The following is a 55,885-nucleotide window of genomic DNA, read 5'->3' on the forward strand; positions in this document are numbered from 1 at the left end:
CGGCGGTCGGTGGCCGTCAAGGCCTGGCCCGACATGTAGTACCTTTTTACTTCGTCGGGTGTCCTCACGCGCTCTTCGAGCGCGCTGCGGGCACCACCTCCTCGCAAAAATCTACCGCTAAAAACCGATCGTCTCGCTCCCGCTGGTCGCGAGACGTGAAACCGCGCGCCGATAGCGCGCGGTATGCTGTTTTGCCCGTCTCCGAGCAAGGCACTACCAGGCCGACTCTAACACGCTGACGATGTCTTTTCGTGTGGGTTCCAGTTCTGACGGGACGTTCGCCATGAAGGCGTCTTCGAGGACGGCGTCAGCAACTTCGGGGAACGCCTCGCGGTCGGGGCCGTCAACATCCCGGAGTCGTGTCGGCAGTCCCAGCGTCGTCACCACGTCATTGACCCGGTCGACGACCGCAGCAGCGGGGTCAGAGGCCTCACCGACACCGAGAGCATCGGCGAGTAGTGACCGCCGGCCGTCGACCTGCTCGAACAGGTACGAGAGGGCGTGTGGAGCGATAACCGCGTGGGCCGCGCCCTGCTGGACCTCGTAGGTCCGGGTTAGTCCGTGGCCGAAGGCGTGGATCAGCGAGAGCGTCGTCCCATCGGCCCGCGAGATGCCGTACTGGACGAGCATGATGCCCCGGGTGAGCGACTGATACACCCACGGGTCGTCGTCACCGTTACCGAGTGCGAGCAGTCCGTCTGTGAGAAGACCGAGACCGCGCGACGCTGTGGCGTCAGTTATCGGGGTTGAATTAGCCGCGTACAGCGTCTCGATACCTTTGTCGAAGCCGTTCATCGCCGACGCCGCGAGGACCGACCGGGGCGTCGTCGCGATCAGTTCGGGGTCGTAACAGACGGCTGCGGGCATCAGTTTCGGATCGCCGACACCGCCGCTGGTCGGTTCGTCCACAGGGCAAGTATCGGGCACGGCTGTGACTCCCGCCACGATAGAGAGGTCAGCGCCGGCCAGTGTCGTCGGGACAGCCACAATCGGCGGCAGCTCCGTTTCGGGGACGGCTATCGTTCCGGAATCGACGAACGCCTGACCGACAGCGGCCGGATCACGGTCGGTTGCCGCGAGGATACTGATGATTTTCGCCACGTCGAGGCTGCTCCCGCCGCCGACGGCCACGAGACAGTCGGCATCGACCTCGCGGAAGCGTTCGAGCCCGTCGTAAGCGGTACCGAGCCGCTTGGCTGGCGTCGTTTTCGCGAAGACGCCAGCCAGCTGGTCACCGAGCCCCTCTCGAACGGGGTCCATCACAGCCGGCGTCTCACCGACGGTAGCGCCACAGACGACCAGCGCGCGGTCGTCGCCCTGTGCGTCTAGCTCCGTGTCAAGCGACCGAACGGCATCGGGGCCGTACCGCAGCGTCGCAGGGTCGTACTCGAACCGGAACGGGGCGTTGAGGTCGGCGGCAAGCGGTGTGTCGGGCATTGCTGTGACTCACTCGGCCCCGCTCGTCTTTAGCCCTTCAGGTCGTCAGCGCCGTCGGTCGCCACAGGTCGAGCGTTCGGGTCGTCTGCAAGCGTGGTCACGTCGTCTGTCCGTGGTAAAACCGTAGCGTATTCTCGGCAGGATTCCCGTGCTCAGACCGGCTCCGCCTACTGTGGCTCCATGCCGGCCATCCCGTCAGTCAGTGCGCCGAGGTCGGAAAGCACCTCGGCGAGCGAACCGAGACTGTCTTTCTCCCGTCGGTCCGGGTTCACGAGCACCCGAACCGATTCCGTTCCCAGCGAGACGAATCCGAGGTCGAGTTTCGCCGCCGTAGCACGGAGGCCGAGGCCCGCGTCCGCGTCGCTTGCAAGCACCTTCCGAGCGGGGCTTTCGTGTGCCTTCGTCGTGAGTTCGTAGCCGTCGATAGCATCGATGAGTTCGGCGCGGCCGACACCCCGTTCCTCGCCAAGTGCGTCGACCGCGTCGTCGAAGCTCCGCCGCAGTCCAGAAGCGCTGTCGCGGTTGACGAAGCGGTAGTCGCCGTCGACGAGGTCGCCCAGGTCGGACACATCGGTATCAGGACTGACGACCAGTCCCCACTCACGCTGCCATCCCCCGATGTCGGTCGCTTCGTGGTCGCTGCTGGTCGGACCCGCGACGACGGCAATATCGGGCACGCCGTTGTCGAGGCGGCGGAGCCCCTCGGTGGAGCCGAGCGGGAGATACCGCGGGCGGGAAACGGTGTCAAGCAAGCGCGAGAGGAGGGGGTCGTCCTCGCCCATGCCGAGAAGCGTCGGCGGTCTGACCGCCGGGGAGAACAGCGTCACGTCGACTGCCTCCCCCTCAGCAAGGTAGTCTGTCCCCGGCGGCACGTCCACGAAGCCGTCGGCGTCGACGAGGCTCGTCGTCGCACCGCTGCCCTTGTCGACGGGATAGACCAGCATGGACCCTGTCTCGTCCTCGACCAGCCCGGCCGGCATGAGGCGTCTGCGTCCCTCGCCGTAGCGTTCCTGGACCGCCATCGTGCCCGAGACTGTCGCCGTCTGTGGCGGGTCCCGCCCGGCAGCGTCCCGGACCGCCGGCGCGACGAACGTCTGGAAGATGGTCAGCGCCGACACCGGGTACCCGGGCAAGCCGACGTACGCCGAGTCGCCGATAGTGCCGACGAGCATCGGCTTGCCGGGCTTGACGGCGACGCCGTGGAGCCTGAGTTCGCCGCGTTCCTCGATCACGCGGTAGATGACGTCCACGGCACTCGCGCTGGTCGACCCCGACGAGAGAACGAGGTCGCACTCGTCGGCCGCCTCGTGGAGCAACCGCTCCATCTCCGCGTAGTCGTCGCCGGCGTGGGGGTACATCACCGGATCGCCGCCGGCCTCCGAGACAGCGCCGGCGAGCGTGTAGCTGTTCACGTCGTATATCTGGCCGGCGGCGCTGTCGAGGGGATCCCCGGGCCGGACGAGCTCGTCACCGGTCGAGAGGATGCCGACCTTGGGACGACCACGCACCGGGACCTCGTCGAGGCCTAGCGCCGACAGGAGTCCGATTTCCCGCGGCGTGATGCGCGTTCCAGGTCCGAGGGCGCGTGCCCCGGCCGCGATGTCCGCGCCGGCAAGCATCACGTTGTCACCGGGCGCGACGGATGTGCGTATCTCGACGCCGTCGGCTGTCTCGGTCGTTCGCTCGACCATCACGACGGCATCCGCGCCGGGCGGCATCACCGCGCCAGTGGAGATCTCGGCGACCGACCCCGACTCGACCGTCACGTCGGGCTCCTCGCCCGCGTGAACTTCGCCGGCGACTGAAAGCGTCACCGGGTCGGCCTCGTCAGCGCCGAAGGTGTCCCTGGCGTGTACGGCGTAGCGTCCATGCTCGCGCGGTCGAACCCCGGCACGTCGATGTCGGCGTCGACCCGCTCGGCGAGGACGCGGTCGCGAGCGTCAGCGAGCGGGACCGTCTCCGGGGCAGGGTCGATGTCGAGGCCCGCGACGACCTCGTGAGCCTCCTCGGGCGACGCCAGGTCGCGGAACTCTCGGCGGTCGCTCATTGGGACCACTCCCAGTCTTCGACAGTCACGGTGTCGCCGGCGTCGTACCCCTCGACGGACTCCGGCACGACGACCCAGCCGTCGGCGAGCGCAACGCTTGAGAGGACGCCCGAGCCGCTGGCCCGCGTCGGCGTCGCGGTCGTTTGCTCGTCCACGCCCTCGTCGTGCAGTTCCACCCGGGCGTAGGTTCGGGTCCCCGGTTCACTGGCTATCTTTCGTGTCAGCTCGGCCTCGGTGGTCGGCGGCGCTGTCGACGGGAGGTGGCCGGCCTGTCGGAGCGCCGGCCGGAGGAACTGGACGGCGTTGACGATACAGGCGACCGGATAGCCCGGGAGCATCAGAATCGGCGTCTCCTCGACCACGCCCAGCGCGACTGGATGGCCCGGCTTCAGCGCGACGCCGTGGACCAGCACCTCGCCGATTCCATCGACGACCTCCGGGAGCAGGTCCCGCTCGCCGACGGAGGACCCGCCGGTCGTCACCACGATGTCGTGGTCGAGGTCGTCGCTGATGGCCGCCCGGAGCGCGTCCACGTCGTCGGTGACGATATCGCGGTAAGTCGCTGTGCCGCCCCAGCGTTCGACGTACTGGGTGACGGTCTGGCCGTTCGTCTCGATGACCTCGCCCGGCGCGGGGTCGTCCTGCACCAGTTCCTCCCCGGTCGGAATCACGCTGACGGTTGGCTGCTCGTACACCTCGATGGTGTCGGTACCGACGGATTTCAGCAGGCCGAGGTCCGACGGACGGAGCCTGTGGCCTGCCTCGTAGAGGGTCTGCCCTTCCGCCACGTCCTCGCCGACCGGCGCGACGTTCTCGCCGCCCGCGACCGCATCGAACACCGTGACGCTGTCGCCGGTCACCTCGGTCTCCTCGACCATCACGACGGCGTCGGCACCCTCGGGGAGTTCGCTCCCCGTGTGGACGCGAGCCGCTGTTCCCGTTGTCACCGCCTCATCGACCCGGAGCGATGCGGGCGACCGCTGGCTCGCGCCGAACGTGTCCTCGGCCCTGACGGCGAAGCCGTCCATCGCCGCGCGGCGGTAGTGTGGCACCGCGCGCTCGGCAGTGATTTCCCTCGCGACGACGCGCTCGTCGGCGTCGCGCAGCGGGACGCGCTCCGTCCGCTCGTGTGGGGACACTGCGTCAAGCAGCGTCTCCCTGGCCGCCGTCACCGGCGTTCGGTCCTTGAACCCGGCCGACTTTCGGGACTCGTTGCTCATGTGGGTACGAATGGCCGGCACACCAAAAAGCTCGCCAGGTTCAGGAGGGTAGTGACAGTAGCGTAGGTGTGAGTGAGTCGACCCTCCGCTGTCGTCTCTGCGGGAGCGAACTCTCGACGGGGCTAGTCGCGACCGACAGCCGGCACTGCTGTCTCAACGCCACACCTATCGCCGGGACCTGCCCCGAACACGGGCCGGTCGGGCCGCACCACGCCGTGGAGAGGTGAGTATCACCGTCCCCAGCTCGGTCAGTCGAGGCGGTTGAGGTCACCCCGACGCTCCCGATGCATGACACCACCGGCGAACCGACGCAACGTGTCGACGAGTTCTGATTCGGTTTCGTACGTTTCGATTCGCAAGTCCCAGCGCACCGACGCCGACCGAATCATCGCACTCGTCACGTCGTCCTCATGGATGAACACCATCCGATCACCGTGCGTGTCCGCGAGCCGTTCGAGGATACTGCCGGCCTCCTCACCAACGCCGAAGTTGTGTCCGAGAAACGGCAACACGAACGCGGTGGCATTGCTGCATCGCGCAAACTCGATACTCTGTGTCGCCGCGTCCACGTCGTCAGTGTCAATGTCGACATCAAGCGCCAGAAAAGCGTTGAAGCCCGGGTCGGCCCGGAGCGCCCCCTGTACCCGCCGCAACAGTGCTTTCGCCTCATCGATTTCAGCTTTGTTCTGAAACAGTCGCCGGAGTGGGCCAGGCAGGTCGCCGATATCGATATCGGCTCGCTCGGACTCGCTAAGAACGTAGTGAGATTGAACGACTTGTAGGGCCCCATCAGATAGAACAGGAACCGGTCGTACCGAACATCCCCGACCTGGTCCATAATCCGCTCCCGTGTTATTTCCGTCGCCATAGTGACACCAATCTGCCACTATATTATAAAAGTAGGTATTTTCAGTATTCATTGGCTTGAGAACAGCTAAATATGAGCCGTCCGTACACACAATTGAGATGTCGACGGACCATTCGCGAGCGGTGGACGGGGAGCCGCCGGAGGACCCGGCCGACCTGCTGCCCGACGACAGCGTTCTCAGTCTTGAGGAGTACCTTGATATGCACGCTGCGGTCGGCAACCGGATTCGGTACGAAATCCTCTACCGCCTCGTCCACGGTGGGGAGATGAGTCCGACGGAACTGGATGACATGTTAACTGTCGATGACAGTACGCTCCACTATCACCTCAACACGCTCGTCGACGCCGGCCTCGTCGAGAAGCGCCAGCGGACGGACCGCGGCCAAGATGGACTCTACACATACTACAGTGCGACTGTCTTCGGCGAGGTGACGCTCACCGACGGCGTCGACGAGCTCATCCGTGGCGAACAGGCCTTCGACGACATGTACGACAGTTCGGCGGAGTGAGTGGGCACGCGGCCGGCACGGAGGTTCAAGTACGGGAACGGGGCCACGCCCCGGTATGCAGTCCATGGCTCCCGCCGCCGACCCGGCAGCGACGCTCGCATTACTCGCTGCGGTCGGAACGGGAGTCGGGCTGGGAACGCTCAGCGGCCTCATCCCGGGGCTGCACGCCAACACGTTCGCGCTCTTGCTCGCCGCCGCGGCGAGCAGCCTGCCCGGCCCGCGGCTGTACGTCGGCGTCGCGATGCTTTCGGCCGGCGTGACACACACCTTCCTCGACGTAATTCCGGCGCTGGCGCTTGGCGTGCCGGACCCGGCGATGGCAGCCAGCGCACTGCCGAGCCACCAGTTGGTCATCGAGGGCCGCGGCCGGGAGGCGCTTCGCCTGTCAGCGCTGGGGAGTGGACTAGCTGTGGTGTTTGCTGTCCCGCTGGCGGTTCCGCTAACGCTGCTGATGGAGCGCGTGTATCCGCTGCTCCGGCCGTGGTTGTCGGTGCTTCTCGCGGGGGTCGCCGTCCTGCTCGTGGTCACGGAGCACGGCCGCCACCAGCAGGTCGGCGCGGCGTGTTCCCTGGCCGCCAGCGGTCTGCTCGGAATCGGCCTGCTCGATGCGCCGGTAACCGGAGCGTTGCCTGTGTCGGACGTGCTGGTCCCGCTGTTTTCGGGACTGTTCGGCGCGCCGGTGCTCCTGGCCGCTATCGAGGGGGACGGCGTCCCGCCACAGGCCGACGCGACGGTGACGACGCCGCGACGAACGGTCGGCGTTCTCGCCGGTATCGGGACGCTCTGTGGTGGCGCTGTCGGCTACATTCCGGGCGTCTCCAGCGCTATCGCAGCGACGCTGGCGCTGGGCCTGGTCTCCGACCAGGGGCCGCGAGCGTTCATCGTCACGACGAGCGGCGTCAACACGGCGACGGCTGTCTTTGCGCTGTTCGCGCTCATCTCGTTGGGAACGCCCCGAACCGGCGTTCTCGTCGCGCTCGATCGGGCCGAAGTCCCGTTGGTGCTCCCGGCACTGCTCGCCGCGGTCGCCATCGCTGCCGTCGCCGGCGCGATACTCGTCCCGACGCTGGGCGACCGCTACCTCCGGATTGTCGGTCGACTGGACCCGACATACCTCTCGCTGTCCGTGATTGCGGTCCTGATCTGTCTCTCCGCGCTCTTCGCGGGGCTGGTCGGCGTGGGTGCGTTCGGGGCCGCGACCGCAGTCGGCCACTTGCCCCCGAAGTTCGGGGCTCGGCGGGCGACCCTGATGGGGGTGTTGCTCGTCCCGCTGGCGTTATAGGTAGCCCCGCTGGCGGAAATGGGCGAGCAAGACGGCGACGACGATCACCATCCCGATCATCACCGCGGGGTAGCCGAACGCCCAGCCCAGTTCCGGCATGTTGTACGGGCTATCGGCGAAGTTCATCCCGTAGATGCCGACCACGAAGGTCAGCGGAATGAAGATGGTCGCGACGACGGTGAGCATCTTCATTACCTCGTTGGTCGACTGGGACACCGTGTTCAGGTAGATATCCCGCGCCCCCGCCACCAAGTCGCGGTACGTCTCGGTCAGGTCCACTATCTGGACCAGGTGGTCGTACACGTCCCGGAAATACTTCTCCGTCTGTGGCTGGATTTGTTTGGGGTCGCCGCGGGCGAGCACGCCGATCGCCTCCCGCGCCGGCCAGACCTGTTTGCGGAAGGACAGCAGGTCGCGCCGAACGTCGTTGATCCGTTCCAGCGTCTCGATATCGGTGGAGATGGTCACTTCCTCCTCGATCTGTTCGATATCGGTCTCGATCTCGTCCAGCAGGTCGAAGTACGCGTCGACGATGACGTCGATGACCCGGTAGGCCGTGAAATCCGGGCCGCGGTGGAGGAGTCGCTCGTCCCCGCGGCGACGGCGTCCATCACGCGCTGGATGGACGGGACGGCTCCCGTCGACAGCGTGACGACCCAGTCGGGGCCGATGAACAGGCCAAGCGGCGTCGTTGTCACCTCCTTGTCGAACGTCGTATCGCCGGGCGTGAGCGACGCGGACTTGACGAGCGCGAACGTGTAGGCGTTGAACTCCTGGACGTTCGCCCGGACGTCGGTCTTGATGTCCTCGATAGCCAGCGAGTGGAGATCGAAGGCGGAACTGACGGCGTCGATTTCTTCGGGTGTCGCGTCGGTGACGTGAACCCACGTCGTCCCGACGGCCGTTCGGGCTGCCGCCAGGTCCTCGTACTCCATCGCCTGTCCGTCGGCGTACACCACTGCGGAGATCACGGTGTGTCCTCCGTCGGCGTGGCGTGGCCGACGGCCGCCACCGTCAGGCCGACCATGACCGCCGTCACTGACGCAGACCGGCCAGGGTAGGCGACGCTCGTCCCGACGACGTAGCCGGCGATGCCGACGAGCGTGAGCACCGCACCGGCGACAAACAGCCGATTCATGCCTCCGTCATCACTGGCCCGAAAGAAAACAGTGTCCCCGAAGTCAGTTGCCCGAGTGCGAGAGGCCGCCGAGCAGCGTATCGACGCGTGGCCCTTCGCGGTCGTCGATCCGTTCCGGGTAGACGGCGACGGCGACGACCACGTCGCCCTCGTGCTCGAAGCTCGTGAGGTGGATCAGGACGTCGACTTCCTGACCCTCGATGCTCGTCGTTCCGGAGAACACGGCCACCTCACGGGACTCGCCCAGTGCCTCCACCGAGCGGTTGCGTTCGAACTGGACATCGTTTATCTGGTCGTTCCGGCTGGCGACTTCCTCGACGAGGCGTTCGTTGGACCAGCTGGCGGCCGGGTTCAGCGACTTCCCCGCGACGCTGGCGCTGGGCGTCGAGAAGACAATGAACCGGCCGGCGTTGACCTCACCGAGCGGTCCGAGGTCGATGCCACGGTCGTACTGTCGGACGTGGTTCGTGACGCGGATGGTTCGCTCCTGCCCGGCGACGGTGACCGTCCGCTCGATGGTCTGTTCGTCAGCCATCGACTGCTCGTAGCCGGTCTCTTCGAGCGCACTGTCGCCGACTGACGCCGGTGCGGAGTCGAACTCGACCGTCTCCCCGGTTATCAGGCCGACACAGCCCGACGAGACGACGAGTAACCCGACGAGAAGCGTGAGGATGCCCTTTCGCATTGTTGTTCCTACACTGTGTCCAGTATATAAAGTACTTGGCCGCCCAAGCTGTTAACTAAGGTACAAAACACCGTCGATAAACGTCCTAGAACCGGTCTGTCGTCCCCTTTCAGAGCCGGTAGGTCGGCCCGTCGTCGGTGTCCTGCACCTCGACGCCGAGCGCTTCCAGTTCGTCCCGGAGTTCGTCGGCGCGTTCGTAGTTACCGGCCTCTCGCTCCTGCTCGCGGATGTCCAGAACCAGATCGACCACGTCGCCGGCAAGCGACACGTCGCCGCTGTCGTCGTCGCCGAACGCCAGCCCGAGGATGCCGCCGCCGAGTTCCTCGAACGTTTCGACAGCGCGGCGGAGCCCCTGGTAGTCCCGTTGCTCGTGGGCATCCAGGTGGGAGTTCACTGCGGCCGTCAGGTCGAGCAGCGCGGTCATCGCCTCCCGCGTGTTGAAGTCGTCGTTCATCGCGGCCTCGAACGCCGAGCGGGCGTCTGCGACAGCGTCACGAAGCGTCTCGTCGGTTACCTTCGCGTAGGCGTCCACGCCGTCGCAGGCCTCGGCCGCTCGCTCGTAGCCGCGAGAGAGGCGGTCCCAGCGCTCTTCAGCCTCCGAGATGGTCTCGTCGCTGTAGGTCGCCCGCGAGGTGTAGGCCGTCGACAGCAGGAAGGTCCGAAGCACGTCGGAGCCGAACTCCTCGACGGCATCGGCGACGGTGAAGTAGTTGCCAAGCGAGGAGGACATCTTCTCCTCCTCGGTTTCAAGCAGGCGGACGTGGAGCCAGTACTTCGCGAACTGCTTTCCGGTCGCGGCCTCGCTCTGGGCCACCTCGTTCTCGTGGTGGGGGAAGACGAGATCCTGCCCGCCGACGTGGATGTCGATAGACTCGTCGAGGTGGGTCATGGACATCGCCGAGCACTCGATGTGCCAGCCGGGTCGCCCCTCGCCCCATGGGGAGTCCCAGGTTTGTGCTGTCTGGCAGGCCTCTTCGGCGGGTGCGGCCTCGGGGTGCTGATGTTCGGCGATGTCCTCCGGGTCGACGCCGCCGGCCTTCCAGAGCGCGAAGTCGGCCGGGTGGCGTTTCTCCCCTTCGGTGTCTTCGCCCTGGGACTCGATGTCGTCGACGGACTGGTTCGAGAGCTTGCCGTAGTCCTCGAAGCTGGTCACGTCGAAGTAGACAGAGCCGTTGGCTTCGTAGGCGTGGCCCTGCTCGATGAGTCGCTCAACGAGGTCGATAATCTCCGGGACGTGTTCGGAGACGCGGGGGTACACCTCCGCGCGGCCGAGGTTGAGCGAGCGCATGTCGTCGATGACCTGCCCGACGTAGTGGCGGGCCACGCTCTCCTCGCTGTCGCCGTCCTCGCCGACGCGGGCGATGATCTTCTCGTTGACGTCGGTGAAGTTCTCGACGTGGTGGACGTCATAGCCCAGGTGGTCGAGCCAGCGGGCCATCACGTCGACGTGGACCCAGCCGCGCGCGTGCCCGAGGTGGGGTGGGTCGGAGGTCGTCAGCCCACAGTAGTACAACAGCACGGAGTCGGGGTCGCGCGGCTCGAAGGGCTCTTTCTCACCGGTCAACGTGTTCGTCACGCGAAGCGTCATTACCGGGGAACACTGGGGCCGCCCGCTTTAAGCCGTCGGAAGGCGGCTCACCCCTGTACAGTCGCTTCGACCACCCGGACCGCGTCCGGTCCCGCGCGGCGACTCACTACCACGACGAGCACGTCGTCGGTGACGCCGGCGGCCTCGACCGAGACATCGGTCGCTCGCAGGCGTCCCAGCACCTCGGCCAGCGCCGCCGCCGAGAGGTCACCGGTGGCGACGATGCCAGTCAGCGACCCGGCGCCCTCGGCGAAGGCGGCGTCGCCGACTGTGAGGACGGCGGTCGACTCAGCACCGGGGGACTCGACCCGGCCAAGCCCGCTCTGCATCGAGACCCTGGCGTCGCTGTCGTGTGGCGGGTCGGTGGGCAGTTCCTCGGCGAACCGACGGAGCGCAGTCGCGACGGCTTCCTCCTCGCCGTCGATGTCGAGCGTGCGAGCGGCGGCCGTGTAGTTGACGATGCCCGCCCGGAGTGCGTCGTAGAGAAACGGCCGCTCGCGGACGGCATCCCTGGTCGCGGCTGCGAGTGACATTGGCGTCGGCCACGGGCGGCGTGGGCAAAAGTCGTTCTATCAGGCGCGAGCGAACGCGGTTCCACGGGGCCGCTCGCTACCGAGGGGCCTCGCCGTCCTGTGATGAACGGTAAACGGGCGCGCTGGACCCGCAGAACTTCGGGACCACTCCCAGCGACTGAGAACAGTCATAGGGGATTGTGCCACAGGAAGCCGTCTCTCTACATGAGGGAAGGACAATGGCTATTGCACAACGCGAACGGCAAGTGTTCGGACAGCCCCTGGAACCGGCGGAACGAGTCATCGGTGGCATCGTCGTCGCTGCTGGCGCGCTGGGACACGCCGCACTGCTGGCAGCCGCTGGGGTGTTGTTCTACGTCCTCCTGTTCGGGCTGTGACCGAGTGGAATCGGTCGGCAAGTACACACTTTCGGCGCTCAACGTTGAACAGCCTGCCGGCTATCCGGGCAGGCCAACGAAGGCCCTAAGGACGGCTCGCACCAACCGGTGGATATGGACGAAGCGCTCGTTATCGCGGCCCACGGCTCTCACCTGAACGCCGAGTCGAGTACGCCCACCTACGACCACGCGGACACGATTCGGGCGACCGGCGCGTTTAGCGAGGTCCGTGAATCCTTTTGGAAGGAGGAACCGTCGTTCCGGGAGGCGCTGCGGACCGTCGGCGCCGACGAGGTGTATCTGGTTCCGCTGTTCATCTCGGAGGGCTACTTCACCGAGCAAGTCATCCCCCGAGAGTTCCGCCTGGAGGACTGGGACCCCGAGCTGTGGGACTCCGACGGGACGAGCGCGACCAACGCGACGCTGGCCGCCGAGGACACGGACCAGACGGTCCACTACTGCGGCCCGGTCGGGACACACGACTCGATGAGCGACGTCATCGTCCAGCGGGCCGAGTCCGTCACCGGTGACCCCGACGTCGGCGACGGGTTCGGACTCGCAGTCGTCGGCCACGGCACGGAGCGCAACGAGAACTCCGCGAAGGCCATCCAGTACCACGCTGACCGCATCCGCGAGCGGGACCGCTTTGATGAGGTGCAGTCGCTGTTCATGGACGAGGACCCCGAGGTCGATGATGTCGCGGACTACTTCGAGAGCGACGACATTGTCGTCGTGCCGCTGTTCATCGCCGACGGCTTCCACACCCAGGAGGATATCCCCGAGGACATGGGCCTGACCGACGACTACCGGACGGGCTACGACGTGCCGACCACTGTCGAGGGCCACGATATCTGGTACGCCGGCGCGGTCGGGACGGAGCCGCTGATGGCTGACGTGGTGCTCGAACGGGCCGCTGACGCGGGGGCCGACGTGAGCAGCGCAATCGAACAGGTGCGCGAGGAGACCGGCGGCGCGAAGCCCGCGACCGGCGACTGACCGCTCAGCGCCTGCCGCTTTGTACCGGAACACAGACCGACTGACACTGCTGGCTGGCCGAACCAGCCGACTTTTGCCGACTGAGTTCCGTTTTCCCGTATGGACGGCGAGTACGTGGACGCGCTGGTGGCAACTGCCCCCGATGGCATCGCCTTCGACGACCTCCATGTGGCCCACGAGAGCGACGGGTACACGTTCCAGACGCCGGACGTGGACCACAGTGGTATCGACGAGGAGACGCTCCGGACGGTGGCGGCGGAGTCACCGTACGTCCGAAACTGGTATTTCTGGCACGCCACAGCGCCCCAGAAGGCGGACCGCTGGGCGTTCCTCCGCTGGCTCGAAGGGGCAGAGCAACGGGACGTGGCCGAGCGCTACGACGCGCTCGCCGACGGGGTGTCCGCGACCTGGGGCGAACTCCATCTGACCGTCACGCTCTCCGACGGGGAACGGGCCTACAGTGTTCGCCACCGCGCCGACGCCGACGTCGGGACGAGCGCACTCGACACGCATGACGACCCGCTCGATGCACGCGAGATAGCGAAACACGACGACGACGGCGGCTACCGTCCGCTCAAGACCGCGCCGTCGCTCCAGACGGGCTGGGCGTTCCCGGCCCTCTCGGCGGGCGAGTTCGTCACGACTGTCGACGCGTTCTACCCGGCGACCATTGCGAACTGGCACCGCGAGCGGGAGGGCGAACTCGACGTGAACCACTGGCGGGACACCGTCGACCGCCAGACGGGAATCTACGGCGTCGTCAAGACCTGGGATCGCGGCGACGGCTACGAACACGTCAACTGGGTAGCCGAGGCCTGCTGTGACGACTCCCAGTGTCTCAAGCGCCGGGAGTGGCAGTACGACGAGGAGACGGACCTCGGCGTCGACGGCGGGTCGGGTGAGTTCCCCTGCCGCGAACCCTGTTCGCTCGTCATCGCCGGCGCACGCCAGTGGACGAAACTCGAAGGCGAGACGAGCCAGACCTACGAGTTCGAACTCACGCCCAGCGAAAAAGAGCAGGTCGAGGCCATCATCGATGCCGTCGCCGACGGCGAGGCCGAGGACATCCGCGAGGCGGACATCTACGAGGGAGCCAACCGGTACCGGGCGCGGTTCCTGCGCGCGAAGCTGTTCGACGATGAGGGGAACCTCGGCGGCGTCGAGACGGAACAGTAAGCCCTGTCAGGACGAGCGAACGGCGACGGACAGGAGTCCCAACAGGATTGTGACTGCGAGGACTGCGACAGCGGTCAACAGCAGGCTCTCGGTGAGTACCAGCGTGATGAGACCCGCAATCAGGACCGTGAAACCGCCAGCCGCCAGTATCGGTCCCGCGGACAGGTCTTCGAGCCCGGGTTCCGATTCCGTCGCCGATTTCGGCTGTGGCTTCGACAGCTCGTCGTCGACGATGACCGGTTCGTTCTTGGTCCCGCCTTCCGGGATGTAGATGTCGATGTACCGGGTCTCGGCGCCGTACCCCGTCACGACCTTTAGCTTGCCGCGGACCGGGCCGTCACCGTCGACAGTTATCCTGACCAGTCGGTCGGTTTCGGCCCGTACGTGGTGGTTCGTGGCGTCGAGCGATGCGACGGAGGAAAGCGAGTCGTCGAGGTGGAGATGGACGTGCAGGGCCTCGCCGTGATTGACTAATCGTACGTCGAAACTCCCTGTCGCGTCGAACTCGTTTGGAACCTCCAGACTGTGGATGTCCGTCCGGTTGAGGTGCACGGGCAGGGAGTCAGGCACGGACGTGACTCCGCGGGGCGAGGAAAAAAAGGTTCAGGCCGGTGCTTCGTCGCGCATGTCCGGCGGGAGCAGGTTCGGAATGCCGTCCTCGATGGGGAACGTCTCGCCGCACTCGGTGCAGACGAGTTTGCCCGACAGGATTTCGCCGTCGTCGCGCTCCGTCACTTCGAGGTCGAGGTCGTGCTTGTCCAGAGGGCAGCAAATGATTTCCATCAGGTCCTCTTTCATACGTCCAGCCAAGACCGGCGGTCGCAAAAGTCTGCCGCTCTCCCAGTGAGTGCTACCACGTCGCTGGGCAAACGCAAGTGAGCGTTCAAACGTCGAACCCGACAGGAAGGCCAGTTAAAACGGCTGTTCGCGAACGATGGTTTCGCCGCGACCGGGGCCGACGCCGATGGCGTAGGCCGGCGTGTCGAGTTCGGATTCGATGTATTCGACGTAGGCCTTCGCGTTCTCGGGGAGTGCGTCGTACCCCTCCTCGGCGGCGTCCGCCCAGTCGACCTCGGGCCAGCCGTCGAAGGACTTGAAGTTGGCTTCACAGCGCTTCCACTGCTCGGTCGTCGCGGGCATCGACGCCAGTTCCTCGCCGTCGAGCGTGTACGTGTGACCGACTTTCACTTCGTCGAGGCCGGCGAGCACGTCGAGGTGGTTGATGGCGATGCCGGTGAAGCCGGATACGCGCGTGGAGTGGCGCAACATCGGCAGGTCGAGCCAACCGACACGTCGCGGGCGGCCGGTAACGGTCCCGTACTCGCCGCCTTCCTCGCGGATGTAGTTCGCCAGCTCCTCGTTCTCGCCTTCGCCTTGCTCGTCGTAGCCGGGTGTGTCGCCGACGACGCCGCCGAGTTCGGTCGGCAGCGGGCCACTTCCGACACGGGTGAGGTATGCCTTCACGATCCCGATGACTTCGCCGTCGCCGACGACACCGGGACTGAGTCCGGTCCCGGTCGCCGCGCCGCCGGCCGTCGGGTTCGATGACGTGACGTAGGGGTAGTTCCCGTGGTCGATGTCTATGATGGTCCCCTGTGCGCCCTCCAGCATGACGTTCTGGCCCTCGTCGATGGTCGCGCTGAGGAAGGCCCCAGCGTTGACGGTCATGTCCTCGGCCTCGAAGCGACGGCCGAACTCGCGGAACTCCTCGAAGATGGCGTCCACGTCGAAGGCGTCCGGATCGTCAAGCTCGTCGACATCGAGGTCGTACACGTCCTCGACGACGGCCCGCTTCTGCGGGACAACGTATTCGAGGCGCTCCCGGAGCACGTCCGGGTCAAGCAGGTCGCCGACGCGAACGCCGCGCCGGCCGGCCTTGTCCTCGTAGGTCGGGCCGATACCGCGGCCCGTTGTCCCGACTTCGTCATCCGTTTCGCTTTTTAGTTCCTCCTCGATACCGTCGAGCACGCGGTGGAACGGGAGAATGACGTGTGCTCGTTCGGCGATTCGAACGTCCGGGTCGAGGCCGCGTTCCTGGAGCGTGTCTATCTCGTCGAACAGCGTTCGCGGATTGACGACGCACCCGTTGCCGAGGACGCCGACCTTGCCGCGGATGGCTCCGCTCGGAACCAGCGAGAGCTTGTACTCCTCGCCCTCGTGGACGACGGTGTGGCCGGCGTTGTCGCCGCCCTGATAGCGCGCGACGACGTCCACGTCGTCGCCGTACAGGTCGACGATGCCGCCCTTCCCTTCGTCGCCGAGCTGTGAGCCGACGATGGTTACGGTCATCGCACGCACCTTCCATCCACCGTGATAAACAGATTACGGTCCGGAACTCACGCTCGTGAGCAGTACCCATGTGAACCGTTACGACGGTTTTAAGACACCCCTGTTCGAACGTATCAACGTTGTAGCGATTATCCGAGGGAGAACCTTTAAATACCGCAAACACAAGTTAACAATTGCCATGATAGACAGGCTTGAAAAGGAAGTTGACATGCTGGAGCGCCACTTGCAGGTGCTTCGCATGGTTATCGAGAACGAGCCTATCGGTATCGTGAAGATGTCCAACGAAACCGGCTACCCGCACCACAAGGTGCGGTACTCCCTGCGCGTTCTCGAAGAGGAGAACCTCATCGAGCCCTCCAGCCAGGGTGCGATCACGACCGAACAGACCGGTGAGTTCGTCGACGACTTAGACGAGAAGGTCGACGAAATCATCGACAAGCTCGAAGGTATGAAGATCGAAGACGCGGCCGAAATCGAAGGCTAAGCTTCTTTCTCAGAGTTCCGGGACCGCCAGGTGGAACTCCTGGTTTCTCGCTTCTAACAGACAGAGGTGAAAGCCCTCCTTGCGCGAGAGGTTCACGAAGCTCTTCCGCTTATCGCGGTTGAACAGCCCACTGGAAGTGGCTTCTTCGGCGGTTTCGAGCGCCCCCGGCTCGAAGAAGCTGCTCGTGACGAGAAACGCCGACGCAAGCGATCCGGAGGCGTTGCCGACCCGCTCGGCGTTCCGGATGAGGTCCGACATCTGGCCCTCGGAGGCCGGTTCGCGCGAGTCGTTGATGTTGGCGACGACCAGCGGGTTCCCCATCCGGTCGCGGACGACGACGTCGAACCGCTCCTGCGAGCGGTTCTCCTGGCCGTCCTCCGTGTAGGTCACCGTGACGTTGCCGTTCAGTTCGGCGCGGTCGATAGCCGGAAGGCCCTCGTAGAGGTCCTTCATCGCTCCCGCGTGGCCGGTGTCCCGAATCTCGTAGAGGAGGTTCCGGATGAGCCAGTTGACGAAGCGGTACTGGATGCTGTCTTCGAGGAACTCCTCGAAGGGCGTCCCGTTGACCGTGGCGCCCTCGGCCTCGAACTGCGTGTGGTACTCCAGCCTGAGGTTCGCCTCGACTTCCTCGCGACTCGCCTCGCCGTCCTTGGCTTCCTCCAGCGTCGCTTTGCCCTTCGAGTCGTACCTGACGAAGAGGTTCGTCCCGTTTATCGCCTCGCCGACGCTGAGCCGGGTGCCACCCGCAGCGGTGTCGTCCTGCTCGTCGAGTTGCTCCTCCAGCCGGTCGATCTCGGCCCGTGCGTCGGCTAGCTCCGACTCCAGGCGGTCGCGCTCGTCCCGGAGTTCCTGGTTCGTGGCTTCCAGATCTGTGAGTTCGGATTCGAGTTCCGACACCGTCTCGGCCCGCTGTTCCAGTTCGGACTCCAGTTCCGCGACGCGCTCCTGCTCGTGCGGTGTCGGCTCTTCGTCGGCAGGCGACTGGCGCTGGTCCTCTGTCGAAGGCTGGGTCTTGGGCGTCTCGGCCGGCTGTGGGTCTTTCGCAGGTGTGCTACGGCTCTCCTGTGCCGGTGCTGGTCCCTGCACACTGGATTCGGTCGACGGTGCCGAGTCGTCCTGTGCTGGCTGGTCACGTCGCGGGGTCGATGCCTGTTGCCCACCTTTCGGTGGCGTCTGGGTGGGGGACACGCTGGTTGTCATGCTTTCCCGAGCACCCCCGGATTTGTTCGGGTCCAGCGACGGGACCGAGCGCGTCTCCAGGTCCGTGGTTGACCCGCCAGAACCGGCGTCCGGCGTCGACGTTGCCGCTCCAGTCCCGGTTTGTGCCTTGGACGGCCGTGACTCGGTGCTCTGGTTCGGTTTCGCGTCGGTCGGTTCGGCGCGACGGTCCGTCGAAGCCGTCTGGTCGCTCTGTGCCGGGGCGTTCCGAGCACTCGCCTGCTGGGATTCCTGCGTTTGTGACGGGTCCGTCGCCGGGCGTTTCGGTTCGGTCTCCCCGGCAGTCTCACGCACTCTGGTCTCCCGTTCGACGGCGTCGTTGTCGGGTTCCGTCCGTGTCGCGGTGTCAGTATCTGTCGCCGCCCGGTCGGTCGCTCCGCTGTCTGACCGGCTGTCCGCATTCGGCTTCTCGTCCACGCTCGATTGCTCGTCCGACTCGGAACTGCGGCGGGACCGGCCCGGAGTCGCGCCGGCGGCTTTCGACCCCGGCGGGCCGCTGCTTGCAGGGCCGCGGTCCGGTGTCGACTCTGCTGCGGTCTGGGCCTGTTCAGCCTCGTCGGTTCCACCGGCTTCGGTATCTCCGACGGGGTCCGGGGATGGGTCCGCCAGTTCATCGCTGGCGTCGTCCTGTGGTGTCGGTTCGTCCGGTGCTGCCGTCTCTGTCGGCGTGCTATCCACTGCACCCTCGTCGGTGGGTACGTCGGCGACAGCCGTCTCGTCGCCAGCGTCGAGCGGATCGACGCCGGCGGCCGCCGGGTCCGCTGACTGCTCGTCCGCCGCGGATTCCGGCGGTTCCGGAATCTCGATCGGCTCGATGTCGACCGGCATGACCTCGTAGATGCCGACCTCGTCGTTGGCCGTCTCGAACGCCTCGTCGTCGGTGATGAGATTGTCTGAGTTCCCGACCCACGCCACGCTCATCGAGCGGCCCTGGTGGTAGACAGTGTAGTAGTCCCCCGAGAGGACGTTTTCTGAAAGTTCGATAAAGCCCGTAAAGTTGCCGCTCGACAGGGTCTGATCGACGTCTGCAAGCGCGGTGTCTTCGGTGTAGTATTGCGCTTTCACCTCGTCGGCCCGCTCCTGCATCACTGCAAGCAGGGGCAAGGCCTCGTGGGGTGATCGCTTGGCTGTTCCCGACGCGTCCTCGAAGTCCTCGATAGTGCCGTCGAGGACGCCGACGACGGTCCCGTTCAACATGAACAGGCGCGTCGGACCCGTGATGACCGCGCCGGAGAACTCCTGCCCGGCGAGGTCTTGCAGGCCCGCGAACCCGCCGTCGAACGGAACCGACTCCCAGCCGTCGACCCGTTCGACCGTGCGTGTACTCATTACTCCCACCAAGCCGGATGGCAGACAAATAGTTTGTGCCCACGGGCGCGGTCCGATGGACATATGTCGATTCGAGTGTAAGTGCGTGTATGGCAGAGGAGCCGGGACTAAGCGACCAGTATCCGACTGCGAGCCCGTGGCCGCTGTTCGTCGCACTGGGATTAGCACTGTCAGAGATCGGCGTGTTCGTCGGACTCTTTCCGGTAGCCGTCTTCGGACTGATACTGTTCGGCGGCAGTATCGCCGGTATCCTCACGGAGTCCGGGTACGTGGAACGGCCGTGGCCGACCCTGCTGGGCGTGGGAGTGGTTCTTATCGTCCTCGCCGCCGCGTTTGCGCTCTGGCAGGTCCCGGTCGCCGATATCGCGCTCTCGAACGTCGGGACCGGGCCACTCCTCACTCGGCTGGTGGCCGTCGCCGCGGCGGGCACCGTGATGATCGCGATGGGTGGCGTCGCCTCGATAATGGAACAGACCGCGGCCTGAGACGGGTACCCGCCCGGTTCGGAAACCAACACTCTATTTACCGACCTGTTCTAACGGACAGGCATGGCACTGTTCGGGTTCGAAAAAGACACCCTGCTCGACCTCACTGTGAACGTTATCCCGCTCGGGATCCTCCTCTTCTTCATCGTCGCGTTCGCCGCATTCCCGGCATTCGGAACGGATCCCGTCTTCTCCGGAATGCAGTTCGCACTGATCATCTCGATGTTCCTGCTGCTCGCTGTCCTGACCTACTACGCGGGGAAGGCCGTCGAGAACGCTGAGAAGGAGAGCGGCGAACTCGGCCACGAAGACTGATCTGACAGTTCCAGACAAACCGTTTCGAAGGCCGACCGCGGTCGCCACCGGATGACAGTGCGAGGTGGTCCCTCCTTTCTGCGGTTTCACCGCCGGATGGAAGCCGTGTTTTATGATCGTTGCTGCAGGAATCGACCCTTTGATAATGTCCCAGTCCTGAAGGACGACTATGGTAGCAGGAGATATTGTGCTGACGGGGCTGATGGCCGTCCTCCTCGTCGGCGTCGCCGCGCTTCTCACCCGTGTCGAGAACTGGCGTTCGTATACGCCGCTCGCGGGTGGCGGGGCCGTCACGGGTGACGAGGCAGCGGTCATCAACCGTGAGAAACCCGCAGGTATCATTCGCTGGCTAACAACCGTCGACCACAAAGACATCGGTCTGTTGTACGGGGTGTACGCGGTCATCGCATTCGCCGTGGGCGGCATCATGGCGATGCTCATCCGCCTCCAGCTCGTCACGCCCGCCGGGGCCATCCTCGGCAACAACGCCTACAACTCCATCCTGACGAGTCACGGCATCACGATGCTGTTCCTGTTCGGGACGCCCATCATCGCGGCGTTCGCGAACTACTTCATCCCCCTGCTCATCGGGGCTGACGACATGGCGTTCCCGCGTATCAACGCCATCGCGTTCTGGCTGCTTCCGCCGGCGGCCCTGCTTATCTGGGCCGGATTCTTCCTCGCGCCGGTAACCGAGAACATGATCGAGCCGGCTCGTACGGCTTGGACGATGTACACGCCGCTGTCGGTCGAGCAGGCGAACCCCGGCGTCGACCTGATGCTGCTGGGACTGCACCTCTCGGGCGTTGCAGCGACGATGGGGGCGATCAACTTCATCGCGACCATCTTCACGGAGCGCAACGAGGAGGTCAACTGGGCGAACCTCGACATCTTCTCGTGGACGATCCTCACCCAGTCCGCGCTCATCCTGTTCGCGTTCCCGCTGCTGGGGAGCGCCATCGTCATGCTCCTCCTGGACCGGAACCTCTCGACGACGTTCTTCGCCGTCGAGGGTGGCGGCCCGCTGCTGTGGCAGCACCTGTTCTGGTTCTTCGGCCACCCCGAGGTGTACATCCTCGTCCTGCCGCCGATGGGACTGGTCAGCCTCATCCTGCCGAAGTTCTCCGGCCGAAAACTGTTCGGCTTCAAGTTCGTCGTCTACTCGACGCTCGCCATCGGGGTCCTCTCCTTTGGCGTCTGGGCCCACCACATGTTCTCGACGGGTATGGACCCGCGGCTCCGGGCCTCATTCATGGCTGTCTCGTTGGCTATCGCGATACCGAGCGCAGTCAAGACGTTCAACTGGATCACGACGATGTGGAACGGCCGCCTGCGCCTGACGACGCCGATGCTGTTCTGTATCGGCTTCGTCTCGAACTTCATCATCGGCGGTGTTACGGGCGTGTTCCTCGCCTCCATTCCCGTCGACCTGATTCTGCACGACACCTACTACGTCGTCGGACACTTCCACTACATCGTGATGGGTGCCATCGGCTTCGCGGCCTTCGCCGGCATCTACTACTGGTTCCCGATATTCACCGGGCGGATGTACCAGCGCACGCTCGGGAAGGCGCACTTCTGGTTCTCGATGGTCGGGACCAACATCACGTTCTTCGCGATGCTCGCGCTCGGCTATCTGGGGATGCCGCGCCGGTACGCCACCTACCAGTTTGATGGCGCTATCGCGCCGCTGACGCAGGTCAGCACCTTCCACCAGGCGGCGACGGTGGGCGCACTCATCCTGTTCATCGGCCAGCTGTTCTTCGTCTGGAACATCGTCCAGTCCTGGCTCGAAGGCCCGAAAGTCGAGGACGGCGACCCGTGGAACCTCGAACGCGACGGCATGCTAGACCGTGAGTTCCAGTGGTTCGACGAGCAACTCGAAGCCGAAGCACCGGAGAAGGACCCGTCGCTGCTCGCTGACGGCGGCCAGGAAGAACAAGACGACTCGTAAGCGGCCGAATTCTGTTTTCGTCTACTTTTTGTCGTTCGCAGCCACGCCCGAACTGACAGTGCCTGTTAGCTCGCGCCGGAGACGAGTACCATGGCCGTCACGAACATCATGAGCGCGATTCCGGTCAGGACGAGAAACAACAGTTCCTTCTGTGACATAGGATAGCTACGGCGTGGAAGTGAAAAAGGCTAATCGTCTTCGAGCCGTTGTTCACACATGAGCGAGCCAGCCGAGGCCAGGTCCGGGCAGCAAATCGTCCTTCGTCTGTACGTTGCTATTGTCGTTCTCGCGGGTGTAATGGGATTCGTTCTTGGCAGTATCCGACCGGAGGACCTCGAACCCGAACTGTTCGGTGTGATTGCGCTGCCGCCAACGCCGTTCGGCGTCGCTATCTACGGGTTCGTTACCATCGGCATCGTCCTCGGCGTGTTGCTTGGCCTCGTCGTGTACGTCTCCGAGCGAATCGACGACGCGGCCAGTTCCTGAGTGTCCGTTGCTGCAGTATATCTGGCCGTGTGAACCAGTTCCTCGTACCGCTGTGTACGCTTCAGCTTTCTGATAGCCTGATTCCGTTAGTTTATTTTAAGCCGACAGAAAATCGGCTGCTAGTCGCCTGCTTGACGACAAGCCGGTGTCTCGCCGCCCTCCCTACAGATGCGCCCCGAATTTCCCCTCCGTCAGTGGTTGGTCCGCAGGATCGCTATCGACCGACGTGCGCTCGCAGCGTTCAGAGCGGCGCTCGGGCTGTGTCTCCTCGCCGACATCACTCTGCGGTGGTCGGACATCGTTGCGTTCTACACCGATAGCGGCGCGCTCCCGCGCTCGACACTGGCTGAACTGTATCCGGTTCTGGGAGACGTGTCGCCGCTCGCTTTCTCGGGGGCCGTCTGGCTCCCGCTGGTGGCCCTCGGACTGACGGCGCTCGCAGGACTGGCGCTGGTGGTCGGCTACCACCCTCGCCTGAGCGCGGGCGTCGCGTTCGTCCTGCTCGTATCGATACAGCTCCGGAACCCTGTCGTCCTCAACGCCGGCGATACGCTGTTTCGCCGGCTGCTGTTCTGGAGTCTCCTGCTCCCGCTCGGCTGTGCCTGGGAAGATGGGCCGCCGGACTCCGCCTCGACACGGGTCGCCACCGCCGGCACTGCAGGAATCCTTCTCCAAGTGCTTGCCGTGTACGTGACGAACGGCCTCATGAAGCTTCGTGGTACGTACTGGCACCAAGGGACTGCGGTGCAGTACGCGTTCCAGCTCGACCACCTCACTGTCCGGCTTGGTGACGTGGTTGCGGGCTGGGACCCGGTGCTGGTCCTGGGGAACTGGCTCTGGCTCGCTTTGCTCGTTGGGTCCCCGTTGTTGCTCATCTGGACCGGATGGTATCGGACGGCACTGGTCGCGGCGTTCGTCACCGCACACGTCTGTATGGCGTTCTCGTTTCGCCTGGGTGTGTTTCCGCTCGTCTCGATTCTCGGGCTGGTCCTGTTTCTCCCGACGCCGCTTTGGGACGGGCTCGCGAACCGCTGGCCCGCCGCTATCGAAGCGTTGCGCCCGCGGTGGCCGGATGCAGCGACAGGTCCGCCACAGATCTGGTTCCCTACGACGACGGCTTCGCTAGCGGCGCTCGGGATCGTCGCCATTGTCGTTCTCAACGCTATCGCAGTCGGCTTCGTCGCCGCACCGACAGGTACGCCGGACAGAATCGAGGACCGGAGCTGGAATATGTTCGCGCCAGACCCGCCACAGGAAACGTGGTGGTACGCGGCCCCGGCACCCCTGGAGTCCGGGAATCGGGTCGACGCGCTTACCGGGGAGCCGGTCACTCTCTCCCGGCCGCCAGAGGTGTCAGACCGGTTTCCGAACCAGCGCTGGAAGAAGTTCCTCGGGACAGCCCGTCACGAACCCAGTCTTCGACAGTCGCTCGCAACGTATCTGTGTTCCCGGTGGAATCAAGGCCACGACGACGCGATGGAACGCGTGGAGTTGATTGTCCTGACCGAGTCGACCAACCTGAACGGGTCCGAATCTGTCGACCAGGAACGACTCGGGTCGTATCAGTGTACCTGATGCGAGTGATGATGGAAGTTGGTTGCACCTCGAAAACAGTTCTTCAAGCGACGATTGAGCGTACGCTCTGTCCAGTCAGGCGACGCTGGCCGTTTCCTGATAGCTCCCGTACTCTGCCTCGAAGACGGCCATGATCTCGCCCATCGTCGCGTAGGCTTTCACCGCGTCGATGATGACGGGCATGACGTTCCCACCGTTGGTGATCACTTGCTGCAGTTCGTCGAGCGCCGCCTCCACGGCCGCGTCATCGCGCTCTGCCTTGGCCGTCGCAAGCTTGTCCCGCTGGCGTTCCTGTACGTCCTCGTCGACGGTGAGAATCTCGGGTTCGGTGTCTTCCTCGACGGTGTACTTGTTAACCCCGACCATGACTTCTTCCTCGCTCTCGACACGCTGCTGGTACTCGTAGGCGGCGTCCTGAATCTCACGCTGGAAGTAGCCGTCCTGAATCCCCTGAATGACGCCGTCACGAACAGACCCGTCGCCGAGTTCGTCCCTGATGTGGTTGATGTAGGCCATCGCCTTCTCCTCGACCTCGTCGGTCAACGACTCGATGGCGAAACTGCCGCCCATCGGGTCGACGATATCGGCGGCTCCCGACTCCTCCGCGATGATCTGCTGTGTCCGGAGGGCGACGCGAACGGCCTGCTCCGATGGGAGCGCCAGCGCTTCGTCGAAGCTGTTGGTGTGTAGGCTCTGGGTTCCGCCCAGCACACCTGCGAGGGCCTGAATCGTCACGCGGACGATGTTGTTCAGCGGTTGCTGGGCTGTCAGTGACTGCCCGGCGGTCTGGGTGTGGAACTTCAGTTGCTTGCTCGCGTCAGCCTCCGCGTCGTACCAGTCGTCCATCACGCGGGCGTAGATGCGCCGGGCCGCGCGGAACTTCGCGATCTCCTCGAACATGGAGTTGTGCGAATTGAAGAAAAAGGAGAGCTGCGGGGCGAACTCGTCGACCTCAAGCCCCCGGTTCAGGCAGTCCTCGACGTAGGCGAAGCCGTCCGCGAGGGTGAACGCGAGTTCCTGTACGGCTGTCGAGCCGGCCTCCCTGATGTGATACCCCGACACCGATATGGGCTTGAACTTCGGGGTCTCCTGACTGGCGAACTCGATGGTGTCGGTGACGAGTTTCAGCGACGGCTCCGGCGGAATGACCCACTCCTTCTGTGCGATGAACTCCTTGAACATGTCGTTCTGGAGCGTCCCGCGGATTTCCTCGCGCGGGACGCCCTGCTGGTCAGCCAGCGCGATGTACATCGCGTAGATGACGGGGGCGCTGGGGTTGATCGTGAAGGAGGTCGAGACCTCACCGAGGTCGATGCCGTCGAACAACCGCTCCATGTCCGCCAGCGTGTCGACGGCGACGCCCTCCTTGCCGACTTCGCCGTCGGCCATCACGTCGTCGGAGTCGATCCCCATCAGCGTCGGCATGTCAAAAGCCGTCGAGAGCCCGGTCTGGCCCTCGTCGATGAGATAGTGGAATCGCTCGTTGGTCTCGTCGGCGGTCCCAAAGCCCGCGAACTGCCGCATGGTCCACTGCCGGCCGCGATACATCGTCGGATAGACACCGCGTGTGAACGGCTCCTCGCCGGGGAAGCCGATGTCTTCCTCGTAATCGACGTCGTCCACGTCGAGCGGCGTGTACAGCCGGTCTACGTCGAGGTTTGAGACCGTCGCGAACTGCTCTTTGCGTTCGCCGTAGGCGTCCAGTACGGGGTCCAGTGTCTCGGCTTCCCACTCGTCTTTCTGCTCGCGGATGCGCTGGAGGTCCGACTCGTCGAACATACTCCGGTGTATGTCATGATTTAGTAAGAAGGTTCGGGCAAAGTGGGACGCTACCGTCAATCACACCGTCGAGGACTAATTCTGGAGCCGCTCCGTCGTCTGCACGAGCGGATGGTGCGCGTAGTCGACGACCTCGATATCGTCGATCGACTCCAGGTCGGAGTCTGCGGCCGTCTCGGCCATCCCCAGTTCGACCGTCTCGTCGAGAACGATGACGTAGGCGTCCATTTCGTCGATATCGAGCCGCGCGGCGGCTTTCACGCGGTGGTGGCCGTCAGCCAGCAGGAGGTCCCCGCCGTTGTCGATGACGACGAGCGGTTCCGCCAGCCCGCGTTCCAGTTCGTACACCCGGCCTTCGAGTTCGTCGGCGTACACCGTCGTCTGTGTCGGCGTCAGGTCGTCGAGCTCCACCTCCCGTCGGCCTTCGTGTGTCGTGATACCGTGGATGTTCTCCAGCGTCCGGCCGAGCTTGTCCACCTTGCCCGGGGTCGCCCGTTCGATCTGTGAGCGGATCACGTCGCGTTCGAGATGATGCCGACGAGGTGGCCGGCGTCGTCGACGACCGGAAGTTTCTGGATGCCCGACCGCAGGATGACGCGTGCCGCGTCCTGAACGGCCATGTCCGGGTGCGCCACGAGGATGTCGTCGGTCATCACACGGAACATCGGCTCGTGGTCTTCCGCGAGCAACAGGTCGCGCGCGCTGACGAACCCTTCGACGCGGCGGCCGTCCGTCACCGGGAACCCGCTGAAGTGGTCGTTGTCGGCGATCCGTCGGGCGACCTCCCCGACAGTGTCGTCGAGTTCGACGGTGGCAACCTCGCGTGTCATGTAGTCTCCGACCGTCGGTCGACTCGATTCCTCCATCGGCGCGATGTTCTCGACCGACGGCAAAAAAGGCTCGCCTACGGCGGCTCGCTGTCGTCGGGTTCGACGAGCGTCTCCGGGCTGTCGTCCGCCTGTTCTGACTCGTCGTCCGGCGGCTCAGCCGCGTCGTCCGCCTGTTCTGACTCGTCGCCTCCGTCTTCGTCGCCGTCTTCCAGAAACAGCACATCGCTGTTCCAGTCCGTTGCGGTGTCGTCGCTCGACCCTGCAGGCGTGTCTCCAGGCGTCGTGATGGTGTCTCCGCTGTCCCGTCTGAGCGCCGTCGACTCCGTGAACGCGGCCACGTCGTAGTCAGCGCGTGCGTAGACGCGCCCGAGCAGCCGGTGGGACCGCGACTGGATAGCGTCGAGAAACCGGTCAGAGACGATAGAGCGGACGATCTCCTCCAGCGACTCCTCGCGCTCGTCGACGGTGATCATCCCCAGGTCGATCTGTGCGCCCGCCATATCGGCGTGACCGCCCGCGGACCCGATCTGTCCGAAGGCGTCCCGCAGCGCCTCGCCGAGGTCGATGTCCGCCCCGCGAGCCCGTGCAGAGGCGTAGATCGTCCCGTCGACGACGCCGTACACCATCGTCGCCTGCACGCCTTCGAGGTCGAGCAGCCTGTCGGCCGCCTGCGCGAGCGCGTCACGGTCGGTTATCTCGCCAACGCCGGTCAGAAGCACCGAGCCCTCCTGTTCGCGGTTCGCGATCGCGCGGCCGATGACCGACAGCGTCTCCGGGCTCACGCTCGGGTCTTCGATGCGCTGGAGCGTCGCCATGTCGGCGTTCGTCACGAGATGCGCGGCGGCCTCGAAGTCCGCGGCGGCGACCTCCCGGCGGAAGTCCTTCGTGTCGACCTGGATGCCGAACAGCAGGCCCGTCGCGATTGGGGTCGGAATGTCGATGTTGAACCGCTGGAGATAGTCGACCAGTAACGTACTCGTCGCCCCGACGCCGCTCCGGAGATCGACGAATCGGGCTTCGATCGGGACGCGCGGCGGATGGTGGTCGATGACGATGTCGATGGGGGTCTCCGGTGGGAGCTGGTCGTTGACACCGGCTCTGGAGTGGTCGACCAGCGCGAACGCGTCGAACGCGTCCAGTTCGTCCGGGGAGTCAGCATCCAAGTTCCGGAGGTCGAAATCGAGGAGGTTGACGAACGCCCGGTTCTCCTGATGAGAAATCTCTCCGTAGTAACAGATCGTCACCTCGCAATCGGCCCGTTCAGCGAGCGCCCCGAGGGCGACAGCGCTGGCAATCGCGTCCGGGTCGGGGTTGTCGTGCGTGACGACGGCGAGGTGGTCGTCGATGTCCCGCAGTACCTGATGGAGCTGTCTGGCCCGCGTTCCTTCGTCGCCGACCGACTGGGTGACGTAGTCGGTAACGACAGACTCCGGCGTAACCAGCCGGTCCGCCACGCTGTCGAGTCGGTCGCGCTGGTCTGCCGTCGCGCCGCGGCCGGCGTAGGCGAGGAGGAACACGTCGGGAAAGCAGTCACGTGCGGCCGTCGCCGCGTCGGCATTCTGCTCGGGGTCCTCGCTGGCGATGATGACGCTCTCGGGGTGAACGTCGAGATCGGCGAGAACAGATGGATCAGTCTGGTCGGCTTCGAGTACGTTGATACCGTCCGCCCGGAGCGTTTCAGCACGGTGCTCGTCCTGGGTCACGACTGCCAGGTCGCCGCGGTCGTCGCTAATCGCGTCGAGAAGGTCCGCGGCCGTCGGCCCGAGTCCGAGCACCAGCCGAGAAAGCATACCGTGCAGTCAGCGCTGGAGCGTCTAAAAACCCGTTACTTCAGCCGTTCCTGGAGAAACGACGGATGCGCGGCGGTAACGCCGTCGAGCGCGAGAATCTTGTCTTCGATGACGTCCGCCAGCGAGTCCCCGTCCATCGCTCGGACCTCCGCCATCAGCATGTGGTCGCCGCTGGACGTGTACAGTTCCTCCATCTCCGGGATCTCCTTGAGGTTCCGCGTGGCCTCGACGTAGCAATCGCTCGCGATGTCGATGCCGACAAGGGCAATCGACTGGCCTGCCAGCTTCTTCGGGTCGACATCGGCGGAGTAGCCGACGATGACGCCCTCCTCTTCGAGTTTCTGAATGTATTTCCGGACTGTGGGCTTCGATACGTCGGCTCGCTCCGCGATTTCTGCGTACGAGGCCTGTGCGTCCTCTTCAAGGACCGACAGGATTCGACGCTCCGTGGACTCGGCACTCATAGAGTAATCTTTTCGGTGCATGAAAAAATATCTTCCGAACCAGAAACCCACGTTCGAGGTGGTGTCTGCAGTCCAGTAGCGGGCCTTATTTGTGATGTTCGAGGAGGTTGTCGTAGGTCCGCTCCCACTCCGCGTCCTCGTCGAAGTACCGCTCTGCGAGCGGTTCCTCGGGCATCTCGCCGATCTGGCGCTTCTCCTCGCCGTAGGAGGGGCGCTCGTCTTCGATGTACATCCGACCGGTGAGCACTTCGCCCTCGTACAGACGCTCCTCGGTCTTTCGCATCATCTCGGCGGCTTCCGCGCGGTCCGAGACGTCGAAGTCGAACTCGTCGGACTGCTGGACGTCCGTGTACGGGACGTAGTGTTTCGCGTCCTTGTTCCAGGTCGGACACTGGGTCAGGAAGTCGATGTGCGCGAATCCGTCGTGTTCGATGGCCTCGGCGATGATCTCTTTCGCCTGGTTCGGGTTGACAGCCGCGGTCCGGGCGATGTAGGTCGCACCGGCGTTGAGCTGCTGGGACAGGGGGCGGATCGGCGACTTCGCCGAGCGTGGGGCTGTGTCTTGGACTTGTGGCCCTTCGGCGACGTCGGCGACGTCTGCCCCTTGGTCAGCCCGAAGATCTCGTTGTTGAACACGATGTACGTGATGTCGTGGTTCTCACGGGCCGTGTGGATGGTGTGGTTCCCACCGATACCGTAGCCGTCGCCGTCCCCGCCGGCCGCGATGACTTCGAGGTTGGGGTTGGCGAGCTTCGCGGCCCGGGCGACGGGCAGCGAGCGGCCGTGGATGGTGTGGAAGCCGTAGCTGTTGAAGTAGCTGTTGAGCTTCCCGGAACAGCCGATGCCGGTAAACAGCGCGACTTCGTCGGGGTTCTTGCCGACTTCCGGCATGGCCTGCTTGAGCGCCTTGAGGACGCCGAAGTCACCACAGCCCGGACACCAGGTCGCCTGCGGTTCGATGCCGGGTGTGAACTCGTCGCGCTCGATCTCGCGTTCTTCGTTGATTGCTGAGAATGCACTCATTGGTTAGTCACCTGCCGCGGGGACGTACTTCATGTTGCTCGCGGCGAGTTCCTCGCCGTCGATGCTGGATTCGAACCCGTCGACGATCTCGGCGGGCTCGAATGGGTTGCCGTTGTACTTCAGGAGGCTCGACATCTTGTCGCCGTACTTGCCGAGTTCCTTCTGAGTCAGGCCGCGGAACTGGGCCGTGGCGTTCATCTCGACGACGAGCGCCTCGTCGACCGATTCGAGCCACTCGGAGACCTCCTCCTTCGGGTACGGAGCCATGTCGGAGACGCCAAGCGCCTTCACGGAATGGCCGTTCTCGTTGAGTCTGTCGACGGCCTCGAAGACGGTCCCCTGCTGGCTGCCCCACACGAGGATGCCGTAGTCGGCCTCGTCGGGTCCGTGGTAGGTCTGGTGGGACGTGTTTTCGTCCAGATCAGCACGGATGTCGTCGAGCTTGTTGAGCCGACGGTTCATCTGGGCGATACGGTTCTCGGGGTCCTCGCTGATGTGGCCCGATGGGTTGTGCTCGTTGCCCGTCGCGAGGAAGCGGCCGTCCTTCTGGCCCGGCACGGAGCGCGGGCTGACGTTCGAGCCGTCCTCGGGTTCGTGGAGGAAGCGCTGGAACTTCCCGGAGGAGTGGTGTGCGGCGTCCTGAATCTCCTCTTCGGTGAGGACCGAGCCGGGATCGGCGTTCGGTTCCTCGTCGAAGTGGCTGGCCGGGAGGTTCCGGAGTTCGCCCTGGATCTTCTGGTCGTAGATGACGATAGCCGGGATCTGGTACTCGTAGGCGATGCGGAACGCCGAGCGGGTCTGCGTGTAGCACTCGCGGATGTTCGCCGGCGCGAACACGACGCGGGCGGAGTCGCCCTGTGACGTGTACAGGACGTGTTCGAGGTCCGCCTGCTCGGGCTTGGTCGGCATCCCCGTCGAGGGGCCGGCCCGCATCGCTTCGACGAGCACGATAGGCGTCTCGGTCATCTCCGCCAGTCCGAGCGGTTCGGACATCAGCGCGAAGCCACCGCCGGATGACCCGGACATGGCTTTCACGCCGGCGTGAGACGCACCGAGGGCCAGCGCGGCGGCCGCGATCTCGTCTTCGACCTGTTCGGAGATCCCACCGAACGAGGGCAGGTGCTGTGACATGATCGTGAACACGTCGGTCCACGGAGTCATGGGGTAGCCCGAGATGAAGCGACAGCCCTCGTCGATTGCGCCGTAGGAGATGGCGTTCGAGCCCGAGAGGATGACCTGCTCCTCGTCGTGGGAGCCCTCGGGGACCTCGATGTCGTGATCGATATCGAGTTCGCTTGCGGCTTCGTAGGCGTCGTGCAGGACGTTGAGGTTCGCCTCCTGCATGTCGCCACTCATGTTCTGTTTGATGAGCTTCTCGAACTCGTCGGTGCTGATGTCGAGAATGGCCGCGGTCGCGCCGATACCGGCCGTGTTCCGCATGATCTCGCGGCCGTGCTCCTTGGCGATGCCGCGGAGGTCCATCGGGACGACGTGCCAGTTGTTCTCCTCGGCGGCCTCTTCGAGACCGATCTCGTCGACGTCTTCCTCGTCGAGCAGTCCCTCGTCGTAGAGGAGGACGCCGCCCTCGCGGAGGTCGTCGAAGTTCTCGTACAGCGGTTTCAGCTCCTCTTTGCCGTAGTAGGCCTCTTCCTGCGGGTTCCGGGCGAAGGAGTCACCCAGGGCCAGCAGGAAGTTGTAGCCGTCCCCGCGGGACTGTACTGGCTCGTCTTTCGCACGTACTTCCACGTACGTGTGGCCGCCGCGGATACGCGACGGGTAATGGCGGTGTGTGAACACGTTCAGCCCCGACCACATCAAGGCCTTCGCGAAGTTCTGGCTTGTCGAGTCGATTCCGTCACCGGAACCACCGGCGATTCGCCAGATTAGTTCGTTGTCTGTCATGGTGAAATCCTCGGCCCCAGCTCTGGTGCCGTATCATCCCGTTGGGGGGCCATGACTAAAGATTTTCCACTACATCACCACTCATTAATCGTTATCTTTCGGCTCAGGTACCTCAGATTGCCGTTTTCGAAATTGAAGTCCGTCGCTGTTGGGACACATTCACAGGGGCGAGATATCCGTCTGGGAGACAGGTGTCAGCCAGCAATAGTAAGCCATGCAACTCCCTCCCGCAACGACTAACACAGTGACTACCGATGTATAGTCGAGGATGTCGTTAACGGAACTCATCGCTGGCGTCGAGGACCATCAGAAGACGCTGACTGTCTTCAACGCCGGGCCGACAGCGGCTGAAGACCTGCGCGAGCGCTTCGCGGACCGCAACGTCCACGTTCAGACCGAGCAGACTGAGAGCGGACGCCCGGGCGAGTTTATCACGCTCAGCGAGGACGAAGCGGTCATCGCGGCCGCGAGTCTCAATTCGTTTACCGACTCGCTCGACGAAGGCCGACAGTACATCACGCGGGACAACAGCCCGTACGCGTCGATTCTCGACCACCTCGACGAGACGATGTTCACCTCGTGGTCGATCCAGCGGATGACCGCCGCGTCCCGCGAGATCGAGGACCGCGCGTGGCGAGTGGGACAGGGAACGCTGCACGCCGGCTTCCAGACACTGTCTACGCTTCAGGGCGAACTCGACCTCTACGAACGGCTGGGTGAGACCGACGTGGACGTTCACGCCTATGCCGTCCCTGACGTCGAGCCACCCGAGTACAGCACGTTCTCGCTGCATCTGGAACGGTCGGACGAGATCGCCGACTCGTGGTTCGTCGTGTTCGACGGCGGCGGTGACCCGACCCAGAAGTGCGCCTTGCTGGCCGAGGAGCGCGAGCCACGCGAGTTCTACGGCTTCTGGACCTACGACGAGTCGACGGTCGACTGGATCATCGACTATCTGGAGGAGACGTACGGCTACCTCGAACAGTGAGCCGCGTTCGAACCGGCCAGCGCGGTCATTACCACGGCTCGCCGTCGGCCGACATTCGCTCTTGAGATGCCGACCGTGACCGAGTCTAGAGAGTTCCGCATCGAGGAGACCGGAGAGCGCGTCAACAGTCTCGAACTGGAGTTGCACCTGTTTTTCGGCGTGTGGGCGGTCATCGAGCGCCACGAAGACCGATGGGTCGTGGCGACTGACGACGGTGAGCGCCGGACACTTGTCGTTATGTCGGACTAATCTCACGCTGATATCGAATCAGTCCGCAGCCCCGGACACGTCTTCGAACACCGCGAGGTCGTGGCCGAGCAGCACTTCAGCCCCCGTCGCCCGCTGTCGGTCGCGGCACCGCTCTAGGCTCTCCTTCCATGAGCCGTTGTTCCAGAGGAGGCTCGTCGCCATCGGCTGGCCCGCGTAGTTCGCTTCGACGTACGCTTCGTCGCCGACGACGAGGAGCGACTGGCCCGGCCGGTCGATGAACGCGCCCATGAGCCCGGGCGTGTGGCCGGGAAGGTGCAACAGTTCGACCCCATCGGTGAGATGATAGCTGTCGCCGTGGACGATCTCCCAGTTCAGGTCCCGGTCGAAGTCGCTGGCGAGGTAGGCGATAGAGCCGTCGTCCGTATTGGCGCTGTAGTACGCGTACGGGAGTTCTTCCCGGTGGACGTAGATCGGGACGTCTGTTCCCGCGAAGTTGTGCAAGCCGCCAGCGTGGTCCAAATGCAGGTGGCTCATCACGACGGCATCGATGTCGTCGATGCTGTAGCCCGCATCTTCGAGATCCGCCGGCAGGGCGTGCTCCTCGGCGTCAACGTGTGCGAACGCCTCGTACAGCGGCGTCGGCCAGTACCCGTCGCCGGCCTCCGGATGCGAGCCAGTGTCCCAGAGGATAGTCATCTCGGGCGTCTCTACGATGAGGTTCCACACGACGTACGTTTCGTACTCGTGTTCCGGGTCGCGGTCCGAGGCCGTCGCGACGCTGTGGCCGTCGACGACGAAGTTTCGATCAGCCTGTACGCGGCCCCGGTCGACGAACGTCACTGTAAGGTCGTCCATACGGTGTCTACGGGCTGTCAGAAAGTAAAGAGCGGTGCCGTGCGCCGCGGGTGACGGGCTAGCTCGCTATATGACCAACCGTTCGCTATGGCAGGGGTTTCATGCCGTATCGACGCTGAGTACTTTTATACCGAAATGTCGGTGGAAAAGCGGGACCCACACACACCACCCTGCAAGTGTTCTCGGTGTTTCCAGGGGTGGGGGTGGGGAGGGGGAGGCTCCCCCTGCATACTTAAAGAAATGGCAGATTGTTCGATTCTACTGAGAGTACATGATCAGAAGACTATTCGTATATGCAGATATGAGTGCTCTGAAGCACTTGTAGCTTGAATTCTATGGAGGTGGACGTTCGATGGTGAATATAATTTTATTGCCTTTACCATAAAATATATAATAGTGCTACTAGTTCTAGATACGGTCCAGAACGAGACAGTCGAGAATCGCAGGACTCAAGTGTTCTAGATGAAGGATCGGTGCAGCAGACTGCTCGTGGCTGTTTTCCAGAGGGATCGAAGAAACACTTGCAGGGTGGTGTGTGACTGTTCGGCGTGAAAACACTTGAAACACTTGTACGGTGGTCACTGGTTTTATATAGAGTCACTCAAAAGGTGGCGTACGATGGTCGACGTGAACGAGAACCCGTTCGATGGGACTGACGCGATCTTCGAACGAAAGCAACCGCTGAAAAAAGACACGTTCACGCCGGATACGATCTTTCACCGCGACGAGGAGATCGAGTTCTACATCAACGCGCTTCAGGACGTCATCGTCGGCCACGACCCCAACAACGTCTTCGTCTACGGCCCAACGGGGGTCGGAAAGACTGCCGTTACGAAGTGGGTACGGGACAAACTCGAAGAGAAGGCCGAGGCCGAGGACATCCCACTCACCGTTGTCGGTCCGATAAACTGCCGGAACTACCGGTCGGCGTACGCGCTGGTCAACACACTCGTCAACGAGTTCCGAGATCCGGAGAACCAACTCCCCGAGAGCGGCTACAGCACTGACAGCGTCTTCGAGTTCCTCTACGAGGAGATCGAAGCCGTGGGTGGGAACGTCCTCATCATCCTGGACGAGATCGACAACATTCCAGCGGACGCGCGGAACGACTTCCTGTATGAACTGCCGCGGGCCGAAGCGAACGAGAACACGCCGATCACCGATGCGAAGGTCGGACTCATCGGGATTTCGAACGACCTCAAGTTCGTCGACGTGCTGGAACCCAAAGTGAAATCGACGCTCGGGGAGCGAGAGATCAAGTTCGGTCCGTACGACGCAACGGAACTCCGAGACATTCTGGGCTATTACGCCGACATCGCGTTCCGGGAGGACGTGCTCGGCGAAGACGTCGTCCCGCTGGCGGCGGCCTTCTCGGCGCAGGAACGGGGCGACGTTCGGCAGGGACTCCGAATCCTCGAAAAGGCCGGAGAGTACGCGCGGATGGAGGGCGCGGACGGTGTGACAGAAGCACATACGCGACGGGCGACAGACACTATCGAAACCGACGAACTGCTGGATTACTTCGAGCACGACCTGAGTTCACAGCAGGCGCTGACGTACCTCGCGACGACGCTTGCGCTCATCGAACCGAAACACGAGGCGTCGACAAAGCGGATTTACAACCTCTACTCCTCGATTGCGGAGTCGAGTGGCCGCCGCGTGAAATCCGAACGCAAGATCTACGAGTTCCTCGACCAGCTTTCCATGCAAGGGCTAGTCCGCTCGGCCGAACGCAACCTCGGTCGCAAGGGTGGGCGCAAGTACATCTACGAGGTCACCGACGACGCGACCGATATCATCAACGCCGCGCTCCAGTCGTCCTACAGCGATGCCGTGCCGAGCAACGTCAACGGGATACTCGAACACTATCTGGAAGACGAGGCCACCGAGTTTGAGGCACCGGACACGACCGACGACGAGCAACAGAACCTCTGGCAGTTCACGTAGCCAGCGTATTTGCTCCCCTCCCCCCACCGACTCACATGGCAGAACACTTGCACGGTGGTGTGTGTGTGTTCAGTGGCAGTCCCTCTATTGTACAGTCCAGAACAGTTGCAGGGTGGTGTGTGTGTGCCAACAGTAGACCGTGAACCCGGAGTGCTACCGAGCGATTATGTGGCAGTTACCCTCCACTGCAGTGTGTAGAACACTTGCAGACCGGTGTGTCCGTCCGTTTCCACCACAGCCTCCCGGTATTCCGTTTCGAAAACACTTGCAGGGTGGTGTCAACACCGATTCGCCGGGAAAACCGCTCAAAATGGGCTTTCCTGAACACTTGCAGGGTGGTGTTCCCGTGGGCTCTCGTCTGTCTCTCCCAGTGCGGGAAACACTTGCACGGTGGTGTTAGAGTGGCGCATCGGAACTCCGAACAACGTCTCAAAAACACTTGCAGGGTGGTGTTTTCGGGAATCTCAGACGCTCGCGCACCCCCGCACGACGCATACCCCCGTGCGAACACTTGCAGGGTGGGGTGTGAACACCTGTCCACTGTTCTGGTCCAGTTGTAGTCGTACTGGAAACACTTGCAGGGTGGTGATAGAACACTTGTAGGGTGGTGTCGGATCGTTTGTATAGGGCTGTCAGAACACTCGTAGGGTGGTGTTCCAGCGAAAAATACGTCGTTTGCGACGCAATCAACCAATCGACAGTGATCGACTGAGCCCTCTCCGTTACATCGGGGCTTGCTTGTAGATGAGGTTCCGCTGGATGTCGTTGGCCCCTTCGTAGATGACCGGAATGCGCACGTCGCGGTAAACGCGAGAGATGCGGTTCTCCGTCAGCACCGACCGGCCCCCGTGTAGTTGCATTCCTTTCTCCGCACAGTCCATAGCGGCTTCGGTCGCGTTAGTCTTTGCCAATGCGGCCCAGTAACCGGCGTTCTCCTGGTTAGCGACGCGTTCGGCCGCGTGCCAGGTGAGCGTTCGGGCGGACTGGAGACCGAGTTGCATATCGGCCAGTTTGTGCTGGACCGCCTGGAACTCGTCGACGGTCTTGCCGAAGGCCTCGCGGTCGTGGACGAACTCCCAGGCCTCCTCGATGGCCGCGGCGGCGAGACCGATGCCGTGTCCGCCGACGACGACGCGGCCGTGATTGAAGAACTCGGCGAGCATGTAGAAGCCGGCTCCTTCGACGCCGATCAGGTTCTCCTCCGGAATCCGGCAGTCGTCGAGCACGATGTGAGCCTGCTTGGACGCCCGGAAGCCCATCTTCTCGGGGATGTGTTCGGCGTGGTAGCCGTCGGCGTCCGTCGGGACGATAAACATCGAGTAGTTCCCGTAGCGGTCGTTCGGGTCGTCACCGGTCTTGGCGTACAGCGTCACCCAGTCGGCCTCGACGCCGTTGCCGATCCAGTACTTTTCGCCGTTGAGCACCCACTCGTCGCCGTCCTTCTCGGCGGCTGTCGTCATCCCGGCGAGGTCGCTCCCCGTCTCTGGCTCGGAGACGGCGAGGCCGGTAAGCTGGTCGCCGGTGGCGACGGGCTCGAGGAACTCCTCTTTCTGCCAGTCTGCGCCGTGATCCTCGACGATCTCTGCCCCGAAGCTGGCGAGCTGGATCGTCAGCGCGATTCCTGCGTCGGCTTTGTACAGCTCCTCTGCCATCGCAAGCATCTGTTGGAGGTCGTAGCCGCTCCCGCCCCACTCCTCACCGATATCCTGTGCGACGAGGCCGGCCTCCCTGGCTGCTTCAAGCACATCCCAGGGATACTCCCCGGACGCGTAGTACTCACCGGCGACTGGTTCGATGTGCTCCGCAGCGAACTCCCGAGCCTCTTCCTTGACCTCGCGTGCGTGCTCCGGAACGAGTTTCTCGGATAGCAGATCCATGGGAATTATCATGGTTTGTGTACTGATATACTCCGTGGAACTCTGCAAAACACCGCCATAGTTGTTTCCCGGAAACTCCTGATAATCGGCCAGCACGCTTTTCCATGGCTGTAGCCTTCCTCGGGCATGAACCGTCGAGACTACCTGCTTGCCGGAGCCACCCTCGGAACCGCCGGGCTTGCGGGGTGTTCGTTTCTGGCCGCGGCCGAGGTACCGCCACCGGACGTTCCGAAACAGCGCCTCGAAGACGGCGGCTGGACGCGAACGGACCAGTCCTCGGAAACAGTGTTCGACCGGAGCTACGGCCCGGTTTCGGTCGAGGCCGTCTCAAGTACGGTCCAGTACGTCGACGAACAGCTACAGGAACGCGTCGCCAGTCGTACCCTCGATCAGGTCCAGACTGCGCTCTCCGTGTTTTTCGCCACCCGCGTCGACTTCAGCCCGAATCTTGACAATCTCCCGGCTGGCGTGGGCCGCAAGGAACTGCTGGCAGAAGTCAGAACGAACGCCCGCGACAGCTTCGAACAGCAGATGGAAGCCCAGGGGTTGACCGATATCGAGAAAACCGGCGAGGGAACAATCGATATCGACACCGGCGAGACAGCCGAGACGGTCGAACTGTCCGCCGTGTACCCCTTCGAGGGAATTTCGTTCGACGTGACCGAGAACGAGGCCGTCGAGATACCGGCCAGCGACATCGACATCTCGGCGATGTTCGCCGTCTGGCACCACGGCGACTTCGTCGTCATTTCCGGGGGCGCGTACCCGGCACAGAACTTCGAACAGATCGTTGAAAACGACCTGAGCGACGGCATCACGGTCACCGTCGATGTCGACCTCGGACTCCAGCCCGAAACCTATCGGACCGAAGTCCGGAATCTCGTCACTGGCGTCCAGTAACGCTACTGAGCGGCTGAAAACGCGCCAACTCCCCTATTCCGGCGCGGCGTCGTCAGGGACGCGACCTTCGACGAGCGATTCGTCGGCGTACTCGTCACGGAGCGACTTTTTGTCGAACTTTCCGGTTGCCGTCTTCGGAACCTCGTCGATGGTGACGAAGTTGTCCGGGACCCACCACTTGGGGTAGGACTCGAGGATGTACTCACGGAGTTCATCACCAAGCGTCTCCTCGTCGGCATCGGCCGTCGGAACGATCATCGCAAGTGGGCGTTCCTGCCAGCGCTCGTGCGGGACACCGATGACTGCCGCTTCGTTCACGTCGTCGTGGGCGATCAGTTCGTTTTCCAGTTCGAGCGAGGAGATCCACTCCCCGCCGCTCTTGATGACGTCTTTCGCCCGGTCGACGATCTTGATGTAGCCGTCCTCGTCGACGGACACCACGTCACCGGTCTTCAGATAGCCGTCCTCGAACTCCTGTTCGTTCGCTTCCGGCCGCTTGAAGTACTCCGTCGTCACCCACGGCCCGCGGATGTGGAGTTCGCCGAAGTCCTCCCCGTTGTGCGGGACCTCGTTGCCGTTGTCGTCGATGACACGGAACTCCAGCCCGGGTGCGATGAGTCCCTGCTTCGCCCGCTTGTCCAGTTGCGTCTGGTAGTCGGCGTCCTCCAGGTCGCTCCGCAGGGACGCCACCGCACCCACCGGGGCCGTCTCGGTCATCCCCCAGGCGTGGACGAGTTCCACGTCGCGGTCGTCGAAGAACCGGATCATCGCTTCGGGCGCAGCGCTTCCGCCGACGATGAGCCGTTCGAGCGACGAGAGGTCGACGTCGTTTTCCTTGATGTACTCCATCAGCCCCAGCCAGACGGTCGGGACGCCGGCGGTGACGGTGACGTCCTCCTCTTCGATGAGCTTCGCGAGGTCCGCCGGTTCCGGCTGTGGGCCGGGGTAGACGTGCTTGGCCCCGCCCGCAGTTGCCGAAAACGGGAGTCCCCACGCGTTGACGTGGAACATCGGGACGACGGGCATCATGACGTCGTCGTCGTCGAGTGGAATCCCCTGTGGCGACTGGATCGCCATCGTGTGGCTCCACAGCATCTGTTGGGTGTACTCGACACCTTTCGGTCGTCCGGTCGTCCCGGAGGTGTAACAGAGGCCTGCGGGCCGTTCTTCTTCCAGTTCTGGCCAGTCGTACTCCGTCGGCTGGTCGGCGATGAACGACTCGTAGGCGACGGCATCGAGGTCCGTCTCGGGGACGGACTCGCTCATCACGATGAACTGCTCGACCGTTTCGAAGGACTCGGGGTCATCGGTGGCGGCACCTTCGAGTTTCGGCAGGAGCGATTCGTCGACGAAAATGAGTTCGTCCTGTGCGTCGTTGACGATGTACTGGATGTGTTCGTCTGGCAGGAGCGGATTGATAGTGTGTAGCTGCGCACCGGTTCCCGGTACCCCGAAGTACGTCTCGAAGTGCCGGCTGTGGTTCCAGCAGAACGTCCCGAGCCGTTCGCCGTCGCCGTAGCCGGCTTCCTCGATCGCGTTCGCTAGCTGCGCCGTCCGTTCGGCGTATTCGGCGTAGTCGTGACGGACGATGCCTTCGTGGGTACGAGAGACGACTTCCGTGTCCGGATACAGTGTTTCTGCACGCCACAGGAACGGTCGTAGAGTTTGCGGGCTGCCTCCTGGCATATCATGATGCAGGGGCTCACGATACAAGAAACACTGCTAAATCTTTCATGAGGGAAAAGGAGTTCATCCGCAGTGCTCGCCGCCCCGTTCGCACACGTCTGCTTACACTTCGATTTCCTGCATCAGGTCGACCAGCTCTTCCAGTTCCGGAAACGTGTACACTTTCACGTTGATGTTAGACTCCAGCGCGTGGACGCGGGAATCGAACATCAGCGCCATCTCGTTGTCCCGGTCGCCGACGAGCTGGTCCACCATCCCACTCCCGGGGCCGAACGTGAAGTTCGGCGTAGAGATGTCGATGGTCGTATCGAGGACGTTCGCCCAGCCATCGATGAAGCCGCTGGTCATGATGTTGCCGATCTCCTGAATCGCCGAGCGCTCCATGTCGGTGAAGCCGTCGGCATTGGGGTCCGTTTCCCCCATATCGCCGATCATCCCAGTGGCGAGGTCCTTCGCACTGGCGGCGTTGAACAGGAACAGGATGTGCCCGTGGGGCTTTTCCACCATTTCGATACTGATACCGATCTGCTTCTCGTCGCCGACGTGCGTTTTGATATCGGGGATATCGATGAAGTTGATCTTCGTGATCTCCATCTCCGTCTCCATCCCTGTCATCTGGCTGAGGTGGTTCGCAACGGTGTTACCGCCCTCTTTAGCCATCTGATTGAACAACCCGAGCTTCCGAATATCTATCATCAGACTCATTCGTTAGGACCAGCGTTGCCGCTGAGTTGTGTGTCCTCATACATAAGCTATGCACCCGCATTTTCGTCGGCGAGAATCGGAGCGTGTTGATACCGCTTTGCTCACTCCACGCGGACGCTCACAGCGACGCCCTCGCCGAGCGGCAGCAATCCGGTCTCGAACGCCGGGTCGTCGCCGACGCGTTCGAGATAGGTGGCGATGCCGCGACTCGTTTCGTTGGCGTCGATGTCGCCGCCGTCCAGCAACGCCTGTACTTCCTCGAACTCCAGCGGCCCGGCCTCGATCATATTGTCGGCGACCACCGCCCCACCGACCGGCACTTTCCGGCGGACAGCCTCAAATGCTTCCGCATAGCGGTGTTTCTCGTTGTCGACGAGCACCACGTCGAAGGGGCCGTCGTAGTTCTCAACGGTTTCGATTGCGTCCCCGTGCTCGAAAGCGGCCCGGTCGGTGAACCCGCCGCGGTCGAGGAACTCTCGGGCTTCCTCCAGTTCGTCGGCGTCAATCTCCGTCAGGACGATCTGCCCGTCGTCGGACACCGCGGGGGCCATCCAGTACGCGGAGTACCCGAAGCCGGAGCCGAACTCGAAGATACGGTCGGCGTCGACCATCCGGGCGACGAGGCGAAGCCAGCCACCGACTGCGGGACCGACCGTCGGGAACCCTTCCCGATCGGCTTTGGCGTCCATCTCCTCTATGACCGGATCGCTGGCCGGCGCTATCGTACGGGCGAATTGCTCTGTGACATTGGGGAGCGGGGTTTCGTCCATACCGGGCTATGCCGGTAGGGGCGACATAAATGAGTGGGTCGGGACCGGAATTAGCCGAGTTCGAGGCGCTCGACGTACTGGATGACCGACTCCAGCGCGGGATTGGGGTAGTACTCGACGGTGTTGGCCGCTGTCTCGTACGATAGAATTCCGAGGTCGTCCAGCCGCGGCAGGTGATTGTGTGCCAGCGACACGCCCACTTCGTCGCGTGATTTGGGGGTCGCTCTGGCCGGGATGGCCTTCTCGCGTTCGTAGACGCGGTCGACGAGGTCGTCCAGTGGGACCTCGGCGTCCGACCGGTCTTTCAGGTGATACAGGAGACTGCGTCGCCGCGGGGCGGAGATCAACTCCAGAACCTGGTCAAACGAGTATGGTATCGGAATTGTTTCGGGCTCTTCCGGGTCGCCCTTCTTGACGCCACCGGGTGGGGCGACGGTGTCCCGAAACGTCGGCATCTCCTCCGCGTCTTTCGATGCTGTGACGGTCCAGCCGTGGTCCGGGAGGTACTCGTACACGACGTCATACAGCGGCCGAAACATCTCGATTGTCTCCTCCGTATGGGCCTCCGGGTCCATGTGGTGGTGGCCGGAGACGTCCATCTCGGCACATTGTCGGTTCAACGCGGTCACCAGCGCGATGACGCGGTCACGTTCCCAGGACTCAAGCAGTCCAGTAAGCGAATGCAGGCACAGAAGCAGCGGTGCATCTGCCTGTTCCAGTCGGCCGAGATGGCGAGAGACGGCCGCTCCGATGTCTATCGGCTCCACTGTCGAGGGAAGGGTATCAAGCGTCAATGAGGGAAATGCGCCAGACGCCGCTGCCTGCGAGTTAGCCGGTAACTCGCTGCCGGCGTCGACGATAATCGCCTCTTCCGGCATCTCGTCGTCGAGGTGCTGCTGCCACAGCGAGAGGCGGGAATCGGGGGACTCAGACACTGTGACACAGATGGCCTTCGAGTCACTGACTCCCTGTTCAGTCAGGAATCCGGCACACCCCTCTCGTTCGGCGTCGCTCGAACCGCGTGCCAGTACCAATACGGACGCGGCCTCGCTCAGAGGCTGGTCCACTGTCCCACTCCCGGAGTTCATTGCGTACTGTATCGTATCAGGAACCATAAACCCATCAACAAATAAGCGTTCCCTTGATATAGGGTAACATTCAATCAGGAACCGCTCGAAAATGAGGCACTGTCCGGATCGGCCCCCCTCTATGTGAGCGGGTCTCAGGGCGTGTCCCGGACAGTCTCGATTCCGAGGATTTTTGCAGTACTACGGCGTATTACTTACTATGCCAATCATGTCGAGTAGCGACTTTTCTATCCACATCGAGGAGTGTGATGAGTTTGACGACGGGATGCCGATAAGTTCGCTTCCGGACGAGGTCACGTCTATCGACGACCTCGACTGTGAGTGCTGGAGCGGGTTCGAGTCGCTAGACGAAATCTAACGACGGGCTCTACGGTCTGGGTGCCAGAAGGCAGCCTCGGTCGATCGATCTTCAAGCACCTTGCCGACGACCGTCTCCACGTCGTGGATGAGCTTCTTGATGATATATGCTGACGGCTGTCCCACCACTGCATAAAAATGGCCGTAGCTAGGAGTGTCTTGCTTGAAACACGTCTTCTGGATCACCGATTCACTCCGGGCGACGCACTCGTCTCGAAGGCACTGCTCACGCTGGGCCGCCCCGATCAGGCGTCCCAGTACGCCGGTTCGTTGCCGGGCTTCCACTTTATCGAACAGCCTCTGGACGGTTTTTCAGCGGCTGTAATCTGGTCGCCATCGAGCAACGTTTCGACGTGTGCGGCCATCTCCCGCTCGCTGGGTTCGTCGTCCGGGTTCGGCGCGTCGTCGAGGCGGCCGTGATACGCCAGTTTGAACGTCCCGCCGTCGTTGTGAAACAGGAACGGATCGGGGGTACAGCGGGCGCCGTACGCGGCCGCGACCTCCTGGGTCTCGTCGAACAGATACGCGTCGTACTGTATCTCGCCGCGCTCGACGAGTTCCTGCATCCGCTCGAAGGAGTCGTCGGGGTACTCCTCGGGGTCGTTGGCATTGATCCCGACGACAGCGAGGTCGTCATACTCCGTCGCGAGCCGGTTTAGCTCGTCAATCTTCGCTTTCGCGTACGGACAGTGATTGCAGGTGAATACGACCAGTAGTGCGTCCTTGTCCGCGAAATCCGACAGTGAGTACGTCGCCCCGTCCGCTCCCGGGAGTTCGAACGGCGGTGCTTCGTCCCCACGCCCGAGCACGTCGGACTCCGAATCGAGTGAAACCATCGCTCCCTACTACGACTGTCGCCGCTAAAAGTCCATGGACGCGCTACACTGACTTCCGAAACGACCGCTTTTTGGTCAACTGTCCGCTTCTTCCGACGTCGCTGCCGCAGTATCGAAGGCTTTCGCTGCCTCGAACGCGGCGCTCCCGTCGTCAACGGAGAACAGCGTCTCTTTCCCCTCCGCCTCGTGTTTTTCCAGTAATCCGACCGTCACCAGTTCTTCGAGCGTCCCGTCGAGGTACAGCGTCTTCAGCGGCACACCGGCTGCCTCGCTCAAGGCTGTTTTCGTATACGTTTCGTCGCATCGAGGCGGAGTATCGTGTCAATAACTGTCGCCGCCTTGTCGTGGTTCGAGATGTGTGCCCATCCCGTGTCAGAACCAGCCCGCTGGCCACCCTCTTCGAACATTAGTCGACACCTAACCGTCAGAGATATTAAAACTGTCTGGTGTATTTCCGACCGAATGGTGTGACGCTCTCTCACTATTGAGCAAGGCTTTTGTCCGCGTCACTCTCCTGGCACTGTATGAGCAGTCGCCGCGAGATACTCGACCTGCTACGGGAGAACGCTCGCTACACGACCGAGGACATCGCTCGGTTGACTGATTACTCCGAGAGCGAGGTAGCCGAGGCTATCGAGGAGTTCGAGGAGGCAGGTGTTATCCGCGGCTACGGGGCAGTCGTCGACTGGAACGCCGTCGAGACCGACGAGGAGCGCGTTCGCGCCACCGTCGAACTCAACGTCACACTGGACCGTGAGACCAGCTACGACGACATCTCCGACCGGATCGCGAAGTTTCCGGAAGTGACCTCGCTTCGCCTCGTCAGCGGTGACTACGACTTCGACCTGGAGGTCGAGGGCGATTCGATGCGCGAAGTGTCGCATTTCATCAGCGACAAAATCGCGCCGATTCCCGAGATCACGCAGACGGTAACCCACTACATCATGGAGTCGTACAAGGAGCAGGGGATGGAGTTCGACGACCACGACGACGACGACCGCCTGTCCGTCTCACCATGACATTCGAAGCAGCGGACAGAGTCGACAGCGTGCCGCCCTCGGGTATCAGGCGGTTCTTCGAACTGGCCGAGGAGATGGACGACATCATCTCGCTCGGGGTCGGGGAACCGGACTTCTCGGCCCCGTGGGCCGCCCGCGAAGCCGCTATCGCGTCGCTCGAACGCGGCCAGACCTCGTACACCGCCAACCGCGGGAAGCGGGAACTCCGGGAACGCATCGCGGACTACGAGGCGGCGACGCACAATCTCCAGTACGACCCCGACGAGGAAATCCTCGTCACGGCGGGCGCGAGCGAGGGGCTCGACCTCGCCTTCCGGGCGCTGCTAAACCCCGGCGATTCCATCGCTATCGCCCAGCCCTGCTACGTCTCGTACGTCCCCGGCGCGACGTTCGCCGGGATCGACGTTATCGACGTTCCGACACGCGCGGAAGACGAGTTCAAACTCACCCGAGAGGTGCTGGAATCGTCCGGCGCGGCCGAGGCCGACGCGCTCGTGTACTGCTATCCGAACAACCCCACCGGTGCGACGATGACGGCCGAGGAGATGGCGTCTGTCGCGGCGTTCTGTCGTGAAAACGACCTCCTCGTGTTCGCCGACGAGATCTACGCCGATCTCACGTACGAACACGACCACACGTCTATCGCTACCCTCCCCGGGATGCGTGAGCGGACCGTCGTGTTCAACGGCTTCTCGAAGGCGTTCGCCATGACGGGGTTCAGACTCGGGTACGCGATGGCCCCGCCGGAGGCCATCGAGGCCATGAACCGCATCCATCAGTACTCGATGCTATCGGCCCCAACGACGGCCCAGCACGCCGCTATCGAGGCGCTGGACAACTGCCGCGACGAGGTCACAGACATGGCCGCCCAGTACGACCGCCGACGGAAGTACGTCCTCACACGCTTCGAAGAGATGGGACTGGACTGCTTCCCAGCGGCTGGAGCCTTCTACGCGTTCCCGGAATGTCCATGGGACGATGCCGGCGAGTTCGCCGAGAGTCTGCTGCAGGAAAAGCGGGTCGCAGTCGTACCCGGAACTGCCTTTGGTGAGGGCGGGTCGGGCCACCTGCGAGTGTCGTACGCGACCGGTCTCGACGATCTCAAAGAAGCGATGGCCCGGATCGAATCGTTCCTTAATTGACAATTAATATCGGCGAAACATTCAGTATGGTCCACTTACTACCGTAAGGAGACCGTGATACGAACAACCGGAACTTCTTTTTCATCGACATTTGGTGGGGATAAAGTTTTTTCCTGCCTAACTGGAGATGAATAACAATGGCTATCGATGATACTGGGGGAGGTGAGTCGGATCAGGTCAACGGTGGGGGGAACCTGACTGACGAGCCTGTACGGGTCGGCGAATACACATGGGACGATCTCCGGCGGGAGGTACACGATGGGGGACGGTTCGACCGGAGCGTGTACCTCGGCTTCGAGCCGAGAGAACTCAGTCAGCGTCTCGAAGACGCGGCAAGTGCCGGTAAAACACTGCAAGCGCCGTTCGAGGAGTATCTCGACCCAACCACGACACCAGTCGCGAAAGACATCTACACATGGGAGCATTTCAAACAGGAGTACTATTACGAGGACGGCAGTCTCCCCCGTGACAGTGACGGCGAAGTCATCCCTTTCGACGAAAGTGAGTATCTGAACTTCGACCCCGAACACACGGAAAACAACCTGTCCGCCGCCGAAGACATCGCCAGTGAACTGCACGAGTACGTCGACGAAAACACCGTCGACGTGAATCCGGAACTGGACGAAGACGAGTTCTTCTCGACACGAGACGGCCATACAACCGTCGTCAACCGTTACGACCTCGAAAAAGCCGTTCCCCAGTCGAAGAAATCTCACTTCAACGAACTAGAACGGTACTGGGTCAACAAGCCCTACGCCTGCGTCATCATCTTCCACTCACGGAAAGAGAACGAGAAGAAGTACTACGTCATCGAGCCGTATCTCACCGATATCGAGATCGACCTCCGAGAGTTCCTCTCGGGCAAGCTCAAGACCGCGATCAAGTACTCCGAGGACGATGTCATCGTCCAGGGGACCGACGCCGACCGAGCACAGGTCATCCAGCGGGAGGCCGAACAACTCCTCTCGCGGTACGACCTCTACAACGGCACAGTCTCCAGTAGCGGTGAAGAAAGCGTTCTCGGGCAGGTCAAGGAACTGTTCGGACTGGACGAGGAAACACAAAGTGAAACCACGGGCCAACTTTCCGGCATTTCGACACGGCCTGAGCCGGCTATCCTCGAAGACGACGACCCGAAGCTAAACGAGTATCAGGTCGAGAAGCTGCTGTACATGCTCAAGCGGGACTTCGTCGGCTACGCCCGCATCGACGGCGTCAAACACGACATCAACGTGGAGGACATCTCCTGTGACGGGTACAACTCCCGGGTGTTCGTCTATCACACCGACTACGAGCAGATCATTTCGAACGTCGAACACGGCGAGGGGGAACTCGACGACTTCGTCGTGAAACTCGCCCAGCGTTCCGGGAAGGGTATCTCGAAGCGCCAGCCCCAGGTCGACGCGACGCTGCCGGACGGGTCGCGTGCCCAGTTGACGCTGGGCCGGGAAGTGTCCGACCACGGGACGAACTACACCATCCGGCAGTTCAAGGACGTGCCCTTTACCCCGATCGACCTCATCAACTGGAACACCTTCTCGCTGGACGAGATGGCGTTCCTCTGGCTCTGTATCGAGAACAACAAGAGCCTGATCTTCGCCGGCGGTACTGCCTCGGGGAAGACGACGAGCCTGAACGCCGTCTCGCTGTTCATCCCGTCGAACTCCAAGATCGTCTCTATCGAGGACACGCGCGAGGTTGAGCTACCCCAGCGGAACTGGGTGGCAAGCGTCACGCGCCCCTCCTTCGGTGAGGACGACAAGGGCGACGTCGACGAGTTCGACCTGCTTGAGGCCGCACTCCGTCAGCGCCCTGACTACATCGTCATGGGTGAGATCCGTGGCGAGGAAGGCCGGACGCTGTTTCAGGTCATGTCGACCGGCCACACCACCTACACCACGTTCCACGCCGACTCCGTCGGCGAGGTCATCAAGCGGTTCACGACCGAACCTATCAACGTCTCGAAAACGCTGTTTACAGCGCTCGACCTCGTGTCGATTCAGACCCAGACGCGGGTCGATGGCAACAAGGTCCGCCGGAACAAGTCCCTGACCGAAATCAACGAGTACTCCGCCGAGAACGACGAGATCAACGTCCGGGACGTGTATGAGTGGCGCGCCGAGACGGACGAGTACATCCAGATGGGGAACTCGAACACACTCGAAGAGATCAAGTTCGACCGCGGGTGGACCCAGGATAAACTCGACGAGGAACTGTTCAAGCGCAAGGTCGTCCTCGCATACCTCATCGAGAAGGGGCTGAACACCTACACGCAGGTCGCGGCGACCATCCAGGCGTTCATCAACGACCCCGACACCATTCTCACGCTCATCGCCAACGACCAGCTCGAACTGTCGCTCGAGGACCTCCGGGAGATGGAATCTGTCAAGATCGATATCGACCCGGAAAAAGAGGAGATGGTGCCCCGGCCGGACGCGCCGCCGGAAATGGTCGAGGAGACAAAGCAGGTGCTCGACAACGCACAGCCGCTGTTCAACACGTACAAGAGCCGCGAAACGCCGGACATCGTCTCGGCGCTGATGGACGATTCCGAGGAAAGCGCTGACGAAGACAGCATCGACTTCGGCCAGTTCGTTCCGAAGGCCGGAGCGGAGGCAGATAGCGAATGAGCCTCGACACCCCGAGTCAGCAACAGGTGGGCAGCGGCGGTGCCCTCGGTGACACGTTCTACCCGGCGTACCAGATGGTGTTCGACGACGAGGGCGACTTCGTCAACAGCGTCGAGAACAAACTCGCGGAGGCCCGGATGGCCGACAACGTCGAGATGTTCCTCGCACGCGCACTCGCGGTCGGCGTCATCGCGGGCCTCGCACTGTGGCTCGTCGGCACGTTCCTCGGCTATCTGCTGGTCCAGTTGCTGTTTGCCGGTGGGGAAGCGCCGACGCTCATCGGAATTCCGGTGTCTGAGAGCGTCTCAGAGATTCTGGCCGTGCTGAAACTCCCCTTCCTCGTCATCGTGACCGGCTTCGTCTTCGGCGCCATCGGGTTCGGTATCGGCTTTGGCTCGCTTGTCTCGATTCCGTATTTCCGTGCGAGCGCGCGCGAGCGCGAAATCAACGTCTTGTTGTCCGACTCGATCTCGTTCATGTATGCGCTGTCCGTGGGCGGGCTCAATCAACTCGAAATCCTGCAGTCGATGGGGAAGGCTGAAGACACGTACGGTGAGGTCGCAAAGGAGTTCCAGTCTATCGTACTGGAGACGGAGTATTTCGATACCGACTACCGGACCGCTGTCCGGAACCAGGCGCTGCAGACTCCGTCGGACGAACTGTCGCAGTTCCTGACGGACATGCTCTCTATTATCAACTCCGGCGGGGACATGACTTCCTTCCTCGAAGACCAGAAGGAAAAGCACATGCGAACCGCCCGGCAGGAACAGGAGAAGATGCTGGAGACGCTGGAACTGTTCGGCGAGATGTACATGACGCTCTCGCTGTTCCCGCTGCTTCTCATCATCATTCTGGTCATCATGTCGATGATGGGGAACGCCCAGAAGTCGCTCATCTACGGCACCGTGTACGGGCTGATTCCCCTGACGGGTCTGGGCTTTCTCGTCCTCGTCTCGACTGTCACGCAGGACTCCATCGGGGACGGCTATCTGCGTTCGAGTCCCGGCGAGAAGGAACTCGTCGTCGACGAAGGTGTCGGCGTGTTCAACCTCGGGCTCATCGAGAGCTACACGGGCACCTACAGCGTCTTCGACCGGATCAAGAGCCGGGAAGGGACTTACGAACTTCTCGGCATTCTCAAACGGCCTGACCTGTTCTTCCGTGACCACCCGCTGTTGGTGCTGTGGCTGACGGTGCCGCTGTCCATCCTTGCCATCGTCGCGGCTATCGTCATCGGCTGGGCTCCGTTATCGCTGGATGGAATGATCGCCGTCCCGGTCCGCTCGACGTTCTTCTGGGTGTACGTCCCGATGTACATCAACTTCATCCCGCTGATGATCTTCTACGAGTGGAACCAGCGTTCGCGGAAGGCGATAATCGGGAAACTCTCGGAGAACCTCCGGAAGCTCGCGTCGGCCAACGACACCGGGATGACGCTGCTGGAGTCGGTCAAGGTGGTCTCCGAGACGTCCTCTGGAAAGCTCTCCGAGGAGTTCGAGACCATCCACGCAAAGGTCAACTACGGAACGAGCCTGAAAGACGCGCTCCGGGAATTTAACAACAAGTACAACGTCCCACGACTGGCCCGGACGGTCAAGCTTATCGCGGAGGCACAGGAGGCCTCCAGCCAGATTCAGGACGTACTCTCGACGGCCGCTCAGGCCTCGGAGAACCAGGACGACATCGAGCGGGAGCGCAAATCCCGGACGCGGATGCAGACGGTCATCATCCTGATGACCTACCTGACGCTTTTGGGCGTGATGGCGCTGCTAAAGACACAGTTCCTCGATGTGATGTCGGGGCTGGCGACGCAGGCCTCCGGGTCAAGCAGTTCGAGCGCGCCCGGCGGTGGGTTCGGTGGCAGTGTCGACACGGAACTGCTGTCGATGCTGTTCTTCCACGCGGTGACGCTGCAGGCACTGCTGTCGTCGTTTATCGCCGGCTACATTCGGGAAGTGAAGCTCGTCGCCGGCGTAAAGTTCGCAGTCGTCCTGTCGACGATTGCACTGGTGGTGTGGATCGCCGTGGGATAGCGGCCCCACTCGCGGTTCGACAGCGGACGTATCAGACAGAAAATAGGGTGTGTGGGATATGGATACAAGAGCACAAACACCGCAGGACTTCGCCGTAGGGGTGAGCGTCCTGCTCGTGACGATAATCGGGGTATTGGCCTTCGTACAGGGAAGTGCGGTCGGCGTGTACGAATCCCCAGACGTACAGCGTAACCAACCAATTGCGGACAGGGCGGGGACGTACCTCGTCGAAAACTACTCCGTCGACGGGACGCGAAACCTCATTCGCTACAACACGAGTGGTGGGATCAATGCGTCCCTCAACGCGGACACAGATCTCAGCGGTCTCAAGGAGAAAGCCGGACTCGACGTCGCGACGGAGCGCCGCGTGAACCCGCGGGTGAACGTAACGGTGGTCAACGCGTCATCGCTCAAAGCAGGGACACGGGACCCGGCAGTCGACGACCATGGCGAGCGACTCGCCTGGGGACCGTCGGCCGACGGTCGGACGAACGTCGCAACGACGTCTCGCGTGGTGAAGCTGACAAACGCGACCGGCCAGTGCGACCCGGTCTGCTGGCTCGTCGTGAGGGTGTGGTAACGATGCGTGGCCAAGCCTATACGCTGGAAGGCGTTCTCGCGGCCATCGTCGTTGTGACGGCGACCGTCTACGGCCTGTCGGCAGTCGACACTGGCCCGTTCCAGACGGGTTCCCAGCAGCGGACAGCAGAACTGGAGAGTCGTGCGAGCGATACGCTATCACTGGCGGCAGAAACCGGTGCGCTGCACAACGCGACGGCGTGTTACAGCGTCGGAACGCCGACACTCAACGGCAATCAGACGGGCAGTTCCACCGAGTTCGAGATGATGTTGAACCAGACCTTCGACCGCCAGGGCGACCAATACAATCTATACTTCAGTTACTGGGACTCGGATTCGGACGCGCGCCAGACGACTATCGTCTCGCAGGAAACAGACGCAAACGTTGCTGACCGGCCAGCCGATGCAGCCGTCGCGACCGAAACGGTGACGCTGACCGACGATATGCCCGCTCGAATCGGCGACTGCAGCGGGACCGGACCGCCCCTCTCGACCGTCGACGGGTATTTCGCTCCCGACGCGGAGCCCGACTCTATCGTCTACAACGTCGTGGAGGTGCGTCTGGTCGTATGGTAGCCAACGAGCGCGGACAACTGCTGTTGGTCGGTGGTATTGCTGTCGCTATCGTCGTGTTCAGCACGGTTCTGTTTGCTCACAGTCTCGCGGTCACTGACGGTATCACGACTACCGGAAGTGCGGATACCATCGAGCGCACGGCTGACCGCGAAGCCTCTGTCGAGCGCGACCTCGGACAACTCGCGGCCCAAGCGCGTGGCGATGGCCTCGATGGATTCGAGGAGCGATACGAGTACGCGCTTCGGAACTACACGCGAACGCACAACCGGGTCGTCGCAAGCAGCGGCGGAACCTATCTCAACGCGACGCTGAACGAGTCGGCGTCGCTTGGTACCGAAGTCAATCAGACGGGCACGTCCTCCAAGTTCCAACGTCCAGACCCATCGGGCGGGCCGCAGAACGACTGGCTAGTTGCGAATGACGTCTCTCGCGTTGCGGTGTTCAATCTCACTGCGGATGTCGTCGGCGGCTCGATGAATACCTTCACTGTCGTCATTCGAAACGGTTCTGAGGACATGAAACTGTCAGTTGAGCCGAGTACAATTGATAGTGGAAACAACGTCACGGTCGACGGCAAAACGCAGTGTCACGGCAACGGAGACGTCAACGTTGACCTTGTCGCTGGGTCATGCACTGTCGGAAGTAACAGCAGTTCTTTCGATAGCTATCACAGCCTTGACCCCCCGTACTCAATTGAAATAAAGAACGGAAATAAGGCCGAAGGGCGGTACCAGTTTGCGGCAGTCGGGACGTTCCCGTCCTCGAACTATGCCGCTCCAGTTGCTCGTGTCAACTATCCAGTCGTCCCTGCCATCGACATGACTTACGACACACCGTCTGCGAGCTACAATCGAACAGTACTGGTGGAGGTCGACGACTGATGAACCTCGCCCGTTTCCTGTTTGACAGCCGCGGCGTCTCGCCGGCGGTCACGCAGGCACTCACTATCGGTATCACGTCGCTGCTGGTGACCGGCCTCCTCATCGGCGGGAGCCAGATGGTAGACTCACAGCGTGAGCGAGTGACTGAAGAAGCTCTGGAGAACGTCGGCGATGGTATCGCGCGCGACCTGATCCGCTTAGATGCGTTCGACACCGACACGCTCAACTCGACAGTATCGTTCCGTGCGATGTATCCCGAGCGCATCGCTGATCAGTCGTACAACGTCGAGGTCTCTCCTGATGCTTCGCGCACGCGTGTGTACGTGAACGCATCAGGACTGAATCGGTATGCTGTCGTCCGCTTCGAGAACGAAACTAATGTCTGCCCGTCTGTCGTCTCCAGTGGGCCCCTGGCTGTATCGTACAACCAGACAGCCGGCTGTATGGAGGTGACTCGCGGATGACTTCGCCGCTGTCAAGCCAAAGCGGTCACGACCGTGGTGTGTCCGACCTGCTCGCGTTTACGCTCACGTTCAGCATCATCATTACTGGGATTGCGCTGGTGACGCTTGGTGGGCTTGGGGCGTTCGATGCCATCCAACAGGGGGCGACAACCGATGTCGCAGAAACGTCGATGGTCGGGTTCGCGGAAACCACGGGCGACCACATTCAGGGCAACGCTCCACGACGGACCACGAGTATGAAACTCCAGGGTCACGGACTCTCCATCCGACCGTCGACGCTTAACGTAACTGTCGACGGGCAGTCAACGAATATTTCGACCGGAGCGTTCGTTCGGGAGACTGATTCGGGGACTGATATCGTCTACACCAGCGGTGCAGTGTACCGGGTCCAGCAGGAGGGGCTGGTCGTTTCACGGAAACCCCGCTTCCGGTGTAGCCCCGGAAGTGACAGTGTATACATCTCTGCCCTTTCCCTCGACGGAGAGACGGATTTCTCGTCGTCGAACCGCGTCACAATCGAGACCGCTATCCAGAACAAGACGCTTATTTCGCCACAGGCTGGCAAGTCACCGTCCGCGACAACCGTCTCGATCAACATCTCGGAGACTGCATATCCGGATGCATGGCACCGCCTGTTCGAGCAGGAACTGTCGAACTGGTCGGGCCACTCGGAACCACACACCTACCAGTGTACTGGTGTCAGCCGCGCTGTCGTCCACAATACGACGGTCGATATCCGTACTGTCACCTAACGGCCTCTGTCTGCGGTGCATAGACCCGTCGCTGTAGGACTCAGTTCTGGACGGTGAGAAAACCGTTATGCAGCAGTCATCAGCGCTGCGATGAATGACCACTCCGTCCCGCTGTTTGCTTCTTCTTGTTTCGCCATAGCCGCAGTCTTGTCTCGTGGGTGCTTCCAGTTCATTACGGCCATAGGTACGTGTTCAGCAGGTATGAAGTGTTCGAATACTAATACATTGTCGTGGTCTTTCATGATTGAGAGCGCTTCGCAAGTCAGTAGCCTCCTCAATTCTCTTTAGCCGTTAATGAAGGGAGAGTTACATAGTGGCAACTCTCTGTTTTGTTCGATATTAGGGTAGGAAAACAGAATATTACGATCCGTAGACGAAAATCGTGATACAGGTGCTCATATGCCGGTAAACGGCTCTATCTTTGCATCTGAGATTGGGAGGAGTCGTATCCGAACGGTAGCGACATGTGAGTCGTTGGCAAGGTAGTACTATTACCCTCCACTCCATAAGATTGGACACTAATGAAGAAGCAAGAACTCATTCACCTTCACAGCCTTCTCGCGCAGGTACAACACCACTACGAGCACGAAGCGGACACGAGCGTCGAGCACGATCTGTACGCTGATCTCGGTGTCAAACCGACATCGATCCACAAATCGAAGACTGACCACAAGGAAGCAGTGTTTGCGCTCGCTTCCGGACTGACGGATGCGATGGCCGAGGAAGCCGACGAACCACAGGCGCTGACTGCCGACTGAATCGACGTCCTGTCGTCAGTTCGTTCTCACCGTTCACTATTCCCAGTAGCTATCGGCAAGCTCCTGCCGTGGCACGGCCGCTATGTCGGGCGCATGGTACACGCTATCTCGCCTCTCAAACGACTTATACGGGAGGACACTGTATTTATATTGTGAGCGACGATTCAGGGCGGCGGAATCTCCGCATGCCTACAAACGACGAGATGTTTGCAGTGGTAACAGAGCACCTTGGTGGGAACCACGTCCGCATTCGCTGTGAGGACGGCGAAACCCGACTCGGACGGATTCCGGGCCGGATGAAGTTCCGAACCTGGATTAACGAGGACGACATCGTTCTCGCCGAACCATGGGACTGGCAAGACGAGAAGGCCAACATCGAATGGCGCTACAAGGGGCAAGACGCTGACCAGCTCCGTGCCGAAGGCCACATCGACTCGCTGACCGCCTAATTTTACCACTGTACCGCGTCCTGGTTCACGACGACAGTGAGATAGTTCTCTGCTGTGACCAGCGATTGTCCCTGGTCTGACTGCTTGCTTGTCGAGTGTTCCGACCCTTGCTCTTAGTTCTCGGCACACTACAGTTGTCTACCGTCGAGTTCCTACTACTCCCAATTGATATATAATGGCTGGCTGGAACTCGGTCACTGAACCGCATGTCAGAATCTGATAACGAATACATGTTGGATCACCGACACCCGGATGCCGTCTTGCGGTTATGCGTATCACGCCATCACGTTACGTATGCGTCGTGTGTGTTCTACACAGGGCGGGTGTGAGACGATTCATTTATATGTTCCCCCGTCTTCTGAACTAATGCGAAGGTCGCACCGGGCAGCGAGCCCGGGTCGACACGCTCGGTCGGCCACCTGGGTCGGCTTGAGCTACGAGAGGATCTCGCCTTCCCCTTTGGGGCCGGCGAGATCCACCCCATGAGGATTCCACCCCTGCGGTCCGCCGTCAAGATGGAATCTGATGTGAGCCCACGGACCCATGCAGTAGTCAACATTGGTGTAGGAACCAATGTGTTAGCTTCCGACGGAGTGCAACCACT

General features: G+C 62.5%; 50 protein-coding genes and 6 pseudogenes. 28 read left to right on the plus strand and 28 right to left on the minus strand.

Features of this window, described 5'->3' with window-relative positions; all coding sequences use genetic code 11:
• Positions 1-213: 213 nt before the first annotated feature.
• From GJ630_RS10745 to glp, 3 genes and pseudogenes are all read right to left on the minus strand, one after another.
• The gene (locus GJ630_RS10745) at positions 214-1,437 is read right to left on the minus strand and encodes an iron-containing alcohol dehydrogenase family protein (RefSeq protein ID WP_014040675.1); all 1,224 of its coding nucleotides are present in this window, start codon (positions 1,435-1,437) and stop codon (positions 214-216) included.
• A gap of 167 nt (positions 1,438-1,604) precedes the next feature.
• Positions 1,605-3,484 (minus strand): annotated as a pseudogene (locus tag GJ630_RS10750) (molybdopterin biosynthesis protein).
• Positions 3,481-4,704 carry a gephyrin-like molybdotransferase Glp gene (glp, locus tag GJ630_RS10755; RefSeq protein ID WP_191449876.1) on the minus strand — a complete coding sequence of 408 codons (1,224 nt, stop codon included), beginning with the start codon at positions 4,702-4,704 and terminating at the stop codon, positions 3,481-3,483. Before glp ends, GJ630_RS10750 begins: the two are co-directional and overlap by 4 nt.
• A 68-nt stretch (positions 4,705-4,772) precedes the next feature.
• On the opposite strand from glp, the gene GJ630_RS10760 reads away from it, so the two are divergent.
• Positions 4,773-4,931 (plus strand): hypothetical protein, encoded by a 159-nt coding sequence (locus tag GJ630_RS10760; RefSeq protein ID WP_165353755.1) that lies wholly within the window; start codon positions 4,773-4,775, stop codon positions 4,929-4,931.
• 21 nt (positions 4,932-4,952) lie between these two features.
• Here GJ630_RS10760 and GJ630_RS10765 read toward each other — a convergent pair.
• Positions 4,953-5,572, minus strand: a pseudogene (locus tag GJ630_RS10765) (hypothetical protein).
• 98 nt (positions 5,573-5,670) lie between these two features.
• On the opposite strand from GJ630_RS10765, the gene GJ630_RS10770 reads away from it, so the two are divergent.
• Positions 5,671-6,081 (plus strand): transcriptional regulator, encoded by a 411-nt coding sequence (locus GJ630_RS10770; RefSeq protein ID WP_014040671.1) that lies wholly within the window; start codon positions 5,671-5,673, stop codon positions 6,079-6,081.
• Between the two features lie 64 nt (positions 6,082-6,145).
• Positions 6,146-7,363 (plus strand): tripartite tricarboxylate transporter permease, encoded by a 1,218-nt coding sequence (locus tag GJ630_RS10775; RefSeq protein WP_197427645.1) that lies wholly within the window; start codon positions 6,146-6,148, stop codon positions 7,361-7,363.
• Here GJ630_RS10775 and corA read toward each other — a convergent pair.
• The 5 genes and pseudogenes from corA to GJ630_RS10795 form a co-directional block, all read right to left on the minus strand.
• Positions 7,358-8,334 (minus strand): annotated as a pseudogene (gene corA / locus GJ630_RS10780) (magnesium/cobalt transporter CorA). The gene GJ630_RS10775 and the pseudogene corA sit on opposite strands and share 6 nt — an antisense overlap.
• A complete protein-coding gene (locus tag GJ630_RS19575) occupies positions 8,331-8,501 on the minus strand; it encodes a hypothetical protein (protein WP_014040668.1) in 171 nt (56 codons plus the stop codon). Before GJ630_RS19575 ends, corA begins: the two are co-directional and overlap by 4 nt.
• Positions 8,502-8,544: 43 nt before the next feature.
• A complete protein-coding gene (locus GJ630_RS10785; RefSeq protein ID WP_064287455.1) occupies positions 8,545-9,186 on the minus strand; it encodes a DUF6517 family protein in 642 nt (213 codons plus the stop codon).
• A gap of 109 nt (positions 9,187-9,295) precedes the next feature.
• Positions 9,296-10,774, minus strand: a complete 1,479-nt coding sequence (cysS, locus tag GJ630_RS10790) for a cysteine--tRNA ligase (protein WP_191449878.1) — start codon at positions 10,772-10,774, stop codon at positions 9,296-9,298.
• A gap of 47 nt (positions 10,775-10,821) precedes the next feature.
• Positions 10,822-11,307: a hypothetical protein gene (locus tag GJ630_RS10795; protein ID WP_191449879.1), complete on the minus strand. Its 486-nt coding sequence runs from the start codon at positions 11,305-11,307 to the stop codon at positions 10,822-10,824.
• A gap of 218 nt (positions 11,308-11,525) precedes the next feature.
• On the opposite strand from GJ630_RS10795, the gene GJ630_RS19580 reads away from it, so the two are divergent.
• The 3 genes from GJ630_RS19580 to GJ630_RS10805 all read left to right on the plus strand — a co-directional run bounded on the left by GJ630_RS19580 (position 11,526) and on the right by GJ630_RS10805 (position 13,856).
• Positions 11,526-11,684 carry a hypothetical protein gene (locus GJ630_RS19580; RefSeq protein ID WP_023843316.1) on the plus strand — a complete coding sequence of 53 codons (159 nt, stop codon included), beginning with the start codon at positions 11,526-11,528 and terminating at the stop codon, positions 11,682-11,684.
• A 114-nt stretch (positions 11,685-11,798) separates the two neighbouring features.
• Positions 11,799-12,680: a CbiX/SirB N-terminal domain-containing protein gene (locus GJ630_RS10800; protein ID WP_191449880.1), complete on the plus strand. Its 882-nt coding sequence runs from the start codon at positions 11,799-11,801 to the stop codon at positions 12,678-12,680.
• A gap of 99 nt (positions 12,681-12,779) precedes the next feature.
• The gene (locus GJ630_RS10805) at positions 12,780-13,856 is read left to right on the plus strand and encodes a DR2241 family protein (protein WP_008313318.1); all 1,077 of its coding nucleotides are present in this window, start codon (positions 12,780-12,782) and stop codon (positions 13,854-13,856) included.
• A 6-nt stretch (positions 13,857-13,862) separates the two neighbouring features.
• Here the strand turns inward: GJ630_RS10805 and GJ630_RS10810 are convergent, their stop codons facing one another.
• From GJ630_RS10810 to GJ630_RS10820, 3 genes are all read right to left on the minus strand, one after another.
• Positions 13,863-14,408, minus strand: a complete 546-nt coding sequence (locus GJ630_RS10810) for a hypothetical protein (RefSeq protein WP_371727412.1) — start codon at positions 14,406-14,408, stop codon at positions 13,863-13,865.
• Positions 14,409-14,459: 51 nt separating this feature from the next.
• Entirely contained in the window at positions 14,460-14,654 is a 195-nt protein-coding gene (locus GJ630_RS10815; RefSeq protein ID WP_050007441.1) for a methytransferase partner Trm112, read from the minus strand.
• Between the two features lie 114 nt (positions 14,655-14,768).
• A complete protein-coding gene (locus GJ630_RS10820; RefSeq protein WP_064287450.1) occupies positions 14,769-16,145 on the minus strand; it encodes an adenylosuccinate synthase in 1,377 nt (458 codons plus the stop codon).
• A gap of 178 nt (positions 16,146-16,323) precedes the next feature.
• Here GJ630_RS10820 and GJ630_RS10825 point away from each other — a divergent pair, with 178 nt between their 5' ends.
• On the plus strand, positions 16,324-16,629 hold the full coding sequence (locus tag GJ630_RS10825) for a hypothetical protein (RefSeq protein ID WP_004516266.1): 306 nt from the start codon (positions 16,324-16,326) through the stop codon (positions 16,627-16,629).
• Between the two features lie 9 nt (positions 16,630-16,638).
• Here GJ630_RS10825 and GJ630_RS10830 read toward each other — a convergent pair whose 3' ends face one another.
• Positions 16,639-19,176 carry a hypothetical protein gene (locus GJ630_RS10830; RefSeq protein ID WP_064287449.1) on the minus strand — a complete coding sequence of 846 codons (2,538 nt, stop codon included), beginning with the start codon at positions 19,174-19,176 and terminating at the stop codon, positions 16,639-16,641.
• Between the two features lie 89 nt (positions 19,177-19,265).
• On the opposite strand from GJ630_RS10830, the gene GJ630_RS10835 reads away from it, so the two are divergent.
• From GJ630_RS10835 to GJ630_RS10855, 5 genes are all read left to right on the plus strand, one after another.
• The gene (locus GJ630_RS10835) at positions 19,266-19,661 is read left to right on the plus strand and encodes a hypothetical protein (RefSeq protein ID WP_014040656.1); all 396 of its coding nucleotides are present in this window, start codon (positions 19,266-19,268) and stop codon (positions 19,659-19,661) included.
• A gap of 63 nt (positions 19,662-19,724) precedes the next feature.
• Entirely contained in the window at positions 19,725-19,976 is a 252-nt protein-coding gene (locus tag GJ630_RS10840) for a DUF6684 family protein (protein ID WP_008313331.1), read from the plus strand.
• A gap of 169 nt (positions 19,977-20,145) precedes the next feature.
• Complete coding sequence (locus GJ630_RS10845) at positions 20,146-21,930, plus strand: cytochrome c oxidase subunit I (RefSeq protein WP_014040655.1); 1,785 nt, start codon at positions 20,146-20,148, stop codon at positions 21,928-21,930.
• Between the two features lie 216 nt (positions 21,931-22,146).
• Positions 22,147-22,416 carry a hypothetical protein gene (locus GJ630_RS10850; protein ID WP_023843313.1) on the plus strand — a complete coding sequence of 90 codons (270 nt, stop codon included), beginning with the start codon at positions 22,147-22,149 and terminating at the stop codon, positions 22,414-22,416.
• Positions 22,417-22,614: 198 nt separating this feature from the next.
• A complete protein-coding gene (locus tag GJ630_RS10855; RefSeq protein WP_191449881.1) occupies positions 22,615-23,991 on the plus strand; it encodes an HTTM domain-containing protein in 1,377 nt (458 codons plus the stop codon).
• A gap of 75 nt (positions 23,992-24,066) precedes the next feature.
• Here the strand turns inward: GJ630_RS10855 and GJ630_RS10860 are convergent, their stop codons facing one another.
• From GJ630_RS10860 to GJ630_RS10885, 6 genes and pseudogenes are all read right to left on the minus strand, one after another.
• Positions 24,067-25,770 carry a methylmalonyl-CoA mutase family protein gene (locus GJ630_RS10860; protein ID WP_014040652.1) on the minus strand — a complete coding sequence of 568 codons (1,704 nt, stop codon included), beginning with the start codon at positions 25,768-25,770 and terminating at the stop codon, positions 24,067-24,069.
• A 75-nt stretch (positions 25,771-25,845) separates the two neighbouring features.
• A pseudogene (locus GJ630_RS10865) lies at positions 25,846-26,636 on the minus strand (CBS domain-containing protein).
• Positions 26,637-26,674: 38 nt separating this feature from the next.
• Positions 26,675-28,390: a DHH family phosphoesterase gene (locus tag GJ630_RS10870; protein ID WP_050036698.1), complete on the minus strand. Its 1,716-nt coding sequence runs from the start codon at positions 28,388-28,390 to the stop codon at positions 26,675-26,677.
• A 35-nt stretch (positions 28,391-28,425) separates the two neighbouring features.
• Entirely contained in the window at positions 28,426-28,854 is a 429-nt protein-coding gene (lrpA1, locus tag GJ630_RS10875) for an HTH-type transcriptional regulator LrpA1 (protein WP_004591923.1), read from the minus strand.
• 85 nt (positions 28,855-28,939) lie between these two features.
• Positions 28,940-29,877: pseudogene (locus GJ630_RS10880) on the minus strand (thiamine pyrophosphate-dependent enzyme).
• 3 nt (positions 29,878-29,880) lie between these two features.
• The gene (locus tag GJ630_RS10885; protein WP_014040648.1) at positions 29,881-31,779 is read right to left on the minus strand and encodes a 2-oxoacid:acceptor oxidoreductase subunit alpha; all 1,899 of its coding nucleotides are present in this window, start codon (positions 31,777-31,779) and stop codon (positions 29,881-29,883) included.
• A 268-nt stretch (positions 31,780-32,047) separates the two neighbouring features.
• On the opposite strand from GJ630_RS10885, the gene GJ630_RS10890 reads away from it, so the two are divergent.
• Positions 32,048-32,767 (plus strand): DICT sensory domain-containing protein, encoded by a 720-nt coding sequence (locus tag GJ630_RS10890; RefSeq protein ID WP_146417181.1) that lies wholly within the window; start codon positions 32,048-32,050, stop codon positions 32,765-32,767.
• 66 nt (positions 32,768-32,833) lie between these two features.
• Complete coding sequence (locus tag GJ630_RS10895) at positions 32,834-33,016, plus strand: hypothetical protein (RefSeq protein ID WP_014040646.1); 183 nt, start codon at positions 32,834-32,836, stop codon at positions 33,014-33,016.
• 18 nt (positions 33,017-33,034) lie between these two features.
• On the opposite strand, the gene GJ630_RS10900 is transcribed toward GJ630_RS10895, so the two are convergent.
• Positions 33,035-33,832, minus strand: coding sequence for an N-acyl homoserine lactonase family protein (locus GJ630_RS10900; protein WP_014040645.1), 798 nt, complete (start codon positions 33,830-33,832; stop codon positions 33,035-33,037).
• A gap of 618 nt (positions 33,833-34,450) precedes the next feature.
• Between GJ630_RS10900 and GJ630_RS10905 the strand changes: the two genes are divergently transcribed.
• Complete coding sequence (locus GJ630_RS10905) at positions 34,451-35,779, plus strand: Cdc6/Cdc18 family protein (protein ID WP_008313351.1); 1,329 nt, start codon at positions 34,451-34,453, stop codon at positions 35,777-35,779.
• A 722-nt stretch (positions 35,780-36,501) separates the two neighbouring features.
• Here the strand turns inward: GJ630_RS10905 and GJ630_RS10910 are convergent.
• On the minus strand, positions 36,502-37,656 hold the full coding sequence (locus GJ630_RS10910) for an acyl-CoA dehydrogenase family protein (RefSeq protein ID WP_008313353.1): 1,155 nt from the start codon (positions 37,654-37,656) through the stop codon (positions 36,502-36,504).
• A 126-nt stretch (positions 37,657-37,782) separates the two neighbouring features.
• Here GJ630_RS10910 and GJ630_RS10915 point away from each other — a divergent pair, with 126 nt between their 5' ends.
• Positions 37,783-38,556, plus strand: a complete 774-nt coding sequence (locus tag GJ630_RS10915) for a DUF6517 family protein (protein ID WP_191449882.1) — start codon at positions 37,783-37,785, stop codon at positions 38,554-38,556.
• Positions 38,557-38,589: 33 nt separating this feature from the next.
• Here GJ630_RS10915 and GJ630_RS10920 read toward each other — a convergent pair whose 3' ends face one another.
• The 4 genes from GJ630_RS10920 to GJ630_RS10935 all read right to left on the minus strand — a co-directional run bounded on the left by GJ630_RS10920 (position 38,590) and on the right by GJ630_RS10935 (position 42,805).
• Complete coding sequence (locus GJ630_RS10920; protein ID WP_050036696.1) at positions 38,590-40,242, minus strand: long-chain fatty acid--CoA ligase; 1,653 nt, start codon at positions 40,240-40,242, stop codon at positions 38,590-38,592.
• Between the two features lie 102 nt (positions 40,243-40,344).
• Positions 40,345-40,947, minus strand: a complete 603-nt coding sequence (locus GJ630_RS10925) for a chemotaxis protein CheC (RefSeq protein ID WP_023843310.1) — start codon at positions 40,945-40,947, stop codon at positions 40,345-40,347.
• A gap of 101 nt (positions 40,948-41,048) precedes the next feature.
• On the minus strand, positions 41,049-41,717 hold the full coding sequence (locus GJ630_RS10930) for an O-methyltransferase (RefSeq protein WP_191449883.1): 669 nt from the start codon (positions 41,715-41,717) through the stop codon (positions 41,049-41,051).
• Positions 41,718-41,767: 50 nt separating this feature from the next.
• Positions 41,768-42,805 carry a hypothetical protein gene (locus GJ630_RS10935; RefSeq protein ID WP_050007437.1) on the minus strand — a complete coding sequence of 346 codons (1,038 nt, stop codon included), beginning with the start codon at positions 42,803-42,805 and terminating at the stop codon, positions 41,768-41,770.
• A gap of 199 nt (positions 42,806-43,004) precedes the next feature.
• Between GJ630_RS10935 and GJ630_RS19585 the strand changes: the two genes are divergently transcribed.
• On the plus strand, positions 43,005-43,163 hold the full coding sequence (locus tag GJ630_RS19585; RefSeq protein WP_014040640.1) for a hypothetical protein: 159 nt from the start codon (positions 43,005-43,007) through the stop codon (positions 43,161-43,163).
• 244 nt (positions 43,164-43,407) lie between these two features.
• On the opposite strand, the gene GJ630_RS10940 is transcribed toward GJ630_RS19585, so the two are convergent.
• Positions 43,408-43,998 carry a thioredoxin family protein gene (locus tag GJ630_RS10940; protein ID WP_014040638.1) on the minus strand — a complete coding sequence of 197 codons (591 nt, stop codon included), beginning with the start codon at positions 43,996-43,998 and terminating at the stop codon, positions 43,408-43,410.
• A gap of 75 nt (positions 43,999-44,073) precedes the next feature.
• Positions 44,074-44,405, minus strand: a pseudogene (locus GJ630_RS20580) (hypothetical protein).
• Between the two features lie 117 nt (positions 44,406-44,522).
• On the opposite strand from GJ630_RS20580, the gene GJ630_RS10950 reads away from it, so the two are divergent.
• The 9 genes from GJ630_RS10950 (at position 44,523) to GJ630_RS10990 (ending at position 54,074) form a co-directional block, all read left to right on the plus strand.
• Positions 44,523-45,017: an Lrp/AsnC family transcriptional regulator gene (locus tag GJ630_RS10950; RefSeq protein WP_008313373.1), complete on the plus strand. Its 495-nt coding sequence runs from the start codon at positions 44,523-44,525 to the stop codon at positions 45,015-45,017.
• Positions 45,014-46,159 carry a pyridoxal phosphate-dependent aminotransferase gene (locus GJ630_RS10955; RefSeq protein WP_014040636.1) on the plus strand — a complete coding sequence of 382 codons (1,146 nt, stop codon included), beginning with the start codon at positions 45,014-45,016 and terminating at the stop codon, positions 46,157-46,159. The genes GJ630_RS10950 and GJ630_RS10955 overlap by 4 nt, the downstream gene beginning before the upstream one ends.
• Positions 46,160-46,296: 137 nt before the next feature.
• Positions 46,297-48,789, plus strand: a complete 2,493-nt coding sequence (locus GJ630_RS10960; protein ID WP_146417183.1) for a type II/IV secretion system ATPase subunit — start codon at positions 46,297-46,299, stop codon at positions 48,787-48,789.
• Complete coding sequence (locus GJ630_RS10965; RefSeq protein WP_050036694.1) at positions 48,786-50,822, plus strand: type II secretion system F family protein; 2,037 nt, start codon at positions 48,786-48,788, stop codon at positions 50,820-50,822. Before GJ630_RS10960 ends, GJ630_RS10965 begins: the two co-directional genes overlap by 4 nt.
• A 58-nt stretch (positions 50,823-50,880) precedes the next feature.
• Complete coding sequence (locus GJ630_RS10970; protein ID WP_008313381.1) at positions 50,881-51,402, plus strand: hypothetical protein; 522 nt, start codon at positions 50,881-50,883, stop codon at positions 51,400-51,402.
• A 2-nt stretch (positions 51,403-51,404) separates the two neighbouring features.
• Positions 51,405-51,977 carry a hypothetical protein gene (locus GJ630_RS10975; protein WP_014040633.1) on the plus strand — a complete coding sequence of 191 codons (573 nt, stop codon included), beginning with the start codon at positions 51,405-51,407 and terminating at the stop codon, positions 51,975-51,977.
• The gene (locus tag GJ630_RS10980) at positions 51,971-52,858 is read left to right on the plus strand and encodes a hypothetical protein (protein WP_064287441.1); all 888 of its coding nucleotides are present in this window, start codon (positions 51,971-51,973) and stop codon (positions 52,856-52,858) included. The genes GJ630_RS10975 and GJ630_RS10980 overlap by 7 nt, the downstream gene beginning before the upstream one ends.
• Complete coding sequence (locus GJ630_RS10985; protein ID WP_014040631.1) at positions 52,858-53,322, plus strand: hypothetical protein; 465 nt, start codon at positions 52,858-52,860, stop codon at positions 53,320-53,322. The genes GJ630_RS10980 and GJ630_RS10985 overlap by 1 nt, the downstream gene beginning before the upstream one ends.
• The gene (locus GJ630_RS10990; RefSeq protein WP_191449884.1) at positions 53,319-54,074 is read left to right on the plus strand and encodes a hypothetical protein; all 756 of its coding nucleotides are present in this window, start codon (positions 53,319-53,321) and stop codon (positions 54,072-54,074) included. The genes GJ630_RS10985 and GJ630_RS10990 overlap by 4 nt, the downstream gene beginning before the upstream one ends.
• A 65-nt stretch (positions 54,075-54,139) precedes the next feature.
• On the opposite strand, the gene GJ630_RS19590 is transcribed toward GJ630_RS10990, so the two are convergent.
• Positions 54,140-54,316, minus strand: coding sequence for a hypothetical protein (locus GJ630_RS19590; RefSeq protein ID WP_023843307.1), 177 nt, complete (start codon positions 54,314-54,316; stop codon positions 54,140-54,142).
• Between the two features lie 279 nt (positions 54,317-54,595).
• Here GJ630_RS19590 and GJ630_RS10995 point away from each other — a divergent pair, with 279 nt between their 5' ends.
• Both GJ630_RS10995 and GJ630_RS11000 read left to right on the plus strand, forming a co-directional pair.
• Positions 54,596-54,832, plus strand: a complete 237-nt coding sequence (locus tag GJ630_RS10995) for a UPF0058 family protein (RefSeq protein ID WP_004516302.1) — start codon at positions 54,596-54,598, stop codon at positions 54,830-54,832.
• 152 nt (positions 54,833-54,984) lie between these two features.
• On the plus strand, positions 54,985-55,281 hold the full coding sequence (locus tag GJ630_RS11000; RefSeq protein ID WP_044951882.1) for a translation initiation factor eIF-1A: 297 nt from the start codon (positions 54,985-54,987) through the stop codon (positions 55,279-55,281).
• Positions 55,282-55,885: the final 604 nt, after the last annotated feature.

The sequence above is a fragment of the Haloarcula sp. CBA1122 genome, assembly GCF_009741785.1.
Lineage (GTDB): Archaea > Halobacteriota > Halobacteria > Halobacteriales > Haloarculaceae > Haloarcula > Haloarcula hispanica.

Excerpts from the sequence above, each read along its gene's own strand:
- lrpA1 (WP_004591923.1), bottom strand. The coding sequence starts at position 28,854 with ATGAGTGCCGAGTCCACGGAGCGTCGAATCCTGTCGGTCCTTGAAGAG.
- GJ630_RS10975 (WP_014040633.1), top strand. The coding sequence starts at position 51,405 with ATGCGTGGCCAAGCCTATACGCTGGAAGGCGTTCTCGCGGCCATCGTC.
- GJ630_RS10925 (WP_023843310.1), bottom strand. The coding sequence starts at position 40,947 with ATGAGTCTGATGATAGATATTCGGAAGCTCGGGTTGTTCAATCAGATG.
- GJ630_RS10785 (WP_064287455.1), bottom strand. The coding sequence starts at position 9,186 with ATGCGAAAGGGCATCCTCACGCTTCTCGTCGGGTTACTCGTCGTCTCG.
- GJ630_RS10900 (WP_014040645.1), bottom strand. The coding sequence starts at position 33,832 with ATGGACGACCTTACAGTGACGTTCGTCGACCGGGGCCGCGTACAGGCT.
- GJ630_RS10840 (WP_008313331.1), top strand. The coding sequence starts at position 19,725 with ATGGCACTGTTCGGGTTCGAAAAAGACACCCTGCTCGACCTCACTGTG.
- GJ630_RS10985 (WP_014040631.1), top strand. The coding sequence starts at position 52,858 with ATGAACCTCGCCCGTTTCCTGTTTGACAGCCGCGGCGTCTCGCCGGCG.
- GJ630_RS10895 (WP_014040646.1), top strand. The coding sequence starts at position 32,834 with ATGCCGACCGTGACCGAGTCTAGAGAGTTCCGCATCGAGGAGACCGGA.
- GJ630_RS10915 (WP_191449882.1), top strand. The coding sequence starts at position 37,783 with ATGAACCGTCGAGACTACCTGCTTGCCGGAGCCACCCTCGGAACCGCC.
- GJ630_RS10805 (WP_008313318.1), top strand. The coding sequence starts at position 12,780 with ATGGACGGCGAGTACGTGGACGCGCTGGTGGCAACTGCCCCCGATGGC.
- GJ630_RS19585 (WP_014040640.1), top strand. The coding sequence starts at position 43,005 with ATGCCAATCATGTCGAGTAGCGACTTTTCTATCCACATCGAGGAGTGT.
- GJ630_RS10955 (WP_014040636.1), top strand. The coding sequence starts at position 45,014 with ATGACATTCGAAGCAGCGGACAGAGTCGACAGCGTGCCGCCCTCGGGT.
- GJ630_RS10995 (WP_004516302.1), top strand. The coding sequence starts at position 54,596 with ATGAAGAAGCAAGAACTCATTCACCTTCACAGCCTTCTCGCGCAGGTA.
- GJ630_RS10935 (WP_050007437.1), bottom strand. The coding sequence starts at position 42,805 with ATGAACTCCGGGAGTGGGACAGTGGACCAGCCTCTGAGCGAGGCCGCG.
- GJ630_RS10905 (WP_008313351.1), top strand. The coding sequence starts at position 34,451 with ATGGTCGACGTGAACGAGAACCCGTTCGATGGGACTGACGCGATCTTC.
- GJ630_RS10990 (WP_191449884.1), top strand. The coding sequence starts at position 53,319 with ATGACTTCGCCGCTGTCAAGCCAAAGCGGTCACGACCGTGGTGTGTCC.
- GJ630_RS10775 (WP_197427645.1), top strand. The coding sequence starts at position 6,146 with ATGGCTCCCGCCGCCGACCCGGCAGCGACGCTCGCATTACTCGCTGCG.
- GJ630_RS19590 (WP_023843307.1), bottom strand. The coding sequence starts at position 54,316 with ATGAAAGACCACGACAATGTATTAGTATTCGAACACTTCATACCTGCT.
- GJ630_RS19575 (WP_014040668.1), bottom strand. The coding sequence starts at position 8,501 with ATGAATCGGCTGTTTGTCGCCGGTGCGGTGCTCACGCTCGTCGGCATC.
- GJ630_RS10860 (WP_014040652.1), bottom strand. The coding sequence starts at position 25,770 with ATGTTCGACGAGTCGGACCTCCAGCGCATCCGCGAGCAGAAAGACGAG.
- GJ630_RS10950 (WP_008313373.1), top strand. The coding sequence starts at position 44,523 with ATGAGCAGTCGCCGCGAGATACTCGACCTGCTACGGGAGAACGCTCGC.
- GJ630_RS19580 (WP_023843316.1), top strand. The coding sequence starts at position 11,526 with ATGGCTATTGCACAACGCGAACGGCAAGTGTTCGGACAGCCCCTGGAA.
- GJ630_RS10820 (WP_064287450.1), bottom strand. The coding sequence starts at position 16,145 with ATGACCGTAACCATCGTCGGCTCACAGCTCGGCGACGAAGGGAAGGGC.
- GJ630_RS10870 (WP_050036698.1), bottom strand. The coding sequence starts at position 28,390 with ATGCTTTCTCGGCTGGTGCTCGGACTCGGGCCGACGGCCGCGGACCTT.
- GJ630_RS10940 (WP_014040638.1), bottom strand. The coding sequence starts at position 43,998 with ATGGTTTCACTCGATTCGGAGTCCGACGTGCTCGGGCGTGGGGACGAA.
- GJ630_RS10845 (WP_014040655.1), top strand. The coding sequence starts at position 20,146 with ATGGTAGCAGGAGATATTGTGCTGACGGGGCTGATGGCCGTCCTCCTC.
- GJ630_RS10825 (WP_004516266.1), top strand. The coding sequence starts at position 16,324 with ATGATAGACAGGCTTGAAAAGGAAGTTGACATGCTGGAGCGCCACTTG.
- GJ630_RS10830 (WP_064287449.1), bottom strand. The coding sequence starts at position 19,176 with ATGAGTACACGCACGGTCGAACGGGTCGACGGCTGGGAGTCGGTTCCG.
- GJ630_RS10980 (WP_064287441.1), top strand. The coding sequence starts at position 51,971 with ATGGTAGCCAACGAGCGCGGACAACTGCTGTTGGTCGGTGGTATTGCT.
- GJ630_RS10960 (WP_146417183.1), top strand. The coding sequence starts at position 46,297 with ATGGCTATCGATGATACTGGGGGAGGTGAGTCGGATCAGGTCAACGGT.
- GJ630_RS10815 (WP_050007441.1), bottom strand. The coding sequence starts at position 14,654 with ATGAAAGAGGACCTGATGGAAATCATTTGCTGCCCTCTGGACAAGCAC.
- GJ630_RS10850 (WP_023843313.1), top strand. The coding sequence starts at position 22,147 with ATGAGCGAGCCAGCCGAGGCCAGGTCCGGGCAGCAAATCGTCCTTCGT.
- glp (WP_191449876.1), bottom strand. The coding sequence starts at position 4,704 with ATGAGCAACGAGTCCCGAAAGTCGGCCGGGTTCAAGGACCGAACGCCG.
- GJ630_RS10745 (WP_014040675.1), bottom strand. The coding sequence starts at position 1,437 with ATGCCCGACACACCGCTTGCCGCCGACCTCAACGCCCCGTTCCGGTTC.
- cysS (WP_191449878.1), bottom strand. The coding sequence starts at position 10,774 with ATGACGCTTCGCGTGACGAACACGTTGACCGGTGAGAAAGAGCCCTTC.
- GJ630_RS10795 (WP_191449879.1), bottom strand. The coding sequence starts at position 11,307 with ATGTCACTCGCAGCCGCGACCAGGGATGCCGTCCGCGAGCGGCCGTTT.
- GJ630_RS10970 (WP_008313381.1), top strand. The coding sequence starts at position 50,881 with ATGGATACAAGAGCACAAACACCGCAGGACTTCGCCGTAGGGGTGAGC.
- GJ630_RS10965 (WP_050036694.1), top strand. The coding sequence starts at position 48,786 with ATGAGCCTCGACACCCCGAGTCAGCAACAGGTGGGCAGCGGCGGTGCC.
- GJ630_RS10800 (WP_191449880.1), top strand. The coding sequence starts at position 11,799 with ATGGACGAAGCGCTCGTTATCGCGGCCCACGGCTCTCACCTGAACGCC.
- GJ630_RS10770 (WP_014040671.1), top strand. The coding sequence starts at position 5,671 with ATGTCGACGGACCATTCGCGAGCGGTGGACGGGGAGCCGCCGGAGGAC.
- GJ630_RS10835 (WP_014040656.1), top strand. The coding sequence starts at position 19,266 with ATGGCAGAGGAGCCGGGACTAAGCGACCAGTATCCGACTGCGAGCCCG.
- GJ630_RS10930 (WP_191449883.1), bottom strand. The coding sequence starts at position 41,717 with ATGGACGAAACCCCGCTCCCCAATGTCACAGAGCAATTCGCCCGTACG.
- GJ630_RS10920 (WP_050036696.1), bottom strand. The coding sequence starts at position 40,242 with ATGCCAGGAGGCAGCCCGCAAACTCTACGACCGTTCCTGTGGCGTGCA.
- GJ630_RS10910 (WP_008313353.1), bottom strand. The coding sequence starts at position 37,656 with ATGGATCTGCTATCCGAGAAACTCGTTCCGGAGCACGCACGCGAGGTC.
- GJ630_RS10885 (WP_014040648.1), bottom strand. The coding sequence starts at position 31,779 with ATGACAGACAACGAACTAATCTGGCGAATCGCCGGTGGTTCCGGTGAC.
- GJ630_RS10890 (WP_146417181.1), top strand. The coding sequence starts at position 32,048 with ATGTCGTTAACGGAACTCATCGCTGGCGTCGAGGACCATCAGAAGACG.